The sequence below is a fragment of the Dyella sedimenti genome (assembly GCF_022760995.1).
In the GTDB taxonomy this organism is placed as follows: domain Bacteria; phylum Pseudomonadota; class Gammaproteobacteria; order Xanthomonadales; family Rhodanobacteraceae; genus Dyella; species Dyella sedimenti.
In genome coordinates this window covers 228,908-283,793 of sequence record NZ_JAKWJO010000003.1, presented here as the reverse complement: position 1 = coordinate 283,793, position 54,886 = coordinate 228,908, and the positions used below count along the sequence as shown (strand labels likewise).

54 protein-coding genes and 5 tRNA genes (2 of these 59 cut by a window edge) are annotated in these 54,886 nt (G+C 67.4%); 38 read left to right on the top strand and 21 right to left on the bottom strand.

Features of this window, described 5'->3' with window-relative positions; genetic code table 11:
* Window positions 1-209, bottom strand: the 5' portion of a protein-coding gene (locus MJ605_RS08960) for a DUF1249 domain-containing protein (RefSeq protein ID WP_243041076.1). Its footprint begins 289 nt before the window's first position; 209 of the gene's 498 nt are visible here — the first part of the coding sequence; its start codon is at window positions 207-209; its stop codon lies beyond the left edge, outside the window.
* Between the two features lie 24 nt (window positions 210-233).
* The gene (gene ppsR, locus MJ605_RS08955) at window positions 234-1,049 is read right to left on the bottom strand and encodes a posphoenolpyruvate synthetase regulatory kinase/phosphorylase PpsR (RefSeq protein ID WP_243041075.1); all 816 of its coding nucleotides are present in this window, start codon (window positions 1,047-1,049) and stop codon (window positions 234-236) included.
* 230 nt (window positions 1,050-1,279) lie between these two features.
* Here ppsR and ppsA point away from each other — a divergent pair, with 230 nt between their 5' ends.
* The 4 genes from ppsA to MJ605_RS08935 all read left to right on the top strand — a co-directional run bounded on the left by ppsA (window position 1,280) and on the right by MJ605_RS08935 (window position 5,760).
* Window positions 1,280-3,652 (top strand): phosphoenolpyruvate synthase, encoded by a 2,373-nt coding sequence (ppsA, locus tag MJ605_RS08950; protein ID WP_243041074.1) that lies wholly within the window; start codon window positions 1,280-1,282, stop codon window positions 3,650-3,652.
* A 203-nt stretch (window positions 3,653-3,855) separates the two neighbouring features.
* Entirely contained in the window at window positions 3,856-4,530 is a 675-nt protein-coding gene (lepB, locus tag MJ605_RS08945; RefSeq protein ID WP_243041073.1) for a signal peptidase I, read from the top strand.
* 74 nt (window positions 4,531-4,604) lie between these two features.
* A tRNA-Ser gene (locus MJ605_RS08940) sits at window positions 4,605-4,694 on the top strand.
* Between the two features lie 364 nt (window positions 4,695-5,058).
* Entirely contained in the window at window positions 5,059-5,760 is a 702-nt protein-coding gene (locus MJ605_RS08935; protein ID WP_243041072.1) for a PP2C family protein-serine/threonine phosphatase, read from the top strand.
* A 15-nt stretch (window positions 5,761-5,775) separates the two neighbouring features.
* Here MJ605_RS08935 and dnaQ read toward each other — a convergent pair whose 3' ends face one another.
* Genes dnaQ through MJ605_RS08920 form a run of 3 tightly spaced genes read right to left on the bottom strand, consistent with a single transcriptional unit; the run spans window position 5,776 to window position 7,654 of the window.
* Window positions 5,776-6,498: a DNA polymerase III subunit epsilon gene (gene dnaQ / locus MJ605_RS08930; protein ID WP_243041070.1), complete on the bottom strand. Its 723-nt coding sequence runs from the start codon at window positions 6,496-6,498 to the stop codon at window positions 5,776-5,778.
* On the bottom strand, window positions 6,495-6,938 hold the full coding sequence (rnhA, locus tag MJ605_RS08925; RefSeq protein WP_243041068.1) for a ribonuclease HI: 444 nt from the start codon (window positions 6,936-6,938) through the stop codon (window positions 6,495-6,497). The genes dnaQ and rnhA overlap by 4 nt, the downstream gene beginning before the upstream one ends.
* A gap of 26 nt (window positions 6,939-6,964) precedes the next feature.
* Window positions 6,965-7,654, bottom strand: coding sequence for a methyltransferase domain-containing protein (locus MJ605_RS08920; RefSeq protein ID WP_243041067.1), 690 nt, complete (start codon window positions 7,652-7,654; stop codon window positions 6,965-6,967).
* A 223-nt stretch (window positions 7,655-7,877) separates the two neighbouring features.
* Here MJ605_RS08920 and gloB point away from each other — a divergent pair, with 223 nt between their 5' ends.
* Window positions 7,878-8,642, top strand: coding sequence for a hydroxyacylglutathione hydrolase (gene gloB, locus MJ605_RS08915; RefSeq protein WP_243041065.1), 765 nt, complete (start codon window positions 7,878-7,880; stop codon window positions 8,640-8,642).
* Window positions 8,639-9,856, top strand: coding sequence for a LysM peptidoglycan-binding domain-containing protein (locus MJ605_RS08910; RefSeq protein ID WP_345779522.1), 1,218 nt, complete (start codon window positions 8,639-8,641; stop codon window positions 9,854-9,856). The genes gloB and MJ605_RS08910 overlap by 4 nt, the downstream gene beginning before the upstream one ends.
* Window positions 9,857-9,953: 97 nt before the next feature.
* Here MJ605_RS08910 and MJ605_RS08905 read toward each other — a convergent pair whose 3' ends face one another.
* From MJ605_RS08905 to MJ605_RS08860, 10 genes are all read right to left on the bottom strand, one after another.
* Complete coding sequence (locus tag MJ605_RS08905; RefSeq protein WP_243041064.1) at window positions 9,954-11,858, bottom strand: SurA N-terminal domain-containing protein; 1,905 nt, start codon at window positions 11,856-11,858, stop codon at window positions 9,954-9,956.
* A gap of 86 nt (window positions 11,859-11,944) precedes the next feature.
* Window positions 11,945-12,021, bottom strand: a tRNA-Asp gene (locus MJ605_RS08900).
* A 9-nt stretch (window positions 12,022-12,030) separates the two neighbouring features.
* Window positions 12,031-12,105: transfer RNA gene (locus tag MJ605_RS08895), tRNA-Val, on the bottom strand.
* Window positions 12,106-12,125: 20 nt separating this feature from the next.
* Window positions 12,126-12,398: an HU family DNA-binding protein gene (locus tag MJ605_RS08890; protein WP_019465590.1), complete on the bottom strand. Its 273-nt coding sequence runs from the start codon at window positions 12,396-12,398 to the stop codon at window positions 12,126-12,128.
* A 324-nt stretch (window positions 12,399-12,722) separates the two neighbouring features.
* Window positions 12,723-15,230, bottom strand: a complete 2,508-nt coding sequence (lon, locus tag MJ605_RS08885; protein ID WP_243041063.1) for an endopeptidase La — start codon at window positions 15,228-15,230, stop codon at window positions 12,723-12,725.
* Window positions 15,231-15,406: 176 nt separating this feature from the next.
* Window positions 15,407-16,702 (bottom strand): ATP-dependent Clp protease ATP-binding subunit ClpX, encoded by a 1,296-nt coding sequence (gene clpX, locus MJ605_RS08880; protein ID WP_074547536.1) that lies wholly within the window; start codon window positions 16,700-16,702, stop codon window positions 15,407-15,409.
* 106 nt (window positions 16,703-16,808) lie between these two features.
* Complete coding sequence (gene clpP / locus MJ605_RS08875) at window positions 16,809-17,438, bottom strand: ATP-dependent Clp endopeptidase proteolytic subunit ClpP (protein ID WP_243041062.1); 630 nt, start codon at window positions 17,436-17,438, stop codon at window positions 16,809-16,811.
* A gap of 37 nt (window positions 17,439-17,475) precedes the next feature.
* Window positions 17,476-18,768 (bottom strand): trigger factor, encoded by a 1,293-nt coding sequence (gene tig / locus MJ605_RS08870; protein ID WP_243041061.1) that lies wholly within the window; start codon window positions 18,766-18,768, stop codon window positions 17,476-17,478.
* Window positions 18,769-18,857: 89 nt separating this feature from the next.
* Window positions 18,858-18,942, bottom strand: a tRNA-Leu gene (locus MJ605_RS08865).
* A 231-nt stretch (window positions 18,943-19,173) separates the two neighbouring features.
* Window positions 19,174-21,051, bottom strand: a complete 1,878-nt coding sequence (locus MJ605_RS08860) for an SUMF1/EgtB/PvdO family nonheme iron enzyme (protein ID WP_486599039.1) — start codon at window positions 21,049-21,051, stop codon at window positions 19,174-19,176.
* 174 nt (window positions 21,052-21,225) lie between these two features.
* Between MJ605_RS08860 and rnd the strand changes: the two genes are divergently transcribed.
* The gene (rnd, locus tag MJ605_RS08855) at window positions 21,226-22,344 is read left to right on the top strand and encodes a ribonuclease D (RefSeq protein ID WP_243041059.1); all 1,119 of its coding nucleotides are present in this window, start codon (window positions 21,226-21,228) and stop codon (window positions 22,342-22,344) included.
* Window positions 22,345-22,402: 58 nt separating this feature from the next.
* Window positions 22,403-22,478, top strand: a tRNA-Ala gene (locus MJ605_RS08850).
* A 264-nt stretch (window positions 22,479-22,742) separates the two neighbouring features.
* Here MJ605_RS08850 and MJ605_RS08845 read toward each other — a convergent pair.
* Both MJ605_RS08845 and MJ605_RS08840 read right to left on the bottom strand, forming a co-directional pair.
* The gene (locus tag MJ605_RS08845; RefSeq protein ID WP_243041058.1) at window positions 22,743-23,705 is read right to left on the bottom strand and encodes a hypothetical protein; all 963 of its coding nucleotides are present in this window, start codon (window positions 23,703-23,705) and stop codon (window positions 22,743-22,745) included.
* A gap of 3 nt (window positions 23,706-23,708) precedes the next feature.
* Complete coding sequence (locus tag MJ605_RS08840) at window positions 23,709-24,950, bottom strand: hypothetical protein (protein ID WP_243041057.1); 1,242 nt, start codon at window positions 24,948-24,950, stop codon at window positions 23,709-23,711.
* Between the two features lie 242 nt (window positions 24,951-25,192).
* Here MJ605_RS08840 and MJ605_RS08835 point away from each other — a divergent pair, with 242 nt between their 5' ends.
* The 22 genes from MJ605_RS08835 to MJ605_RS08730 all read left to right on the top strand — a co-directional run bounded on the left by MJ605_RS08835 (window position 25,193) and on the right by MJ605_RS08730 (window position 45,964).
* Complete coding sequence (locus MJ605_RS08835) at window positions 25,193-25,534, top strand: helix-turn-helix domain-containing protein (protein WP_119352879.1); 342 nt, start codon at window positions 25,193-25,195, stop codon at window positions 25,532-25,534.
* Window positions 25,535-25,537: 3 nt separating this feature from the next.
* Complete coding sequence (locus MJ605_RS08830) at window positions 25,538-26,452, top strand: ImmA/IrrE family metallo-endopeptidase (RefSeq protein WP_243041056.1); 915 nt, start codon at window positions 25,538-25,540, stop codon at window positions 26,450-26,452.
* 298 nt (window positions 26,453-26,750) lie between these two features.
* Window positions 26,751-31,364: an AAA domain-containing protein gene (locus MJ605_RS08825; RefSeq protein ID WP_243041055.1), complete on the top strand. Its 4,614-nt coding sequence runs from the start codon at window positions 26,751-26,753 to the stop codon at window positions 31,362-31,364.
* 320 nt (window positions 31,365-31,684) lie between these two features.
* Window positions 31,685-32,158: a DUF2924 domain-containing protein gene (locus MJ605_RS08820; protein WP_243041054.1), complete on the top strand. Its 474-nt coding sequence runs from the start codon at window positions 31,685-31,687 to the stop codon at window positions 32,156-32,158.
* Window positions 32,155-33,585, top strand: a complete 1,431-nt coding sequence (locus tag MJ605_RS08815) for a recombinase family protein (RefSeq protein WP_243041053.1) — start codon at window positions 32,155-32,157, stop codon at window positions 33,583-33,585. Before MJ605_RS08820 ends, MJ605_RS08815 begins: the two co-directional genes overlap by 4 nt.
* Window positions 33,582-34,070, top strand: coding sequence for a hypothetical protein (locus MJ605_RS08810; RefSeq protein WP_243041052.1), 489 nt, complete (start codon window positions 33,582-33,584; stop codon window positions 34,068-34,070). Before MJ605_RS08815 ends, MJ605_RS08810 begins: the two co-directional genes overlap by 4 nt.
* Window positions 34,071-34,252: 182 nt before the next feature.
* Complete coding sequence (locus tag MJ605_RS08805) at window positions 34,253-34,516, top strand: helix-turn-helix transcriptional regulator (RefSeq protein ID WP_062191415.1); 264 nt, start codon at window positions 34,253-34,255, stop codon at window positions 34,514-34,516.
* 11 nt (window positions 34,517-34,527) lie between these two features.
* Window positions 34,528-35,007, top strand: coding sequence for a hypothetical protein (locus tag MJ605_RS08800; RefSeq protein WP_055424132.1), 480 nt, complete (start codon window positions 34,528-34,530; stop codon window positions 35,005-35,007).
* Window positions 35,008-35,010: 3 nt separating this feature from the next.
* The gene (locus tag MJ605_RS08795) at window positions 35,011-35,784 is read left to right on the top strand and encodes a BRO-N domain-containing protein (RefSeq protein ID WP_143969818.1); all 774 of its coding nucleotides are present in this window, start codon (window positions 35,011-35,013) and stop codon (window positions 35,782-35,784) included.
* Window positions 35,784-36,602: an ATP-binding protein gene (locus MJ605_RS08790; RefSeq protein ID WP_243041051.1), complete on the top strand. Its 819-nt coding sequence runs from the start codon at window positions 35,784-35,786 to the stop codon at window positions 36,600-36,602. The genes MJ605_RS08795 and MJ605_RS08790 overlap by 1 nt, the downstream gene beginning before the upstream one ends.
* A gap of 3 nt (window positions 36,603-36,605) precedes the next feature.
* Window positions 36,606-37,235, top strand: a complete 630-nt coding sequence (locus MJ605_RS08785; protein WP_243041050.1) for a hypothetical protein — start codon at window positions 36,606-36,608, stop codon at window positions 37,233-37,235.
* 11 nt (window positions 37,236-37,246) lie between these two features.
* Window positions 37,247-37,714: a DUF6511 domain-containing protein gene (locus MJ605_RS19360; protein ID WP_243041049.1), complete on the top strand. Its 468-nt coding sequence runs from the start codon at window positions 37,247-37,249 to the stop codon at window positions 37,712-37,714.
* A complete protein-coding gene (locus MJ605_RS08775) occupies window positions 37,711-38,457 on the top strand; it encodes a hypothetical protein (RefSeq protein WP_243041048.1) in 747 nt (248 codons plus the stop codon). Before MJ605_RS19360 ends, MJ605_RS08775 begins: the two co-directional genes overlap by 4 nt.
* Window positions 38,454-38,708: a MerR family transcriptional regulator gene (locus MJ605_RS08770; RefSeq protein ID WP_132766446.1), complete on the top strand. Its 255-nt coding sequence runs from the start codon at window positions 38,454-38,456 to the stop codon at window positions 38,706-38,708. The genes MJ605_RS08775 and MJ605_RS08770 overlap by 4 nt, the downstream gene beginning before the upstream one ends.
* Entirely contained in the window at window positions 38,692-40,974 is a 2,283-nt protein-coding gene (locus MJ605_RS08765) for a phage/plasmid primase, P4 family (protein ID WP_243041047.1), read from the top strand. The genes MJ605_RS08770 and MJ605_RS08765 overlap by 17 nt, the downstream gene beginning before the upstream one ends.
* Window positions 40,975-41,116: 142 nt before the next feature.
* A complete protein-coding gene (locus tag MJ605_RS08760; protein WP_243041046.1) occupies window positions 41,117-41,593 on the top strand; it encodes a crossover junction endodeoxyribonuclease RuvC in 477 nt (158 codons plus the stop codon).
* A 1-nt stretch (window position 41,594) separates the two neighbouring features.
* Complete coding sequence (locus MJ605_RS08755) at window positions 41,595-41,804, top strand: hypothetical protein (RefSeq protein WP_243041045.1); 210 nt, start codon at window positions 41,595-41,597, stop codon at window positions 41,802-41,804.
* The gene (locus MJ605_RS08750; RefSeq protein ID WP_243041044.1) at window positions 41,797-42,180 is read left to right on the top strand and encodes a DUF6362 family protein; all 384 of its coding nucleotides are present in this window, start codon (window positions 41,797-41,799) and stop codon (window positions 42,178-42,180) included. The genes MJ605_RS08755 and MJ605_RS08750 overlap by 8 nt, the downstream gene beginning before the upstream one ends.
* Window positions 42,181-42,216: 36 nt before the next feature.
* Entirely contained in the window at window positions 42,217-42,603 is a 387-nt protein-coding gene (locus tag MJ605_RS08745; RefSeq protein WP_243041043.1) for a type II toxin-antitoxin system RelE/ParE family toxin, read from the top strand.
* Window positions 42,584-42,904 carry a helix-turn-helix domain-containing protein gene (locus tag MJ605_RS08740; RefSeq protein ID WP_241925293.1) on the top strand — a complete coding sequence of 107 codons (321 nt, stop codon included), beginning with the start codon at window positions 42,584-42,586 and terminating at the stop codon, window positions 42,902-42,904. The genes MJ605_RS08745 and MJ605_RS08740 overlap by 20 nt, the downstream gene beginning before the upstream one ends.
* 283 nt (window positions 42,905-43,187) lie before the next feature.
* Window positions 43,188-44,702 carry a site-specific DNA-methyltransferase gene (locus MJ605_RS08735; protein WP_243041042.1) on the top strand — a complete coding sequence of 505 codons (1,515 nt, stop codon included), beginning with the start codon at window positions 43,188-43,190 and terminating at the stop codon, window positions 44,700-44,702.
* On the top strand, window positions 44,699-45,964 hold the full coding sequence (locus MJ605_RS08730; RefSeq protein ID WP_243041041.1) for a site-specific DNA-methyltransferase: 1,266 nt from the start codon (window positions 44,699-44,701) through the stop codon (window positions 45,962-45,964). The genes MJ605_RS08735 and MJ605_RS08730 overlap by 4 nt, the downstream gene beginning before the upstream one ends.
* A gap of 56 nt (window positions 45,965-46,020) precedes the next feature.
* On the opposite strand, the gene MJ605_RS08725 is transcribed toward MJ605_RS08730, so the two are convergent.
* From MJ605_RS08725 to MJ605_RS08715, 3 genes are all read right to left on the bottom strand, one after another.
* Complete coding sequence (locus MJ605_RS08725) at window positions 46,021-46,608, bottom strand: DUF3489 domain-containing protein (protein ID WP_243041040.1); 588 nt, start codon at window positions 46,606-46,608, stop codon at window positions 46,021-46,023.
* 34 nt (window positions 46,609-46,642) lie between these two features.
* A complete protein-coding gene (locus MJ605_RS08720) occupies window positions 46,643-46,888 on the bottom strand; it encodes a hypothetical protein (RefSeq protein WP_019562355.1) in 246 nt (81 codons plus the stop codon).
* Between the two features lie 93 nt (window positions 46,889-46,981).
* Complete coding sequence (locus MJ605_RS08715; RefSeq protein ID WP_243041039.1) at window positions 46,982-47,248, bottom strand: hypothetical protein; 267 nt, start codon at window positions 47,246-47,248, stop codon at window positions 46,982-46,984.
* 120 nt (window positions 47,249-47,368) lie between these two features.
* Here MJ605_RS08715 and MJ605_RS08710 point away from each other — a divergent pair, with 120 nt between their 5' ends.
* The 6 genes from MJ605_RS08710 to MJ605_RS08685 are packed head-to-tail and all read left to right on the top strand — an operon-like array spanning window position 47,369 to window position 52,536.
* Window positions 47,369-47,899: an elements of external origin gene (locus MJ605_RS08710; RefSeq protein WP_243041038.1), complete on the top strand. Its 531-nt coding sequence runs from the start codon at window positions 47,369-47,371 to the stop codon at window positions 47,897-47,899.
* The gene (locus MJ605_RS08705; protein ID WP_243041037.1) at window positions 47,899-49,872 is read left to right on the top strand and encodes a phage terminase large subunit family protein; all 1,974 of its coding nucleotides are present in this window, start codon (window positions 47,899-47,901) and stop codon (window positions 49,870-49,872) included. The genes MJ605_RS08710 and MJ605_RS08705 overlap by 1 nt, the downstream gene beginning before the upstream one ends.
* 12 nt (window positions 49,873-49,884) lie before the next feature.
* Window positions 49,885-50,376 (top strand): hypothetical protein, encoded by a 492-nt coding sequence (locus tag MJ605_RS08700; protein WP_243041036.1) that lies wholly within the window; start codon window positions 49,885-49,887, stop codon window positions 50,374-50,376.
* Complete coding sequence (locus MJ605_RS08695) at window positions 50,376-50,768, top strand: hypothetical protein (RefSeq protein ID WP_243041035.1); 393 nt, start codon at window positions 50,376-50,378, stop codon at window positions 50,766-50,768. The genes MJ605_RS08700 and MJ605_RS08695 overlap by 1 nt, the downstream gene beginning before the upstream one ends.
* Window positions 50,768-50,989 carry a phage head-tail joining protein gene (locus MJ605_RS08690; RefSeq protein ID WP_126624742.1) on the top strand — a complete coding sequence of 74 codons (222 nt, stop codon included), beginning with the start codon at window positions 50,768-50,770 and terminating at the stop codon, window positions 50,987-50,989. Before MJ605_RS08695 ends, MJ605_RS08690 begins: the two co-directional genes overlap by 1 nt.
* Window positions 50,989-52,536: a phage portal protein gene (locus MJ605_RS08685; protein ID WP_243041034.1), complete on the top strand. Its 1,548-nt coding sequence runs from the start codon at window positions 50,989-50,991 to the stop codon at window positions 52,534-52,536. Before MJ605_RS08690 ends, MJ605_RS08685 begins: the two co-directional genes overlap by 1 nt.
* A 95-nt stretch (window positions 52,537-52,631) precedes the next feature.
* Here MJ605_RS08685 and MJ605_RS08680 read toward each other — a convergent pair whose 3' ends face one another.
* Entirely contained in the window at window positions 52,632-53,132 is a 501-nt protein-coding gene (locus MJ605_RS08680; RefSeq protein WP_062196837.1) for a cupin domain-containing protein, read from the bottom strand.
* An 84-nt stretch (window positions 53,133-53,216) separates the two neighbouring features.
* Here MJ605_RS08680 and MJ605_RS08675 point away from each other — a divergent pair, with 84 nt between their 5' ends.
* The gene (locus MJ605_RS08675) at window positions 53,217-54,233 is read left to right on the top strand and encodes a helix-turn-helix transcriptional regulator (protein ID WP_243041033.1); all 1,017 of its coding nucleotides are present in this window, start codon (window positions 53,217-53,219) and stop codon (window positions 54,231-54,233) included.
* Between the two features lie 247 nt (window positions 54,234-54,480).
* Window positions 54,481-54,886, top strand: partial view of a S49 family peptidase gene (locus MJ605_RS08670; RefSeq protein WP_243041032.1) — the beginning only. It continues 818 nt past the right edge of the window; only the first 406 of its 1,224 coding nucleotides appear in the window; its start codon is at window positions 54,481-54,483; the stop codon falls past the right edge of the window.

The window sequence follows — 54,886 nt, the reverse complement described above, 5'->3', positions numbered from 1 at the left end:
AGTTCCAGCTCCAGGGTATAGGGATGGCGTTCCTGCACCTGCAGGCGCACATCCAATCCATCGTCCACGCTGGACACATAGAACCCAGGCGGCAGTTCCTGCGGCGCGAACAGCCGCACCAGCCGGTGGTAATTCTCCGCATACAGCCCCATCAGAAAGCCGAAGCGTCCCGGCAGTAGCGCGTTGCGGCTGTCCAATACGGCACTCATGGGCGATGGATACTCCTGAAAGTCCTAGAACATGGTCCGCTCGATACCGAAGCGGTCGAAGATCTTGCTCGCGATCTCCTCGATGGAGACGTGCGTGGTGTTGAGGCAGGGTATACCCTCGCGCCGCATCAGCTTCTCGGCCTGGGCCAGTTCCCAGCGGCACTGCTCGAGGGTCGCATAACGGCTGCCGGCGCGCCGCTGTTCGCGGATCTGCGCCAGCCGCTGGGGGTCGATGGTGAGGCCGAACAGGCGCTCCTTGTAGGGGCGCAGGCGCGCGGGCAGTTCCAGCTTGTCCAGGTCGTCGTCGGTCAACGGATAGTTGGCGGCGCTGACTCCGTAATGCAAGGCCATGTACAGGCAGGTCGGCGTCTTGCCCGAGCGCGACACCCCCACCAGGATCAGGTCGGCCTGGCCATAGTCCACGTCGATGCCGTCGTCGTGCGACAGCGCATAGTTGGTGGCGTTGATGCGCGCCTCGTACTTGTCGAAGTCGACCAGGCCATGCGAGCGGTTCACCATGCCGGAGCGCTTGGCCCCCAGTTCGTCCTCCAGCGGCCCGATGAAGGGCGCGAACACGTCCAGCATCAGCGCGCCGCTCTCTGCCACGATCTCGCACAGGTCGCGCGAGGCCATGGTGTTGACCACGATGGGACGCTGCCCGGTCTGGGCATAGCGGGTCTTGATGCGCAAGGCCGCCGCCTCCGCCTTGTGGGCGTCGTCGATGAAGGGCAGCCGATGCTTTTCGAACTGCACGCCCTCGAACTGGGCAAGAATGCTGTTGCCGATCGTCTCGGCGGTAATACCAGTGGAATCGGAGATGAAGAAAACGGTTCGCTGCATGGGTAATCCATAGTTCCTGGCTGTTCCAGGTGGACACCTTAGCGCAACGTGAAAAGCCTGTCCTTGTCTGGATATCGGCTGACTGGTATGCAGTTGGCGTGGGTTTTGGCGGGAATGGTCTTCTTGTGCTCCTCACCAACGGCAGCGGACAATACCAGTTCTTTGTAGCCGGGATTTCGATTGTCCCGGACACAGTCCCTTTCCGACTACGAGCTCTTGAGGAGACTCCCTTGAACGACCTGGTGCTTTGGCTCGACACGCTGCGCATGACCGACCTGGGCAAGGTCGGCGGCAAGAACGCGTCGCTGGGCGAGATGATCGGCAACCTCGCCAAGCTCGGCGTGTCCGTGCCAGGTGGCTTCGCCACCACCGCCGACGCGTTCCAGCAGTACCTCAACAAGAGCGGCGTGGCCCAGCGCATCCAGGCGCGCCTGGCCTCGCTGGACGTGGACGACGTGGAGGCGCTGACCGCCGCCGGCAAGGAAATCCGCGAATGGGTCACTGAGACCCCGCTGCCGTCCGAGCTGGACCAGGCCATCCGCGAGGCCTACGCCAAGCTGTGCAAGAGTGCGGGCGCACAGGACATTGCGGTGGCCGTGCGCTCCTCCGCCACCGCCGAGGACCTGCCCGATGCGTCCTTCGCGGGCCAGCAGGAAACCTTCCTCAACGTGGTCGGCATCGAGGACGTGTTGCACAAGGTCAAGGAGGTGTTCGCCTCCCTCTACAACGATCGCGCCATCGCCTACCGCGTGCACCAGGGCTTCAAGCACGAGGACGTGTTCCTCTCCGCCGGCGTGCAGCTGATGGTGCGCTCGGACGTGGGCGCCTCCGGCGTGCTGTTCACCCTGGACACCGAGTCCGGCTTCCGCGACGTGGTATTCGTCACCGGCTCCTACGGCCTGGGCGAGATGGTCGTGCAGGGCGCGGTGAACCCTGACGAGTTCTATGTGTTCAAGCCCACGCTGAAGGCTGGCAAGCCGGCGGTGCTGCGTCGCAGCCTCGGCGCCAAGCAGCAGCGCATGGTCTATTCAAGCCAGCCCGGCGAGCGCGTGCGCATCGAGGAGACCCCGGCCGAACTGCGCCACCGCTTCTGCATCACCGACGAGGACGTGCAGGAACTGGCCAAGCAGGCCCTGGTGATCGAGCAGCACTATGGCCGCCCGATGGACATCGAATGGGCCAAGGATGGCAACACCGGCAAGCTATACATCGTGCAGGCCCGCCCGGAGACGGTGAAGTCGCGCGCCCAGGCCACCCAGCTGGAGCGCTTCCACCTCAACGAAAAGGGCAAGGTGCTGGCCGAGGGCCGCGCCATCGGCCAGAAGATCGGCGCCGGCAAGGCGCGCGTGATCCGCTCGCTGGCGGACATGAACAAGGTGCAGCCGGGCGACGTGCTGATCGCCGACATGACCGATCCCGACTGGGAGCCGGTGATGAAGCGCGCCGCCGCCATCGTCACCAACCGCGGCGGCCGCACCTGCCACGCGGCGATCATCGCGCGCGAGCTGGGCGTGCCGGCGGTGGTCGGCACCGGCAATGCGCTGGATACCATTCCCGATGGCGCGGAAGTCACCGTGTCCTGCGCCGAGGGCGATACTGGCGTGATCTACCAGGGCGCGCTGAAGTTCGACCGCGTCACCGCCGACCTCGGCCACATGCCCGAGGCGCCGCTGAAGATCATGATGAACGTGGCCAACCCCGAACGCGCCTTCGACTTCGGCATGCTGCCGAACGCCGGCATCGGCCTGGCCCGCCTGGAGATGATCATCGCCAGCCATATCGGCGTGCATCCCAAGGCCCTGCTGGAATACGCCAGGCAGGACGCCGAGACGAAAAAGAAGATCGACGTGCGCATGGCCGGCTACGCCGACCCGGTGTCGTTCTACGTCGACCGCCTCGCCGAGGGCATCGCCACCATCGCCGCCTCGGTGTACCCGAAGCCGGTGATCGTGCGCCTGTCCGACTTCAAGTCGAACGAGTACGCCGGCCTGATCGGCGGCTCGCGCTACGAGCCGCACGAGGAGAACCCGATGATCGGCTACCGCGGCGCCAGCCGCTACGTCGATCCGGGCTTCGCCGAGTCCTTCGGCCTGGAGTGCAAGGCGGTCAAGCACGTGCGCGAGGTGATGGGGCTGGACAACGTCTGGGTGATGATCCCGTTCGTGCGCACCCTGGACGAAGGCCGCAAGGTCATTGAGGTGCTGGGCAGGAACGGCCTCAAGCAGGGCGAGCACGACCTGAAGATCATCATGATGTGCGAGGTGCCCTCCAACGCCCTGCTCGCCGACGAGTTCCTGGACATCTTCGACGGCTTCTCGATCGGCTCCAACGACCTCACCCAGCTCACCCTCGGCCTGGACCGCGATTCCAGCATCGTGGCCAACCTGTTCGACGAGCGAGACCCGGCGGTGAAGAAACTGCTGGCGATGGCCATTAAGACCGCCCGCGAGAAAGGCAAGTACGTGGGCATCTGCGGCCAGGGTCCCTCCGACCACCCAGACCTGGCCGAGTGGCTGATGGACCAGGGCATCGAGTCGGTGTCGCTCAACCCCGATACCGTGGTGGACACCTGGCTGCGCCTGGCCAAGCACAAGGCGGCCTGAGACGAAGGGGGCGGTGGCGACACCGCCCCCTTCATTTTTCCTCTCTGTGGGAGCGCACCCTGTGCGCGACTGCTGTTGCCTTGTTGACAGCCAGTCGCGCACAGGGTGCACTCCCACAGACGAGCCAGTCCGGGAAACTTTGCATCCACGGCCGAGTCTCTTTCCGGGAATGGCCGGGTTCGCCGGCCGACGAGGGGACTGCCATGCGCGCCATCCTGGGCCTGATTTCCCGCAACAAGGGTTTCATCACCTTCATGCTGTGCATGGTGATGTTCCGCAGCGCGATCGCCGACTGGAATGTGGTGCCGACCGGCTCGATGCAGCCGACCATCCAGATCGGCGACCGCATCGTGGTGGACAAGGCCGCCTACGACCTGCGCCTGCCGCTCACCCATCTCATCCTGCTGCACCGCGCCGATCCACAACGCGGCGACATCGTGGTGCTCGACTCGTCCGCCGCCGGCGAACGGCTGGTCAAGCGAGTGATCGGCCTGCCAGGCGACCAGGTGGCCCTGGTGGCGAACCGCCTCTATGTCAACGGCCAGTCCGCCGCCTACCGGCCCATCGCCGTGCATGGCATCCGCGACGACCGCGAGGACCCCGCCCGCTACGCCATCGAAACCCTGGGCCCGCTGCGCCATCCGGTGCGCTGGTCGATCGCCGCCCAGGGCCACGGCCACGACTTCGGCCCGGTCACCGTGCCCGCCGGCAAGTACCTGCTGCTGGGCGACGACCGCGACAACAGCGCCGACTCCCGCTACTTCGGCTTCTTCCCGCGCAGCGAGATCACTGGGCGCGCCACCCGCGTGGCGGTCTCGCTCGATCCCGGCGACCACTACCTGCCGCGCCGCGGGCGCTGGGGCACGCCCCTGCCATAGCTTCGCCCACCCATTGCCAGCGCCCCCGCCACCACGTAAAATCGCCGGCTCGCGTGGACCACACGCACCGTTTCGGAGAGGTGGCAGAGTGGTCGAATGTACCTGACTCGAAATCAGGCGTACGTGTAAGCGTACCGTGGGTTCGAATCCCACCCTCTCCGCCAGAAACGCAAAGCGCCCCTCACGGGGCGTTTTGCGTTTCTGGCGGAGAGGGTGATTCATACGAACCCACCCGGGTTCGACAAATTCGCCTGGAGCGAATTTGGACAGCCGCAGGCTGGCCCCGCAGCGCGCCAGCGCGGAGGGGTCGGGTCCATGGATGGACCCGACAATCCCACTTCGCATGGCTCGCCGCTCCCCAAGCTCTTCCGCTCTCTACCTTGCAGATAGAGCTCGGCAAGCCCCCGCTGGATCCCCGCCTTCGCCGGGATGACAAGCAAAAGAACAGCGCCACTTCCCTCACCGATTTCTTTGCGCATTCACCCCACTTCCGTCATGCTCGCACCGCGCCGCCACACCAGGCATCCCATGATCGAGTTCGGACACGGAACGCACGTCGGCCTTCGCCGCACGCGCAACGAAGACACCTATTACGCCGATGCCTCGCTCGGCCTGTTCTTGGTGGCGGACGGCATGGGCGGGCACCAGCATGGTGAAGTGGCGTCGGCCCTGGTGCGCGACGCGGTGGCCGATCTCGTGCGGCGCGGCCATAGCCTGGTGGAGGCGGTACGCGCCGCCGACGAGCGCCTGATCCAGCACAGCCGCGGGTTTCGCGACCCGCACCCGATGGGCACGACCATCGCCGCGCTGCGCCTGCATGCGGACAGCTATGAAGTGGTATGGGTCGGCGACAGCCGCGTCTATCTGTGGCAGAAGGCCTTGCGGCAGGTCAGCCACGACCATTCGCTGGTGCAGGAACTGGTGGCGGCCGGCACCCTCGATGCCGCCCAGGCGGCACGTCATCCGCAGCGCAACGTGATTACGCAGGCGCTGGGCATCACGGCGGCCGAACAACTCCATATCGGCATGGCGCGCGGCAAGCTGGAGCCGGGCATGTGCTTCCTGCTGTGCAGCGACGGCCTTACCGAAGAAGTGGACGATACCGGCATCGCCGGCATCGTGTCGCGCCGGGACCTGTCCGCGCAGGAATGCGTGGAGCATCTGCTGCTCGCCGCCCTCGACGGCGGCGGCACCGACAACGTCACGGCCATCCTCGCCCGCGTCAATTGAGCCGGCGAAAAGCGTTCAATGCACGGCTGGCGACTCCGCGAGGCGCCACACGCTGGTGCCGTCTGCGCTCTTGTCCAGCGCATCGAGACGACGTTCGTGGGCCGCCAATTCCTCTTCGCTGGCGCGCAGCACGCGCGGGCGACGATCCAGCACCAATGGCGCCAGCGTCACCGCCGCGCCTTGTTCCTGGGCGCCTTCGAAACCCAGGTCGAGCACGACCTGGCCGGAGGTCATGGCCAAATACACCTCGGCCAGCAATTGGGCGTCGATCAGGCCGCCGTGCAGGTCGCGCGCCGAGTTGTCCACGCCCAGGCGCTTGCATAGCGCGTCCAGGCTGTTGCGCTGGCCGGGATAGCGTTCGCGCGCCATGGCCAGCGTGTCGAGCACCGTGCAGCGGTCCCCGATGCGGCCATACGATTCGCCCAGGCGTTCCAGTTCCGCATTGAGGAAGCCGACGTCGAAGGCAGCGTTGTGGATGATCAGTTCGGCGCCGTCGATGAAGGCCAGGAACTCGTCCACGATGTCGGCGAAGCGCGGCTTGTCGAGCAGGAACTCGTCCTCGATGCCGGTCACCTGGCGTGCGCCTTCGTCGATCGCGCGGTCCGGGTTGAGGTAGGTCTGGTAGTGGCGCCCGGTGGGGCGGCGCTCGACCATCTCCACGCAGGCGATTTCGATCAAGCGATGGCCCTGGCGCACTTCGAGACCGGTGGTCTCGGTATCCAGCACGATCTGCCTCATGCCCTGCTCCTGAATTGCTCGGCCTGCTCGCGCGCCGCCACGTCGACGCGCTCGTTCTCCACGTGGCCATTGTGGCCACGCACCCAATGCCAGCGCACCTGGTGCGACTCGACGGCCGCGGACAGGCGTTGCCACAAATCCTGATTCTTCACCGGCTTCTTGTCGGCGGTACGCCAGCCATTGGCGCGCCACTTGGGCACCCATTCCTCGATGCCCTGCATGACGTAGCGCGAATCGGTGGTCAAGGCGACCTTGCAGGGACGCTTGAGCGCCTCCAGCGCGGCGATGGCGGCCATCAGTTCCATGCGGTTGTTGGTGGTGGCCGCCTCGCCCCCCGCCAGCATGCGTTCGGTGCCCTTGGCGCGCAGCAGCGCGGCCCATCCGCCCGGCCCGGGATTGCCCAGGCAGGCACCATCGGTAAAAGCTTCCACTTCAGTCATTGTCACCCATCAAGATTTACGTACGGTCACGAGGACGCCGCATTGCGCCGAGCCCCCGGCGCCAGACCGACATTGACGGTAGCCGCCACGGCCTTGGGCTTGAGGCGGATCGGCGTGGCGACACGGCGACGCTTGCGCGCGATCATCAGGTAGCCGCCGCCGAAGGCATGCGTCCCCCCATCCAGTTCCACGCTGCCGCTGGGCCATGGCCGGCCCACGCGCGCCACCTGCTCGATATCCAGTTCGATCCGGCGCACCCAGCGCTCGAGCAGGATCGGCGAACGCATCATGGGTGCATGCCCGTGCGTGCGCCAGATCATCCAGGGCACCCAGGCGCTGAAAGGATGCAGGCCCGTCAGCGCAAGCACGCCGCCCGGAGACAGCACGCGCGACGCCTCGCCCAGCAGTTCCTGCGGCGTGGCCGACAATTCCAGCGCGTGGCGCAGCAGGACCAGGTCGAAGGCATCGTCCGTGAACGGCAAGGGCTCGTCGCCCTTCGCCAGCAGGTCGCCGGCATAGCGGTCCTGGCGCATGTCCAGCCGCGTCCAATGGCCCAGCAGCGGCAGCACCGGCGGCGCATCTCCCTGGGTGGCGCTGATCAATAGCGCATGCGCGCCACTGCAACGCTGCAGCCCGGGCGTCAGCGCCGCCGTCTCCTCGGCCAGCAGGCCGCGCAAGGGTGCGCTGGAGTAGATGTCTTGGTCACGCTGAGACATGCCTGGGTGGCCGGTGGGAGCAATAGGGAGAGTGTAGCGGCAGCCCGGTCATAACGTGCCCTGGTTTGCGGCCGGAGCACGAACGCGCCCGCAAGCCTGAACAGCACATCCGGCGATTAACGTCTCACTAACGAGCGAGCTGGCAAGCCGCTTTATAGTCCGGCACTTCGCGCAAGCCAAGGATGCCTGCGCCAGTCGATACGAAACCACGGAGGTGCTCTCCTTGCACGTCGTACCGTTACCGGCGCTTGCCGACAACTACATCTGGCTGCTGCACGACGACGCGGGCCAAGCCGTCGTCGTCGATCCCGGCGAGGCGGCGCCGGTGGAGGCCGCACTGAAGGATCGCAGGCTGCAGCTTCGCGCCATCCTGCTCACGCACCATCACCATGACCATATCGGCGGCGTGGATGCCTTGCTCGCCCGCCATGCCGTACCGGTCTATGCGCCACGCGACGAACGCATCGCCACGGCCACGCACCGCGTCGGCGATGGCGACCGGGTGGCGCTGGAGCAGCCACGATGCCGCTTCGAGGTGATCGCCGTGCCCGGCCACACCACGACGCACATCGCCTATGCGGGCGAAGGCGTGCTGCTGTGCGGGGATACCTTGTTCAGCATGGGCTGCGGCCGCCTGTTCGAAGGCACTCCTGGGCAGATGCTGGCCTCGCTGGACCGGCTCTCGGCCCTGCCCGGCCATACCCTGGTGTGCTGCGCCCATGAATACACCGCCGCCAACGGTCGTTTTGCGCGGACCGTCGAACCGGACAACGCGGCGCTGGCCGCCCGCGAACGGGAAGTGATGTCGTTGCGTGCGCGCGACCAGCCCAGCCTGCCGGTCAGCCTGTCCACCGAACGGGCCACCAATCCCTTCCTTCGCACGGATAGCGAGGGCGTAATCGCATGGAGCCGCCGCCAGGGCATCGACGGCGACCGCATCGCGCGATTTGCCGCGCTGCGCGCCAACAAGGACGTCTTCAGCGGATGAATACGCCTCGTATTCGCCGCCTGCGTCCCCTGCCCCTGGCCATGTCGATGCTGTTGGCGGCCTGCGCCTCCGCGCCGTCGCCCAAGCCACAGGCGCCCCAGGTGCAGGCCCCGGTTCCCGAACCGGTGCGCGACATCGCCACCCCGGTTCCCGGTCCAGCCATGCCCGGCGAGAACACCGCCAATATGTGGGACCAGTTGCGCGACAGCTTCGCCATGGCGGACTGCGACGCCGATCCGGGCATCGCGCTGTGGGCGCGCCGCTACACCCAGAACCCGCAGCGCTTCGAAAGCCAGCTCGCCGCGGCGGCGCCGCGCCTGGCCTATGTGCAGCAGATCGCGGCCAGGCACCACGTGGCGGGCGAGTTCGCCCTGCTGCCCTGGGTGGAAAGCCAGTACCGCCCGATCTTCAGCGGCAAGGGCATGCCCGCCGGCATGTGGCAGATCATGCCCACCACCGCCAATGCCATGGGCATCCGGGTGGACAAGGATTTCGATGGACGTCTGGACGTCCCAGCGGCCACCGACGCCATCATGGCCCTGCTCGGACGCTACCACGACGATCTCGGCGACTGGCGGCTGGTGGACTACGCCTTCAACGCCGGCGAGTTCGGCGTGAAGCGGATGGTGGACCAGCACGGCACGCCCCCCGCCGAACCGGTGATCCCCAGGATGCCGGTCAAGCCCGTGACCCGCGAGCACCTAGTGAAACTACTGGCCATCGCCTGCGTGATCCGCGATCCGGGCCGCTTCAACGTCAGCCTGCCCGAGCTTCCCTCGGAGCAGCGGCTGGTGACCGTGAGCGTCGGCAACGCCATGCCCATCGCCCATGCCGCCGACCACGCCGGCATGTCGCCGGACGAGATGAAGAACCTCAATGCCGCCTTCCGCAACGGCATGGTCGATCCGCACGCCTCGCCCTACCTGCTGCTGCCCAGCAATCGCGTGCAGCAGTTCCGCAGCGCGCTGCTGGCCGAAAGCAGCGGTGGCACGCAGGACATGGCCGGCACGGCCACGCTGCCGCCCCTGGGCGCGGCCCTGGGGGCCGCCGATGGCGACACGCCCGGCAGGACGCATACCGTCAAGTCCGGCGAAAGCTTGTGGAGCATCGCTCGCCGCTACTCGATCGGCATCAAGCAGCTCCAGCAGTGGAACCACCTGCAGGGCGCCGGCGTCAAGCCGGGCCAGGTGCTGAAGGTGAGCGCGCCCGGCTGATCCACGTTACGCCGGGCGCCGCCGGCCCCGTCCCCAACCCTGGAACACAAAGGGGCGGCCTCGCGGCCGCCCCTCCGTGACAACATGCCATGACCGGTTACATGCGGTCCGCGGCGACCTTGATCTCGGTCTTGGCCTTGAGCGCGTCAAGCAGGGCCTGCGTGGCCAGGATGCCGTAGGTCTGGCCCATCTGGTCGCGCAGCGCGGTACGCTGTTCCGCCGGCACCTTGCTCAGGTCGCCGTCCTGCACCTTATCGACTGCCACCAGCGCGTCATTGCCGTCGTGCGTGACGACGCGTGCGAACTGCGGCTTGCCAGCCGCCGGATGCGGCAGCAGGAAGGCCTGTTCCAGCAGTTCCAGCGGCAGCGACGGCTGCATGCGCACTGCCTCGGGTACGGCCTGCACGTTGGCGCCGACGGAAGCTGCCACTGCCTGCATGTCCTCGCCCTTCTGCAGGCGGGCGAGCAGCGCGTCCGCGCGCTTCTGCGCCTCGGCGGCGATGCGCTCGTCCAGGATTTTCTGGCGTACCTGGTCGCGCACCTCGGCCAGCGGACGGGCAGCCGCCGGCACATGCTTGTCCACGCGCACCACCACGGCATGGTCCGGGCCGAGCTCGATCAGGCCGGAGTTGTTGCCCTGGACCAGCACGTCGTCGGAGAACGCCGCCTGCACCAGCTTCGGATTGGCCGCCAGGCCTTCGCCGCCCTTGCGCGAGAACGGCCCGGTGGCCTGGATCGACAGGTGCAGGGCCTGTGCGGCCGGCTCCAGCGACGAGGGATTCTGGTAGGTCTGGTCGGTGAGCTTGCCGGCCAGGTCGCTGTACTGGCGATCGCGCTCGGTGGCCAGGTAGTCCTTGGCGATCTGCTCGCGCACCTCGGCGAAAGGCTTGGCCTCGCCGCTGCGCGCGTCGCGCAGGTACAGGATGTGATAGCCCTCGTCGGACAGCACCGGCTTGGAGACCTGGCCCTTCTGCAAGGCGAACAGGGCCGAATCGAACGCCGGATTGGTCACGCCCTTTTCCAGCCAGCCCAGGTCGCCACCGGCACGCTTGGAACCCAGGTCGTCCGAATCCTGCTCGGCCAGCTTGGCGAAATTGTCCGGATTGGCCTCGCCGGCGATCTTCTCAGCCTTGGCCAGCGCCGCCTTCTGCTGGTCCGGCGTGGCGTTCTTCGGCACGTTGACCAGGATATGCGAGACCAGGCGCTGCTCCGGCTGCACGAAGCGCTGCTTCTCGTCCTCGTAGCGCTTCTTCAGCTCGTCCTCGCTGGGTTGCGCATCGATCTTCAGGTCGTTGCCGTTGACCTCGATGTACTTCAGCGAGACCTGCTCGGGATTCATGAAGTCAGCTTGGTGGTCCTTGTAGTAGGCCTCCAGCTGGGCATCGCTCACCTCGGTGTCGGTCAGCGCCGGACGCGGCACGGTGAACCAGCGCAGGTCACGGCGCTGGTAGAGCAGTGTGAGGTAGCGGTCCATGTCCGCGTCGGTGACGATCGCGCTGCCGATGATCGCGCGCGGCAGCAGCCCCACTTCCATCGAGGCGCGCTGGCTGGCCTCGAACGAGGCCGGCGTCATGTTCTGCGCGGCCAGCACGGCGCGGTAGGTGGCCGGATCGAACTGGCCATTGACCTGGAACTCCGGTGCGCTGGCGATGCTGTCGCGCAACGCCAGGTCGGACACCTTCATGCCCATCGATTCGTTCGCCTGGCGCAGCAGCTCCTGGTTGATCAGCTGGTCCAGCACCTGGCGCTTGGTTTCCGGCTGCTCGAAGGCGGCCGCGTCGAACTGGTCGCCCATGCGCGCCATGGCCTGGCGACGCGCCTCGTTCATGCCGTCCTGGAAGTCGCGCTGGGAGATCTCATGCTTGCCCACCATCGCAACGTAGGTATCGGTCCGCGACGCGAAATAGGACTCGATGCCGAAGAACGAGATCGCGAAAACGCAAATGCCCAGAATGACGATGGAAGGCCATCCGTGAAGCTTGTTACGCAGTGCCTGCAGCATGGATTGTTCCCGGCTCTCGTTGTTCGGCGCAGCATGTGCGCGATGCTCAAATGGCAAGGGCGCCACGCGGGCGCCCTTGCGAACTATGGCGGAGCGGACGGGACTCGAACCCGCGACCTCCGGCGTGACAGGCCAGCATTCTAACCGACTGAACTACCGCTCCGCATATTTCTGGTGGGTGCTGTAGGGTTCGAACCTACGACCCTCGCCTTGTAAGGGCGACGCTCTACCGCTGAGCTAAGCACCCGAAACTAAGCAAGTAGCCGCTTAGTTTAGGGCATCCTTGAGGGTCTTGCCAGCCTTGAAAGCCGGAACCTTCGAGGCCTTGATCTTGATCGTTTCGTTGGTGCGCGGGTTGCGGCCGGTGCGGGCGGCGCGCTTGCGCACGGTGAAGGTGCCAAAGCCGACCACCGAGACGTCGTCACCCTTCTTCAGCGCCTTCTGCACGGTCTCGAAGAAAGCCTCGAGAGCACGGCCGGCGTCAGCCTTGGTGAGTTCGGCCTTTTCGGCAATGGCATTGATCAGATCGGTTTTATTCATTGAGACACTCCCTTAAACGGTTATGCAGCCCGCGTGGTCATTCTGGGACCAGGCGACGTCCCTCGCGCAGGGCGCCGGGTCATCGCCAAGCAACCCCGCATCACTGCGCATCGTGCTCGGCGTCAGGCTGCGGTGCCGCCTTTATACCAGTGCCCCCCAGGGTCCGCAATGACAAGGTCTGCCAAGGCTTCGCGCGGTTCAGCCTGTTTCGACGACGCTTGCAAAGTGCGTGCTGAAACGCTATGCGAAGTGTGTCGCAATCCATGACGCAGCCATGAAAAACGGGCGGTTTCCCGCCCGTTTTTAGGTGATCCATATCACGGATCAATGAGGCCGCACATACGACTCCTGCGCTTCCTCCTGCCCATCGTCCAGCGGAGCCTTCTTCGGCTTGTCGTCGCCTTCGCCGGCCTGCAGCGGCTGCAGCGGGCGCTCCAGAGCGATGTCCAGCACCTCGTCGATCCAGCGCACCGGATGGATGTCCAACGAACCGGTGATGTTCTGCGGAATGTCGGCCAGGTCCTTCTTGTTCTCCTCCGGGATGATCACGGTGGTGATGCCACCGCGATGCGCCGCGAGCAGTTTCTCCTTGAGGCCGCCGATGGGCAGCACGCGGCCGCGCAGGGTGATCTCGCCGGTCATCGCCACCTCCGAGCGCACCGGCACCTTGGTCAGCGCCGACACCAGCGCCGTGCACATGGCGATGCCCGCGCTCGGGCCGTCCTTGGGCGTGGCGCCCTCCGGCACATGGATGTGGATGTCGAATTTCTCGTGGAAATCCGGCGAGATGCCGAGGCGATCGGCGCGTGCGCGCACTACCGAAAGCGCGGCCTGGATCGACTCCTTCATCACGTCGCCGAGCTGGCCGGTATGCACCAGTCGGCCCTTGCCCGGCACCACCGAGGCTTCGATGCTGAGCAGGTCGCCGCCGACCTGGGTCCACGCCAGGCCGGTCACCAGGCCGACTTCGTTCTGGAGTTCTTTACGGCCAAAATCGAAGCGGCGCACGCCCAGGTATTGCTCGAGGTTGGCCGAATCGACCACCACGCTGCCGGGAGCCTTGGCCTTCGCCCTGGACGACTTGGCAGCCGCGACCGGCTTCTTCGCGCCCTTCCCGGCCTGTCCCAGCGCCAGTTCCTTCACCACCTTGCGGCAGATCTTGGACACCTCGCGCTCGAGGTTGCGCACGCCCGACTCGCGCGTGTAGTAGCGCACGATGTCGCGGATGGCCTCCGCCTCCACGCGCAGCTCCTCGGATTTGAGGCCATTGGCCTTCAGCTGCTTGGGCAGCAGGTACTTCAGCGCGATGCCCAGCTTCTCGTCCTCGGTGTAGCCGGGGATACGGATCACTTCCATGCGGTCCAGCAGCGGGCCGGGGATGTTCAGCGAGTTGGCGGTGGCGATCCACATCACCTCGGACAGGTCGAGATCGACTTCCAGGTAGTGGTCGTTGAAGGTGTGGTTCTGCTCGGGATCGAGCACTTCCAGCAAGGCCGACGACGGATCGCCACGGAAGTCCATCGACATCTTGTCGATCTCGTCCAGCACGAACAGCGGATTCCTGGTGCCGACCTTGTTGAGGTTCTGCACGATGCGGCCCGGCATGGAGCCGATATAGGTGCGACGATGGCCGCGGATCTCGGCCTCGTCGCGCACGCCGCCCAGGCTCATGCGGACGAACTTGCGGTTGGTGGCCTTGGCGATCGACTGGCCAAGCGAGGTTTTGCCCACGCCCGGCGGGCCGACCAGGCACAGGATCGGGCCACGCATGGTGTTCACGCGCTGCTGCACGGCGAGGTATTCGAGGATGCGCTCCTTGACCTTCTCCAGGCCGAAGTGATCGGCGTCGAGCACTTCCTGGGCCAGTTGCAGGTCCTTGCGCACCTTGCTCTTCTTCTTCCACGGCACGCCGACCAGCCAGTCCAGGTAGTTGCGCACCACCGTGGCCTCGGCCGACATCGGCGACATCTGGCGCAGCTTGCCGAACTCCTGGCGCGCCTTGGCGAGCACGGCCTTGGGCATGCCGGCGTTGTCGATCTTCTTCTGCAGTTCCTCGACTTCGTTGGGGCCTTCCTCGCTCTCGCCGAGCTCTTTCTGGATGGCCTTCATCTGCTCGTTGAGGTAGTACTCGCGCTGGCTCTTCTCCATCTGCGACTTCACGCGGCCGCGGATGCGCTTCTCCACCTGCTGCAGGTCCATCTCGCCGTCGACCAGGCCGATCAGCAGCTCCAGGCGCTGGCCCACGTCGGCGGTCTCCAGCACCTTCTGCTTGTCGGCCATGCGCACGGACAGGTGCGCGGCGATGGAGTCGGCCACGCGCGAAGGGTCGTCGATGCCCGACAAGGTGGCCAGCACCTCGGGCGGCAGCTTGCGGCTCTGCTTGACCAGTTGCTCGAACAGCGAGACCAGCGTGCGCGACACCACGTCGAGCTCGCGCTCCTTGTTGCTGTAGACCGGCTCGATGATGCGCGAGGTGGCGGTCAGCATGCCGCCATCCTCGCTGTAATGCTCGACCGCCACGCGCGCCTGCCCTTCCACCAGCACCTTCACGGTGCCGTCGGGGAGCTTGAGCAGCTGCAGCACGCCGGCCAGCGTGCCGATCTCGTGCAGGTCGCCCATCTTGGGGTCGTCGATATCCGGGCTTTTCTGCGCCACCAGCAGGATCTGGCGCTCGCCCTCCATGGCGCGCTCAAGCGCGCGCATGGACTTGTCGCGTCCGACGAACAGCGGAATGACCATGTGGGGATAGACCACCACGTCGCGCAGCGGCAGCACCGGCAGGGCGTCCAGTGCGGCTCCAGTGGCCAGGGGATGAGGGGCGTTCTTTGCCATCGAAGAGAATCTCTCAGGGATGAATAGCGTCTTTTGCCCCGACACTGCGCCGGGGGCATCTGTACGTCAAGTGGTGGCAAACCCACACGCGTACAAGTGCATGACGGGACACGCAAACGACATGGCCCCGGCAATCTGCCGGGGCCATGTCGGGTTAAAACGGCCTGAAAACCAGGTTAGGCGGCGTCGCCGCCCTCGCCCGCCGCGCGCGGCTGCTTGAGGTTGCCGCGGTAGATCAGGTAGGGCTCGGCCTGGCCTTCGATGACGGCATCATCCACCACTACCTTGCTGACGTGCTCCAGCGACGGCAGCTCGTACATGGTGTCCAGCAACACCTGTTCGAGGATGGTGCGCAGGCCGCGGGCGCCCGTCTTGCGCTTGAGTGCCTTGCGGGCGATCGCCTGCAGCGCCTCCGGGCGGAACTCCAGTTCCACGCCTTCCATCTCGAACAACTTCTTGAACTGCTTAGTGACGGCGTTCTTCGGCTCGGTGAGGATCTTCACCAGCGCCGGCTCGTCCAACTCGTCCAGCGTGGCGACCACCGGCAGGCGGCCGACGAACTCGGGAATCAGGCCATAGCGCACCAGGTCGGACGGCTCCACGTCGGCCAGCAGCTTGCCCAGGTTTTCCTTGCGTTCCTTGCTGCGCACCTCGGCCGAGAAGCCGATGCCCACGGTCTCGGAACGCTGCTGGATCACCTTTTCCAGGCCGGCGAACGCGCCGCCGCAGATGAACAGGATGTTCTTGGTGTCCACCTGCAGGAATTCCTGCTGCGGATGCTTGCGACCGCCCTGCGGCGGCACCGAGGCCAGCGTGCCCTCGATCAGCTTGAGCAACGCCTGCTGCACGCCTTCGCCGGACACGTCGCGGGTGATCGACGGGTTCTCGCTCTTGCGCGAGATCTTGTCGATCTCATCGATGTAGACAATGCCCGACTGCGCCTTGTCGACGTCGTAGTCGCACTTCTGCAGCAGCTTCTGGATGATGTTTTCCACATCCTCGCCGACGTAGCCCGCCTCGGTGAGGGTGGTGGCGTCGGCGATGGTGAACGGCACGTTGAGCAGGCGCGCCAGCGTCTCGGCCAGCAGGGTCTTGCCCGAACCGGTGGGACCGATCAGGAGGATGTTGGACTTGCCCAGCTCGACATCGTCGCTCTTCTGGCGCGATTCCATGCGCTTGTAGTGGTTGTACACGGCCACCGCCAGCGCCTTCTTGGCGCGGGTCTGGCCGACCACGTACTGGTCGAGCGTCTCCATGATCTCGCGGGGCTTGGGCAGCTGGCTGCGGCCGGAAGCAGCCTTCTCCTCCAGCTCCTCGCGGATGATGTCGTTGCACAGCTCTACGCACTCGTCGCAGATGAACACGGAAGGACCCGCGATCAGCTTGCGCACTTCATGCTGGCTCTTGCCGCAGAAGGAGCAGTAGAGAATCTTGCCGCTGTCGTTGGAACGGCCCTGACGGTCGTCGCTCATGCCTGGATCCTGCTAGTAAATCGATTGCGGTTTGAGAATAGCACAGCGTTCCGCGTCTGCAGCGAGACGCGGAACGACTTGCAAACCTGGTACCAGGTGGCTGAAATCAGGCGGATTTCACCGTTTCCACGGCGCGGCGGTCCAGGACCTGGTCGATCAGACCGTATTCCTTGGCGGCCTCGGCGCTCATGAAGCGGTCGCGCTCCATGTCCCGCTCGATCTTTTCGAGCGGCTGGCCGGTGTGCTGGACGTAAATGTCGTTCAGCCGGCGGCGCAGGTAGAGGATTTCCTGGGCCTGGATCTCGATGTCCGTGGCCTGGCCCCGGGCGCCGCCCGACGGCTGGTGGATCATCACGCGGGAGTTGGGCAGCGAATAGCGCTTGCCCTTGGCGCCGGCCATCAGCAGCAGCGAGGCGGCGCTGCAGGCCTGGCCGATGCACATGGTGCTGACGTCCGGCTTGATGAACTGCATGGTGTCGTAGATCGCCAGCCCGGCGGTGACGGCGCCGCCCGGGCTGTTGATGTACAGATGGATGTCCTTGTCCGGGTTTTCCGATTCAAGGAACAGCATCTGCGCGACCAGCAGGTTGGCCACCTGATCGTTCACCTCGCCCACGAGGAAGATCACGCGCTCCTTCAGGAGTCGTGAATAAATGTCGTACGAACGTTCGCCTCGGGCGGTCTGCTCGACGACGATCGGTACCAGGTTGAGGTTCTGGATCGGGTCCATAGCCATGCGTGTCGCTCTCCGGTGAATGGGCCTGAAGGATGCCTCAGGCACTGACCGGGCGCATCACCTCGTCGAAGGCCAGGTTCTGCACGGTGGTCGAGGCGTGATCCGCCACCCACTCTGCGACCTGGTCTTCCATCACGCGGTTCTGCAGCCCGGACATCAATTGGGGGTCGCGGTTGTAGAGTTCAATGACCTTCTCCGGCTCCTCGTAGGTGGAGGCGATGGCGGCCAGCTGCTCGGCGACCCGGCTGCGGTCGATGACCAGGGACTGCCTGCGGGCGATCTCGCCCATCAGCAGGCCGGCGATCACGCGCTTGCGGGCGATCGGCGCGGCGGCCTCGACCAGTTGCGGCGGCACCTGCTGGCCGCGCGGCACACTGTTGGAGGCCAGGCCCTGGGCCTCGGACTGCACCATCACGTTCGGCACGTCCAGCTCCGGATAGGCATTGGCCAGCTTCTCGGCCACCTCGGACTTGAGGCGGGCCATCAGGGTGGCCTTCAACTCGCGCTCGAGGTTGGCGCGCACTTCCTTGCGGAACTGCTCCAGGTCGCCGTCGGCGATGCCGAACAGCTTGGCGAATTCGGCGTCCACCACGGGCAGCTTGGGCTCCTGCACCTTGATGATCTTGAAGTGGCACTGGGTGGTCTTGCCAGCCAGGTTCTCGTTGCGGAAGTCGGCCGGGAATTCGACGTCGGCATCGAACTCATCGTCGGCCTTGCGGCCGGTCAGCACCTCGTCCAGCGCCTTGAACAGGTTGCCCGAGCCCAGCACGCTGCCGGCGCGCTCCAGACCCTCGGCCGGGAAACGGTAGTCGCCGGCCTGCGCCGAGTATTCGAACATCACGAAGTCGCCGTCGGCCGAGGCGCGCTCGACCGGGTCGAAGCTGCGGCGCTGCTGGCGCAGAGTCTCGATCATCTTCTCGATGTCGGCATCGGTCACTTCCGAGACCGGGCGGGTGATCTCGAGCTTGGCGACGTCGATCTCCGGGAACTCCGGCATGATCTCGAAGGTGGCGGTGTAGGCGATCTCGCCGCCTTCCGGGCGACCCGTGGTGTTGATCGACGGGTTGGCCACCGGGCGCAGGTTCTCCTGGGCGACGGCCTCGCGCAGGGTGCTGCCGATCAGGTCGGAAAGCACCTCGCCACGCACCTGGTCGCCGAAGCGCTGCTGGATCACCGTGGTCGGCACCTTGCCGGGGCGGAAGCCCTTCAGGCGCACCGTGCGGCCCATCTCGGCGATGCGCGCGCTCACCTGCGATTCGAAGCGCTCGGCGGGAAACTTCACCGTGAGCTTGCGCTCGAGCTTGCCGACGTTTTCAACCGAAACCTGCATGACGTCTCCTGGAATACCGATTTGAAGCGCCCCGTCAAAGGCGCCCGGCGGCCCGGGGCCGCCTGCACAAGAACACACTAAAAAGGGAGTGGTGCGAAAGGAGGGACTCGAACCCTCACGGGGTTACCCGCTGGAACCTAAATCCAGTGCGTCTACCAATTCCGCCACTTTCGCATCAGAACAACCCCGGGGAAGTTCCCGTAAATGCTGGATTTCCAAGGCAATGATGGGCAAGCAAACCCATTCGCACCCCGCCCCGCCAGCCTTCGGGCACGTCACCCTAAGTCGATGATTCCCTTACACGAAAGCGGGTCATTCTACGGTTCGCGCCGGTACCAGCACAAGCGGGGCGCACGGCCCAGCGGGGAGTCTCGCAAGCATGGCGACGCCTGGTGCCGCCACGGCTCAAAGCTCCCGGAGCACGCGGAAGCCGACGCGGCCGCTGCGTACGCTGGCGTCGGCGCCCTGCCGGTAGGCCGAGCGCACCTGGTCCGGCGAACTGCCCCAGGAGCCGCCACGCACCACCCTGATCCCGCACCCCGGATTGACCCAGGCGCTGCCGTCGCGTGGAGCCCGCAGGTAGCTGTCGTGCCAGCAGTCCTGCACCCATTCGGAGACATTGCCGTCGATGTCGTACAGGCCGAACGGGTTGGGCGCGAAGTTCATGGCCGGCGCCGGTCCCCAGAAGCCGTCCCGGTAGCCGGGGAAGGCGTTGCTCCAACGGCGGCCGCTGGGCGAACGGTCGCCGCTGCCGGTGAGGTTCTCCACCTTGCTGCCTGGCGTGCCGTCGCCCCACCAGTAGCGCGAGGTAGTGCCGCCGCGCAGGGCGTACTCGAATTCCGCCTCGCTGGGCAGGCGGTAGGTCTTGCCGGTGCGCTGGCTGAGCCAGTCCGCATAGGCCTTGGCGTCGTTCCAGGAAATGTTGACCACCGGGAGGCGGCTGTCAGCCGGATGGCCGGCGTAGTCGTCCTGCCAGCTGGCGCTCGTGTCGTCGCGCATGGCGCCGGTGCCTTCGTCGTAGACGCTGGCGCCGCCGAGCTTCACCGAATCGGGCTGGTATCCGCTGGCCCGCACGAACTCGCGGAACTGGCCCACGGTGACCGAGGTGCGCGAGAGCGCGAACCCCTTGCCGATGGTCACCTCATGCTGCGGCGTCTCGGCGTCCTGGCGTCCTGCCTCGCCATCGGGCGCGCCCATCTGGAAGCTGCCGGTGGGCACGACCACCATCGAGGGCGTCTGGCCCGGCGTGTCGACGAAGCGGTCGGTGAATACCTGGCCCGGCTTGTAGCTGGCGTACAGCCGGGCATTGGTCAGCCGCTCGCCGAAATCCGCCAGCCCGGCAAGGTCCGGGCTGATGCCCTTGGCCTGCTCCGCCAGTTGCTGGGCCAGGGCCAGGTTGCCGGCGTCGAGCGCCGAGCGGGCCTGCGCCAGCAGGCCGGAGGCGCGGGCCTGCCGCATGCCGTCCACGCGCGCGTGCACGTCGCGCAGCGCCAGCGAATCGGGGGCGACCTGGGTGGCCTGGGCCAGCGCCTGGTCGGCGCCCTTGAAATCGTTCTGCGCCACCGCCGCCAGGGCGCGGTCGAGAATGGCGCGCTGCACCTGCAGGATGCCCTGCTGCGCCACCGCGTTATCCGCGTCCAGCTGCTGCACTTGCCGGTAAAGCTCCAGCGCGTTGTTGCCGGCCGGCTGGTCCGCATTGCCTTGCTGCAACAACGCGGCGGCCTTGGCCAGCAGGGGACGGACCTGCGCCAGGGTCTTCAGCTTGGCCTGCAACTGGGCGACGTCGTCATTGGACTCGGGCAGGGTCTTGAGCGCGTCCAGCAGTTCGCTCGCCGAGTCGGCATCGCCGACGGCGACATCCTGGTTGATCTCGGCCACTAGGCGTGCGCGCACCTCGTAAAGGCCTTGCGCCGCGCGCCGGCTGTCCGGCTTCAGCTTGAGCGCCTGCTCGTACAGCGCGGCCGCACTGTTGTCGTCGCCCGCCAGTTGGCCGGCGCGCAGCGCCTTGCCCGCCCGCGTGAGCAGCGTCTCGACCTCCGGCGTGTCGGCGCTCAGCTGCTCGGGCAGCTTGGCGTTCTTGTTGCCCAGCCGGGCCACGATGACGTCGCTGGGCGCCAAAGTCAGCGGCGGGCCGGCATCGACTTCCGGCGGTGCCTGCAGGTGTTCCGCCGTCGCACCGGACGTCGCCGGCTGGATCGTTCCCAGGTTCATGGCCCGCTGCGTGACCGTGACCGACGGCTCGACGTGGAATACGCGCGGAAAGAAGTGGTAGACCAGCGCCATGCCTAGCACGACGACGCCGACGGCTCCGCCAAGGGCGCGTTGTCGTCGTACGGTTTCCTTGCTCGGCATGTTGGGCGTCCCTGGGCGGCCTGTTATCGTGGACCGCCTAACCTTAGGCAGAAACCGATGTCAGGACAATGCGCGAGCACGCGTTCTGCGTCACCAGGAATACGCATGCACCAGGAACCCGCCCTCGCACCCGACGCCGAATGGATCGACCGCAGCGACGCGTTGCAGTCATGGCTGGCCATGCTGCCGGCCGACGCAACGCTCGGCTTCGACACCGAGTTCATGCGACGCAACACCTTCTATCCGCAGCTGGCGCTGCTCCAGCTCGGCTGGCAAGGCCGCTACGCCCTGGTGGATCCGCTGGCCTTCGGCATCGGCGACGCCTTGCATCCCCTGATCGGCGACGGCGACGCGACTACCGTGATGCATAGCGCCAGCGAGGACCTGGAAGCGCTGTCGCCGCTGCTGCCGCATGGCCCGCGCCGGCTGTTCGATACCCAGATCGCCGCCGCCTTCGTGGGCATGGGGCTGGGCATCAGCTATCGCGCCCTGGTGGCCGAATTGACGGGAGCCGAACTGGACAAGGGCGAAACCCGCTCGGACTGGCTGCAGCGGCCGCTCACCGGTTCGCAGCGCGCCTACGCCACGCTGGACGTGGTGTACCTCAAGCCGGTGCACGAGCAACTGGCCGAACGGCTGGACCAGCGCGGCCGCACCGCCTGGCACGCCGAGGACTGCGAGCGCCTGAAGCAACGCGCCTGCCACCGCGAAGGCGACCCGCAACCCCAGCGCACCTTCCGCAGCGCGGCCGACTGGCGGCCGGAGCAGCGCGCCCTGCTGCGCCGCATCCTGCTGTGGCGCGACCAGACCGCTCGCACGGAAGACCGCCCCCGCCCCTGGCTGCTCGAAGACGCGACAGCCCTGGGCCTTGCGCAGCAACCGCCTGGCTCGGCGAACGATCTCGAACAGCGGACCCGCGGCCAGCGAGCCTTGCGCGCGCCGCAACGCCAGGCGCTGCTGGATCTGCTGCGCCGTCCCGTGGATGCCGATGAAGTCGCCGCGACCGCCGCCATCCCCGAATCGCCCCAGGGCGAAGCCAAGCGCGCACTCGCCGCGATGAAGGACCTGGTCGACAAGCGCGCCACCGAACTGGACCTGCCCGCCGGCCTGCTGTGCCCGCGCAAGGCACTGGAGGAATACGTGGTGACCGCGCAGTGGCCGGAGTTTCTGGAAGGCTGGCGCCGCGAGGTGCTGCACGAAGGCCTCAGTGGCCTGCTGCCCTGAAGCCGCTGCCTGGGGCTTGGCGAACCGCGGGACTGCCGTTATCATTACCGGCTCGTGTGGGGCGGTAGCTCAGCTGGGAGAGCGTCGCGTTCGCAATGCGAAGGTCGGGAGTTCGATCCTCCTCCGCTCCACCACCATTCAGCGCCCAACCTTCTCCGGTTGGGCGTTTTCGTTTCCGGGTTCCGCGACACCGTGCGGGGTTCCGGGCCGTTCTGCCTGCGCTGCGCCCCACTGCCGGGGGCGCCTGAACGGGGCAGGTTCGACTCCGCTCCGCCCTCTCTTCTCTCGAAACCTGCGCCAACTTCTTTGCGGAAGCGCACGCAAGCGGCCTTGCGCCACCGTGACTTACACCTGCGTCACGCAGAGCAGTTGCCCATGGCGCTTGCTCGGGCGATCCATCAGGCCAACGCACTCACCTCGGCGGCCGCGCAGGGCATCCAGTACAAGCCTTCGCGCCGTCGCGTCTCCACAAGTTCGCGGTAGGCAACCAGCGGCCCTTCTGCTTCCGGCTTGCTCCTGTCACGCGCCTTCACCTTGAAGACATCGATAGGCTTGCCACTCTCCAGCCCGGCGCGCCGCATGATCGTTTCACCATCGCGCGGTTCGCCTTTGAACGACCACAGTGCCTGGAACACTGCCGCCTGAGCCTTGGTCAGCCGGATCGGGCCGTGCGGCCAGTCGGGCAAGGTCACCCAGCGGAAATCGGCCGAGAACGGGCCGTGTACCGGCGTCGTTGGATCGTGGGCCTGCGGTGCCGGTGGCTCTCCCGTCGCGCCGATGAACGAGATGCCGCCACCGTAGAGCGCAAACCGCTCCTCCAGCGCCAGCCATTCCAGGCCCGCCCCGAAGGGCGCGCCCCGCGTCTCGCGGGGTCTCGGCGTGATCACTCGCACGGGGCTGCCCGACACGCGCACGCGGTCCAGCAGCGCAGGCTCCCGCCATAGCCGGATCAGATCGCGCGCCAGCAGGACCGGCGAACGCCGGGAATCGCCAAGGCGCCACACGCCATCGCCGAGGGCGTCGATGCCGTCGCGGCTCTCGATCGAAAGCGCCAGCCGCAGCTTTCGGCGCAGCCAGTCCTCGTCCAACCTCAACGCGACCGCGTCGTCGGCCGCGACGGCCACCGGCCCGCACTCGGGGCAATGGCAGGTACGCCCCCGTTGCCCGTCGCCCCAGACCTGCGCCCGCTGCTGGTGACAGTAGGGGCACAGCACGAATCGCTGGTCCAGGGCCGTGGGCTTCACCGCCTGCCCGAGGGTCGGCAAGGCGGCGATCTCGCGGGGAGAGAGCGCGGCTCGAAGGATGGGCGTGCCGCCCGCGAACAAGCGGCACACCAGGGCCCAGGCGTCGTGCGTGGCCACCGATCAATCCTCGTAGACTGGCTGAGGATTGGCCGTGTCCGCTTCTGGCGGCGCTTCCTGGGTGTTCAGCGTCTGGCCGGGCTGCAAGATGCCCAGCGAGACCAGGTAGCCCTCCAACTGCGCCTGCAACGCGGCATCGAACTTGTGCAGATTCAGCCGGCCGCGACGCGTCACCTCGACCGTGATGAGCTTGGAACGAGCCTTTCCGGGTTCGGGCGGGTAGTACAGGTTGATGCGTGCCGCCGTGATCAACCAGCCGCGGGCCAGCGGGTCCTCACCGGGGAACTCCTCGCGCAGAAGTTCGGTGACGCAGCGCTGCTCGCTCGACGCCATCGCCGCGCAATCGAGCTTCAGTGCCGTGCTCGGGCTCAGCACCGAGAGGGACTTGACCTGCAGCGCCACGAAACCGTCCGCCACGGCCTGCGGCACATCGAAGCCGAGGCGCAAGACCGACAGGTCCAGCGTCGGCGGCTTGATGCGGTGCGCGTCCACTTTGACGCCCAGCAGGTGCTCGGCGAAGGCGTCCACGAGCATCTGGTGGTACTTCGCACCACCGCGCACGAGGGTGCGAACGACCCCGGTGGCCGCGGCGTACTCCAGCACCATGTGGATGTTCGGGTTGCCGACACGGCGGGTGAGATGGGCGCCCTCGAACTCCAGGCGCAGCATCGCCAGGTCCTTGACGTGGACCGTCAGCAGGAACACGCCGGGGCTGCGTTCCACCAGGTAAGCCACGCTGCCGTCGCCGCATTGCAGCTCGCGCTGATAGAAGGCCGAGATGGCCTGGCGCAGCGCGGCCAGTGCGGCATCCGAGGTGTTAGGCCGGCGCTTCACGCCGAGGTCGTGCTGCTGGGCTTGCGATCCGTGGCGCTCCAGGTAGTCGAACTCACAGGCCCGCTCGAACAGCGCCGGATGGTTGGCATACAGCCAGAAGGAGCGGTGGGTGTCGCTCCGGCATGCCACGAGACCCAGCAGCGCGGCGCCGTCTCCGGCGGCGGCCTGGAACATCGCCTGCTTGCCGGCCGGGTCGGCCAGCTGGATGCTGGCCATGAGGTTGCCGATCAGACGGTCACGGGCGGCGACGTCGGGCCAGGTCCGAACGGCCTCCACCAGTGCCTGCGAGGTGCGAGGCGTGTCCTCCCAGTCGAAATCGTCGGCCACGGGCAGGCCGTGCGAGGTCAGGAAAGCGCTGAGGGTCGCGTCCACCGGCAGTTCGAGCAGCACGTCGACGAAGGTCTTCTTCATCTTCTCGGTCCTTTCCGAAGGGGTGTCGAGGGCTGCGGACCGAGGGGGCTGGTTCGCGGGCCGGCGACTGGGTTACCGAACGGCGATCTCGGCAGAGTAAAGCAGCGAGATACGGCGCGATTGTGTCCCGCCCATTCCCGCTTGTCAATCATCGTGGCACTTATGGCGCGTTTTGGTATCTCATGGCTATACTTACGGTCTGGTTTTCTACACTGACAGTGGATTCGAGACGGGACATCGCCATGGCTTCCGCGTTTGGATCTCGCCTGCGGCGATTCCGCGAGGCGAAGAAATTGACCTTGCAGCAAGTCGCCGACGCGGTCGGCTGCACCAAGGCTTACATCTGGGAACTGGAGATGAAGGAGGGCCAACGCCCCTCCGCCGAGCGCGTGCAGGCGCTGGCCAGGGTGCTGGGTGTGACGATGGAAGACATCATGGGTGAGCCCATCCCCCAGGTTCCCGAGGCCAGTCCCGAGGACGTGGCTTTCTTCCGCGAGTACGCCGGGATGACGGAGGAGGAGAAGAGACGCTACCGGCAGGCGCTCGAGATCATGTTCCCCGACAAGGGCCAGGGCGGGGACTGACGATTGAGCGCCACGCACAACCTCACCGGTTCGATTGCTGCCAGCCATGTCCACAAGTGGCTGCGGGCGTGGTACGGCGCGGACGTGCCCGAGGCCGTCGATCTCGATGTCGTGCGGCAGATGCTGCCGACCACGCCCTACGGCAAAGGGGTTCGGGAAATTCGTCCCCCGGTGCAGTTCAACGACGATGCCTTCGAGGGCATGCTGGCGCGGGATCCCGGCGACCCTGAGGTCTGGGGTATCGCCTACAACGGCACGGTCAGCCCGCAGCGCCAGCGATTCACCATCGCTCACGAGCTCGGGCACTTCGTCCTGCACCGCGACCGGCAGCAGCGCTTCAACTGTGACAAGGAGAGCGTCTACTCGGGCCACGAGACGATGCGCCTGATCGAGCGCGAAGCCGACGACTTCGCCAGCAACTTGCTGATGCCCGGCGATCGGCTGCGCGAGTGGATCTCGAACGGACGCATCGATCTGCACGTCCTCAGCGCCATTGCCAAGCGCTTCGAGGTCTCGTTCGAGGCGCTGTGCATCCGCTTCATCAAGTTCACCTCGCAGCGCGCCATCCTGGTCTACTGGGACAACGGCTACGCGAAGTACGAATGGCGCAGCAGCAGCGCCGTCAGGACGCGGGCGCGCATCCGACGCACCGGCGATCCGCAAGAGCCGTTACCCGGCACGCTCGCCGCCGACGCGAGCGTCGTGCAGGCGTGGGACGGCATCGAGATGTCTGCTGCGATCTGGTGTCCGGAGGAGGCACCCTACATGAAGCTGCGTGAGTTCAAGCACAGCTACACCTCGAGAGATCGCGTCCTGACCCTGCTGCTGTTGGAAAGTGCCGAGCCGCGCGCTTGGGATCGGTCGTGGCAGGACAAAGAGATCTCTGCCAGCCATGCTGAGTTTTATGCTTCGAGATAGCGGGGGGCGTGCAACATGATCGTCTTCAGGGAACACCCCGTCGTCCAATTACGCTTCCTGCCGTGGAGATACTTCTTGAGGCACCGACCGAGTCCAACATGATGCCGCGAGTCAGACGCACGACCGAAGCTGCGAGCAGCAAACGCACGCCTGAAGTCAGGCGTGCGTGGGTTGGTGCGGCTGAGGCTGAACGTCGATCGTTGGCCAGGGTATTCGAGGTCGCCCTCTTCGAGTACGTCAAGCGCCACCATATGGCCGTGCCCGCTGCCGCCAAAGAAGAACAGCCCAGGGAAGACTGATGCCGACGACCCCGCAACACGGTTTGCTTACACGCCTGCTCGATTACATCGTCGAGCAGGGCAAGGAGATCGACCCCAGGGCCTACGTTCTCACGGGCGCCTCCGACTTCAGGCGTTTCCCAGAGGACCTGTCTGGGCTGCCCGGCGTTGACCTCGATCACAAGGTCGAAGGCGACCACATCTGGCTGCAGGTGGCGCGCCTCGCGTCTACCTCGCCACCTACTCCTGACGAGGAGGCGCGGCCCTATATCACCTATTCCGACGATCCGAGCGGGCCCGTGCCGACCCTCAACGAGCAGGCGCTGCAACATCGATTCGCAGCTGACAGACGTACGATGAGTGAGGAGGTCGCGGCCACTCGCGACAAACATCGCCGCGAGCGCATCGCGAGAGCCTTGACGGACTACACACCGCTTTGGCAGGCCTGGGCCGAAGGGGAGAAACCCCGGCGCCGCACCATCGCACTCTATGGCGATCTCTTCATGCTCAAGGGCCGGCTCGAAGCCGAGGAGACCTCCAACCCATCGGAACTGGTTTGGGGCATGGGCGTGTCGGCCTGGAAGTTCACTGGCACGCGCACGGAGGACGGAAACGGCAAGGGCGTCAGCGTCGACTACCAGTACCCGCTGCTGACACAAGTCGTCGAGATCGACCTCGACCCCCAGACGCATACGATTTCGGTGCGCCCCAGGGCTGTTGCCCCGCGCCTGGAGTTTGACGCCTTTGGCGCCTGTCAAGTCATGGGAGCGGCCGAAGTCGAGAAGCAGGCCAAGGTGCTCCTGGAAACCGACTCGGAGTACACGCTCACACCATTCGACATCGGAAGCTTCGAGCCCATCTTGAAGCTCGCCGCCGGAAGCCTCGACAAGGCGGGGCGCTACGACCCAGCCTATCAAGGCTTACCCACTCCGTCCGACCAACTGCTCGTCACGGCCGGCTGGGTGTTGTTCGTTCGTCCGCGCTCGGCCAACTTCCTGGTCGAGGATATCCGTCGTCTAAAAGCACGCCTGCAAGCAGGCGATGCGATACCTGCCGGCCCTGCTTGCCTCGTGACCCCACCTTCTGATGAGGTTGTCAAGTACGAGGCCATCTCGTTTCGAGGCCTGTGCAGTGGCAGCAGGGCCAAGGGTGAGCCGCGCGAACTCTACTTCCCGCTGCCCTATAACCAAGAGCAGGAGACCATCGTCGAAATGCTCGAGCGCGCCCCTGGCGTCTGCGTCCAAGGACCGCCAGGCACCGGCAAAACGCACACGATCGCCAACATCATCTGTCACTACCTCGCCACTGGGCGCAAGGTGCTGGTGACCTCCAAGGGCGAGCATGCGTTGTCCGTGCTGCAGGAGAAGATCCCGGAGGACGTGCGGCCGCTGACAGTGGCGCTGCTGTCAGGCGACAAGGAAGGGATGCGGCAGTTCCAGGCCTCCATCGAGGCCATCATCCACAACCTGTCGCAGCTCAACACACGCGCCATACAAGACGAGATTGAGCGCTGCAAGCAGCTGATCGACGCCGCACACGCCGAGATCGCCCGTATCGACAAGCGCGTTGACCAGATTGCCGTTCAGCAGTTGGCGGGCATCGAGGTCGATGGCGTGCAGATGCGCGCGCAGAAGATGGCCGAGCTGGTCGTCTGCGGCCAACAACAGCACGACTGGTTCGACGACGATCTGACGCTATTGCCGGAGCACGCCCCGCCCCTGAGCGACGCCGAGGCACAGACGCTCAGAGATGCCCGCCGCCGACTGGGAACCGACCTCATCTACGTCTCTTCACGGCTGCCCTCGAGCTTCGGGCTCTTGCCTACCGAAGAGGTGGCCAAGCTGCACGACGCTCTCGTGGGTATTCGCGAAATCGATGGTGCTGAGGCCGACGGCGAATTGCTGGCGCTGCGTGCCTTGACGCCCGAGGTGCTCGATGAAGCCCGCCGCATGCTCGCGGCAGTCGACCAGGTGCTCAAGATCGTGCACCACCTGGAAGAATTGGAGAGCCCCTGGGTCTTCGATCTGCGAACCAAGTGCCGACGCCCGGACTTCGCCAGCGAACAGGAGGCGCTGAAGGCACTGCTGGCCGAGGTCGACGAACTGGTGCAGGCTCGCGCGGCATTCCTGCAGCGGCCTGTGGCGTTGCCCGCTGAAGCATTGGGCAACCCGAAGGTCGTCCAAGCCATCGAGCGGGCGCGCGAGACGGGCAAGCCCTTCGGGTTGATGAGCTTTGGCAACGGTGATGCGAAGGAACAGGTGGGTGCCATCCGCGTGTCCGGACTACCGCCCCAAGCAGTCGAGGACTGGGTACATGTGCATCGCTATGTGCGATTGCACGAGAGGGTACTGTCGTTCTCCGTGCGATGGAATCAGTTCGCGCAGGAACTCTCGGTGCCTGAGGTCAAGGCTGACGTAGAGGCGCTGCGCTCGACCGAGCGGATTGCGCTCGCGGCGAAACTGGCGCACGAACTGGCGATCGCCCACGACGCCAATCTGCCTCGCATGGCCGAGAAGGTGTTTCGCGAGCCGCCGAAGAACGAACTCCTTGGCGGCTCGTCTCAACTGCAGACGGTGCGCGAACAGCTACGCCGCCACCTCACGCGCGCCGAGCTCGCGACTGCCGCCGCGCAGCTCGCCATTCTCCAGGAGAAGCTCGCCGGCACTTCGGGGCCGGTGGTCGAGCGGCTGCGCGCGTTCATCGACTCGCAGCTCGGCAATCCCGAAGTCGCTACCGAGCGCATCGTGGCGCAGTATGCGGAGATCATCGGTGAGATCAAGCGCGTCGAGTCGCTGTCGTCGAGCCTGGCAACCGTCAACGACCTGTGCGCGCGCATCGAGCGCGCCGGGGCGATGAAGTGGGCAGCCCGCCTGCGTTCTCAAGTACTCCCGCCCACCGGCGACGACGAGGTGTTGCCTGTCTCATGGCGCGATGCCTGGAACTGGGCGCGCATCAAGAACCACCTCGCAACCATCGAAGCACGCGATGAACTCCTGACGCTCGCGCAACGCCGCCGCGACCTCGAGAGAGTGCTCGCGCAGCAGTACGAGCAGTTGGTGGCCAAGTCGGCGTGGCTCGAGACGAAGGCCCAGGCGTCGGCCAGGGTGCTATCGGCCCTGGAGAGCTACCGTGTGGCCATCCGGAGGATCGGCCAAGGCACCGGGCCCAACGCCACTCGCTACCGACGCGACGCGCAAAAGGCGATGCTCGACGCTCAAGGCGCCATTCCCTGCTGGATCATGAGTCACGCCAAGGTCTCCGAGAGCCTGCCGGCCCAGCTCGGCATCTTTGACCTGGTCATCGTGGACGAAGCCAGCCAGTCCGACCTCTGGGCATTGCCGGCGGTGCTACGTGGCAAGAAGATCCTGGTGGTGGGCGACGATAAGCAAGTATCACCGAGCGGTGGCTTCATCTCGGCAGCCAAGATCGCAGCGCTCCGAGAGCGCTTCCTCTCTGACCAACCTTACGGGCGGGACCTGACTCCCGAGAAGTCGCTGTACGACATCGCGTCCACCGTCTTTGCGGCCGAGCGCGTGATGCTCGCGGAGCACTTCCGTTGCGTGCAGCCCATCATCGCCTACAGCAACAAGACCTTCTACAAGAACCAGATTCGACCCCTTCGCGTGCCCAAGGCCTCTGAGCGCATCGACCCACCGCTCGTGGACGTATTCATTGAGCATGGGGTGCGGGACAACCGGGACGTCAACCGGATGGAGGCCGAGTTCATCGCAGCTGAGATCGAGGCCATCCTGCGTAACCCCAAGCTGCGCAATCGCACGATCGGGGTCGTGTCGCTCTTGGGGCCTGAGCAGGCCAAGTTCATCCACAACTTGGTGGTCAGCCGGGTGGACCTGGCCGAACTCGAGCGCCGAAAGTTCGCCTGCGGCGACGCCTACGTGTTCCAGGGCAGCGAGCGCGACATCATGTTCCTGAGCATGGTGGCCGACGCCACCCGCCATCACGCGCTCTCCGGACAAATCTTCGAGCAGCGATTCAACGTCGCCGCCAGCCGTGCCCGCGACCGTATGTACCTCGTACGCTCAGTCAAGCTCGGTGAGCTGTCGATGACGGACGTCCGGCGCACGCTCGTCGAACACTTCACCATGCCGCTGGAGGGCGGCGAGGAGGAAAGGAGCCTCGTCGACCTGTGTGAGTCTGGCTTCGAGCGCGACGTGTATTCGTCGCTCGTCGATCTCGGCTATCGCGTCACGCCTCAGGTCAAGGTTGGTGCCTACCGCATCGACATGGTGGTGGAGGGAGCGAACGACACGCGCCTTGCTATCGAATGTGACGGCGACGAGTTCCACGGGCCGGACCGCTGGCCGGCAGACATGCATCGTCAGCGCATACTCGAGCGCGCCGGCTGGGTGTTTTGGCGGTGCTTTGCGTCGACGTGGTCGCTGCGTAAGGACGAGGTGCTAGCCGAACTCAAGGCACGGCTCCATGCAATGGGCATCGAGCCGCTTGGGGCGCTGGAGCGCATACCGTCGGTTGTCGAGAGCCGTGTTTGGCCGATTCAAAACGCTGTTGCAGGTGACTCTGGCGAAAGAGAATCGATTGCCGATGCTGTCGACGTTTCGATCGTCGGCGCGATGACCGCAGGTGGAGGAAATTCCGGCGCTGCGGGACCGTGACTCCCAACCCCGCTGTTGCGAGCGCATCCCCGACAATACCCGTTACGCGAAGCCCCTCGATTCCTAGCATGAACGGCGTTTTCCATCCAAACGCCGACCATGCACGAACCCGAACCCTTCGCCCTGGCTCCCGAGGCTGATCGGCCTCGGCACGCGCACCAAGAGATCGTCGATCTGCTGGCCTGCGCCCTGCTGCGGCTGCGCGCACGCCCCTTTCCGCCACCTGGCCGTCCCGCCACCGACAGCGACTCGGTTGGCCTTGGCTTCTGCGGGCCACAGCGCGTGAATGCGAACCCCGATCACGCACGAGGAGTTCGCCGATGACGACACACGCAGGCCCCGCGGACCCGGCCACCGTCGCCGCCCGCGTCGCCCAGTTGCCCCACCTGCCGATGGACAGCCTCTGGGCGCTGTGGGACGAGTACTTCGAGGAGCGGCCCAAGCATCACCACCGCACCTGGCTGGAGAGCCGGCTCGCCTACAGGATCCAGGAGCGCGCCTTCGGCGGATTGAAGCCCGCGACCCGCCGCAAGCTCGAGGAGATCGGTGAGACGGGCATCTTGCCGCGCCAGCTTCGCCACGACGCGAATCGGCTGCTGCCGGGCACCCTGCTCACGCGGTTCTTCGACGACGTCGAGCACCGGGTGCTGGTGCGCGGGCCCAATGACTTCGAGTATCAGGGGCAGCGGTTCAAGAGCCTGACGGCCATCGCCCGCCACATCACCGGCACGCATTGGTCGGGCCCCGCGTTCTTCGGCCTCAAGACCAAGCACGGCCAGAAGGAGCCGGCATGAGATCACAACGGCCCGTGTCCTCGTCGACCATGCCGACGCCTGGTCCCGTCACGCCATCGAGGCGCTGCGCGGTCTACACCCGCAAGTCCACCGACGAGGGACTGGACCAGGAGTACAACAGCCTGGAGGCCCAACGCGACGCGGGGCTGGCCTTCATCGCCAGCCAACGCCACGAGGGCTGGATCGCCGTCGAGGAGGGTTATGACGACGGCGGCTACTCCGGCGGCAATCTGGACCGCCCCGCACTGCGCCGACTGCTGACCGACATCGAGGCCGGCAGGATCGACATCGTGGTCGTCTACAAGATCGACCGATTGACGCGAAGCCTCGCCGACTTCGCCAAGCTGGTGGAGGTGTTCGACCGCAATGGCGTCTCCTTCGTCTCGGTCACGCAGCAGTTCAACACCACCACCTCAATGGGGCGGCTGACGCTCAACATCCTGCTGTCCTTCGCGCAGTTCGAGCGCGAGGTCACCGGCGAGCGCATCCGCGACAAGATCGCCGCCTCCAAGGCCAAGGGCATGTGGATGGGCGGCATGCCGCCGCTGGGCTACGACGTCGTCGATCGCAAGCTCGTCGTCAACGAACGCGAGGCCGCACTCGTGCGTGACATCTTCCGGCGCTACGCCGAGCATGGCTCGGCGGCGCGGCTGGTGCGGGAGATGGCAGTCGAGGGGCACACCACCAAGGCCTGGGTGACCCAAGGCGGGCGCCGGCGCACGGGCCGACCGATCGATCAGCAATACATCTTCGCGCTGCTGCGCAACCGCATCTACCTCGGTGAGATCCGCAACCGCGGCACCTGGTATCCCGGCCAACACGAAGCGATCGTGCCGCAAGACCTGTGGGACGCCGCGCACGCGTTCATCGTGCGCCGCAAGCAGGCGCCGCGCGAGCACCGCGCCAAGCATCCGGCCCTGCTCGCGGGGCTGCTGTTCGCGCCCGACGGCCAGCGCATGCTGCACACCTTCGTCAAGAAAAAGAGCGGGCGCACCTACCGCTACTACGTCCCCTACCTGCACAAGCGTCGTAACGCGGGCGCGAGCCTGGCGCCGGACGCCCCGGACGTCGGCCATCTGCCCGCGGCCGAGATCGAGAACGCGGTGCTGACGCAGATCCACGCGGCGCTCTCGGCGCCGGAGGTGCTGATCGGCACCTGGCGGGCGTGCCAGCGCCACCCGGCGGGTGCCGCCCTCGACGAAGCGCAGGTGGTGGTGGCGATGCGACGCATCGGCGACGTGTGGGCGCAGTTGTTCCCGGCCGAGCAGCAACGCATCGCGCGTCTGCTGATCGAGCGGGTCCAACTGCATGAGTACGGACTCGACATCCTCTGGCGTGAAGACGGCTGGCTGGGATTGGGGCCCGAGATCGGCGCGCATCCCTTGGTCGACGAGTGCCGCGCGCCTGCCGAGGAGGCCTTGGCATGACCCGGTCGCCTCCCGATCCGACTCCGAACTCCCGCCGTCGCGCGATCCGGGTCGAGGTCGGCAACGATGCACGCAGCTACGTCAGCGCCGGGCAGCGGGTGACCCTGGTGCCCCTGACGATCAAGCGCCGGCAGAACCGCAAGCTCCTGATCCCGCCGACGCACGAGTCTGCAGCCGCAGCCATGGGCGGCCTGGATGCGCCGATGATCAAGACGCTCGGCAAGGCCTTCTACTGGAAGCGGCTGCTCGAGGAGGGGCGCTATCCCACGACGACCGACCTGGCGCGCTCCCTGAAGTTGGAGCCCGGCTGGGTGGCCGAGGTGCTGCGCCTGACCCTGCTGGCCCCCGACATCGTCGAGGCCATCCTGGACGGACGCCAGCCCCGCCATCTGAACCTGCAGACCCTGCGTGGCCGGCACGATCTGCTGCCGCGCGACTGGGCCGAACAGCGCCGGCTGCTGGGTTTTCCGCCACCGGCCCAGTGACCGGCCGCTGACCATCCCCCTGTCCCCAAGAACGGCGAGCCGCGTGCTCGCCGTTTTGGCATGGACGCGTGCGGATTGGCGAACCCGAAGTTCCCGCGTGGTTCGCCATTGCGTCCCTTAAAGGTTCGCCACCCGAAGCCTGCAATGACACCTGTTCCTCAACAGCGTCATAGGAGGCTTCCATGCCGACAACGGCAAGCACCATCACCCGGTCGCCGGTCGATGCGATCAACAGCCTGTCTCCCGGCGACCGTCGGGTCCTCAACGAGAACGAGCTCGCGCAGCGCTGGGGCCTGAGCCCCAAGACCCTGCAGCGCTGGCGCAGCGAAGGGCGCGGCCCGCGCTACCTGAAGCTGTCCAAGCGCGTCAGCTACCCCCTGGAGTCGGTCATCGAGTTCGAGCGTGGCGCCCTGCACGACTCGACCTCCGAGCGCGCGGCGCGCTGAAGGGGGATGCGATGAGCGATTTGACCCTCTACCCCGCCGACATCGCCGCGATGTCCGTCGGCCAGCTGGCTCAACTCCCGCCCGCCCAGAAGGCGCAGATCAGCCGCAACCTCGACGAAGCGCTCGCCTGGCTCAAGCAAGCCCGCGCCAAGTTCGACGCTGCGCTGGAGGCCGCCTACGGCGAGCAGGCCCGTGCTGCCCGCCTCGAGGCGGGCAAGGACTTCGGCGTCGTGCACCTGCAGGACGGTGCGCTGCGCGTGACGGTCGATGTCCCGAAGCGCGTGTCCTGGGACCAGGCGCAACTGGCGGCGATTGCCCGGCGCATCGCCGCCGCCGGCGAGAAGGTCGAGGACTACCTCGACGTCGAGTACTCCGTCTCGGAATCGCGCTTCTCCAACTGGCCGCCGGCACTGCGCGCCGGGTTCGAGGCCGCCCGCACCGTCAAGCCCGGCAAGCCCACGTTCCGGCTGGCCCTCGTCTCGGAGGAGTGATCCATGAGCACCGAACTGATCCCGTTTGATTTCGAAGGCCGTCCGGTCCGGGTCGTCACGGATGCCCAAGGCGAACCGTGGTTCGTCGCGGCGGATGTGTGCGCGGTTCTTGAACTGCCGAACACCACCCGCGCCCTGGCGCGACTGGACCCTGACGAGCAAGCCCTGATCTCGATTCAGGGCATCTCGCGCGGCAATGACCAGGTCAACGTCGTCAACGAGCCCGGCCTCTACAGCCTGGTGCTGGGTAGCCGCAAGCGCGAGGCCAAGCACTTCAAGCGCTGGGTGACACACGAGGTGCTGCCGGCGATCCGCAAGACGGGCAGCTACACGGCGCCAAGTGCACGCCCGACCCTGCCGGCACCCACCCAGGACCGCGTCGCCGCTCTGCTGCTGATCGGCGAGGCCGTGGCCAAGGTGCCGGGGGTCAAACCCGGCATCGCGATGGCGGCCACGCTCACCTGCATCCAGGAGAACACGGGCTTGGCGGTCGAGACGCTGCGCCGCGCCCTTCCTGCACGGGACACTGCGGCGAACGAGGCGATCTGCTCGCTCAACGCCACCCAGCTCGGCAGGCTGCTCGGCCTGTCGGCCAAGGCCACCAACCAGCGTCTGGCCGCGCACGGCCTGCAGTTGCGCAACGAACGCGACGAGTGGGAACTGACCGAGGCCGGCGAGGCCTGGGCCGAGGCGATGCCGTACTCCCGCAACGGGCACAGCGGCTACCAGATCCTCTGGAACCCTCTGGTGGCCGAGCGGCTGAAGGAGGTGGCGTGATGGCCCTTCCCATCATCACCGCCGATGAGCGCCTCGCCGAGAAGCAGGGCGTCAAGCTCGTGCTGCTGGGCAAGAGCGGCATCGGCAAGACCAGCCAGTTGAAGACCCTGCCCGAAGCCTCGACCCTGTTCGTCGACCTCGAGGCTGGCGACTTGGCCGTCAAGGACTGGCGCGGCGACTGCGTGCGCCCGAGCACCTGGCCGGAGTTCCGCGATCTCGTGGTGTTCCTCGCCGGCCCGAACCCGGCGCTGCCTGCGGACGCACCGTACTCCGAGGCGCATTACCGGCATGTGTGTGAGCGCTACGGCGATCCCGCGCAACTGGCCAAGTACGACACCTACTTCGTCGACAGCATCACCGTGCTCGCGCGCCTGGCGCTCGTCTGGGCCAAGACCCAGCCGCAGGCCTACAGCGAGCGCACCGGCAAGCCCGACACCCGGGGCGCCTACGGCCTGCTCGGCGCCGAGCTCATCGGGGCGCTGACCCACCTGCAGCACGCGCGCGGCAAGCACGTCGTGTTCGTGGCCATCCTCGACGAGCGCTTGGACGACTTCAACCGCAAGGTCTTCGTGCCGCAGATCGAGGGCGCCAAGACCGCGGCGGAACTGCCCGGCATCGTCGACGAGGTGGTCACGCTCGCCGAGATCAAGGCCGAGGACGGCTCGTCCTACCGCGCCTTCGTCTGCCACACGCTGAACCCCTACGGCGTCCCGGCCAAGGACCGCTCCGGCCAGCTCGAGTTGCTGGAGCCGCCGAACCTGCGCGCGCTGATCGACAAGTGCGCCGCCGCCACTCGAATCCCGACATCCAAGGAGTAAGCCATGACCGCCTGGAACGATTTCAACGACGCCGAACAGCAGCCCAGCTTCGACCTCATCCCCAAGGGCACGCTCGCCCGCGTGCGCATGACGATCAAGCCCGGGGGCTACGACGATCCGGCCCAGGGTTGGACCGGCGGCTACGCCACGCAGAGCAACGAGTCCGGCTCGGTGTACCTGGCGGCCGAGTTCGTGGTGCTGGAGGGCGAGTACGCCCGGCGCAAGCTCTGGAGCAACATCGGCCTGCATTCCCCGAAGGGCCCGGCCTGGGGCCAGATGGGCCGCAGCTTCGTGCGCGCGATCCTCAACAGCGCCCGCAACGTCCATCCCCAGGACAACGGGCCGCAGGCCGCCACCGCGCGGCGCATCCAGGGCTTCCACGAGCTCGACGGCATCGAGTTCCTCGCCCGCATCGACATCGAGAAGGACGGCCGCGGCGACTTGAAGAACGTCATCAAGAGCGCCGTCGAGCCCGACCACCCGGACTACGCCCGCCTGATGGGGCTGCCGCCCAAGGCGTCGGGCACCGGTAACGAAGGCGCGCCGGCGGCGGTCACCCCGCCCCGTGCGATGCCTGCGCCTGCCGTTCCCCAACGCCCCGCCGTGCCGGGCAAGCCGGCCTGGGCGCAGTGAGAGGAGGGCCGGTGAAGTGCTGGGTCTGCAAACGACAGGCGCGCGGCTACGGCCACTCGGACCTCCGGCATCCGGCGGGCGACGCCCGGCGCTATCCGATCGACTGGGTGTTCTGCTCGCGGCGCTGCCAGGAGGCGTTTCACACGCTCTACGGCAACTGGCTGCGGGTGCGGGACGGACGTTCACCCCTCGGGGAGGTCGCGATGATCGATCCGTCTGACGTCGAACTCGCTGCGATGCGGAAGTGCCTCAAGGCCTTCGGCGCGGCGGCAGAACGCATCGGCTTCGACAAGCCCCTCGGCGCGTACTCCGAGGCCGAGGCCCTGCGGGTGATCGACGCCATCGTCACCTGCTACACGGAGGCGATGGTCGAGCACCACGAGGCGACCAAGTACCCGCCGGTGCGCGGGCTGAAGCACCCGGTGTCCGATCCCTTCGCCGATCTGGAAGACGACCTGCCCTGGGAGGTGACGTCATGATGGACTTCAACGCCTCCAAGAGCCTGTCGGGTCAGCTCACGGCGCTGATCGACGCCGGGATGCAGCAGTCTCGCGCGGCGCAGCCTCGCCGCACCTACCTAGGCGCCTCGCGCCTCGGGGTCGCCTGCGAGCGCGCGCTGCAGTACGAGTTTGCCGACGCCCCGGTCGATCCGGGTCGCGAGACCGACGGCCGCCTGCTGCGCGTCTTCGAGCGCGGCCACGTGATCGAGGCCTGCATGGTGACCTGGCTGCGTGCCGCGGGCTTCGATCTGCGCACGCGCGACGACGCGGGCGAGCAATTCGGCTTCTCGGCGCTGGACGGGCGCCTGCAGGGCCACGTCGATGGCGTGCTCGTCGCCGGGCCCGACCTCGGCTTTGGGGCCGGCTATCCCGCGCTGTGGGAGAACAAGTGCCTGGGCGCCAAATCGTGGCGCGAGTTGGAGAGACATCGCCTCGCGGTCGCCAAGCCCGTCTACGCCGCCCAGGTCGCGCTCTACCAGGCCTATCTCGAACTGCACGCGCACCCGGCCCTGTTCACGGCGGTAAACGCCGACACCATGGAGATCCACGCCGAGCTGGTGCCGTTCGATGCGGCGTTGGCGCAGCGCATGTCCGACCGGGCCGTGAAGGTCATCACGGCCACCAAGGCGGGCGAACTGCTGCCGCGCTCGTTCTCCGATCCCACCCATGTCGAGTGCCGGATGTGTCCGTGGCAGGACCGGTGCTGGAGGGCTGCGGCATGACCGACAGACCACTGCACCCGGTGCTCGGGGAGCGCCTGATCGACGCACGCGAGGCGGCACTGGCGCTCAATCTGCCGCACTACTGGCTCACGCACGCGAAGGAGCGCCGACGTCTGCGCCTGCCGCACTACCGGGTGGGCAAGCTGCTGCGTTTCAAGCTCTCCGAACTGATGGCGTGGATGGAGGAACGTCAAGCCCTGCTCACGGCCGACGCAGGGCACGAGGAGGAGTCGGATGCTGGACTTCAATGACACCGCACCCGCGCCCGAGATCCCGGCGTCCGACCGCCGCGAGGCCGTGCGCGCCGCGCTGCTCGCGAGGCTGGAGTCGGTGCTGTTCACCCTGTTTCCCGCTGGAAAGAAGCGACGCGGCAAGTTCGTCATCGGCGACGTGCTCGGCAGCCCGGGGGACAGCCTGGAAGTCGTGCTCGACGGCGACAAGGCGGGACTGTGGACCGACCGCGCCGAAGGCTCCGGCGGCGATGTGTTCCACCTGATCGGCGCCCACTTCGGCGTGGACGTGCACGGCGACTTCGCCCGCGTCCTCGACCTGGCCGAGGACCTCGTCGGCCGAGCGCTCACGGCGCCGCCGCGCAAGGCGGCCAAGAAGGCCCCGATCGACGACCTCGGCCCGGCCACCGCCAAGTGGGACTACCTCGACGCACAAGGGCAGCTCATCGCCGTCGTCTACCGCTACGACCCGCCCGGGCGCAAGAAGGAATTCCGGCCCTGGGACGCGCGCCGCCGCAGAAAAGCCCCGCCCGAGCCGCGGCCGCTGTACAACCAGCCGGGGATCCAGGACGCCGCCCAGGTCGTGCTGGTCGAGGGCGAGAAATGCGCCCAGGCCTTGATCGAGATCGGGATCGTGGCCACCACCGCGATGCACGGGGCCAACGCCCCGGTGGACAAGACCGACTGGTCGCCGCTGGCGGGCAAGGCGGTGCTGATCTGGCCCGACCGCGACAAGCCGGGCTGGGAGTACGCCGTGCAGGCGGCCCAGGCGATTCTGTCGGCGGGCGCGAAGACCTGCCACATCCTGTACCCGCCCGAGGAAGCGGCGGACGGCTGGGACGCGGCGGACGCCGTGATGGAGGGCTTCGACGTCGCGGCCTTCCTCGCCCACGGTCCGCGTGTGCAGGTGCATGACATTGCGGACCCCGGCGAGCCGGTGATCGGCGCGGATGAATCGGTGTGGGGCACCGAAGATGCCCTGGCGCTGGCCTTCACCCGGCGCTACCACCGCGACTGGCGCTACGTGGCGGCCTGGGGCCGCTGGTTGGTGTGGGACGGTCGGCGCTGGCGCAACGAGGAGACGCTGGCGGCCACCGACTTGATCCGCGGTGTCTGCCGACACGCGGCCCTCCAGGCCGACAACCCCAAGCTGGCGGCCAAGCTGGCCACCTCCGGCACCGTCGGCGGCGTCGAACGCCTGGCTCGCGCAGACCGACGTCATGCCGCGACCACCGCCGAGTGGGACGCCGATCCCTGGCTGCTCAACACCCCAGGCGGCGTGGTCGACCTCAGGACGGGCCGCCTGCGCGCACACGACCGCGCCGACCGCATGACCAAGATCACCACCGCCACGCCCGGCGGCGACTGCCCGACCTGGCGGCAGTTCATCGCCGAAGTGACCGGCGGCGATGCGGCACTGCAAGCCTATCTGCAGCGCATGGCGGGCTATGCGCTCACCGGCTCCACCCAGGAGCACGCGCTGTTCTTCCTCTACGGCACCGGCGCCAACGGCAAATCGGTGTTCGTCAACACCCTGGCCACGATCCTGGGCGACTACGCCGCCAACGCGCCAATGGACACCTTCATGGAGACGCGTACCGACCGCCATCCGACCGACATGGCGGGGTTGCGCGGCGCGCGCTTCGTAGCGGCGATCGAAACCGAGCAAGGGCGGCGCTGGGCCGAGTCCAAGGTCAAGAGCCTCACGGGCGGCGACAAGATCTCGGCGCGGTTCATGCGGCAAGACTTCTTCGAGTTCTGGCCGCAGTTCAAGCTCTTCGTCGCCGGCAACCACAAGCCCGCCATCCGCAACATCGACGAGGCGATGAAGCGGAGGCTGCACCTGATCCCCTTCACGATCACCGTGCCGCCCGAGCGGCGCGACAAACACCTGCAGCAGAAGTTGCTGGCCGAGCGGGACGGCATCCTGGCCTGGGCGCTGGAAGGGTGCCTGGCCTGGCAGCGCCTGGGCCGGCTCGATCCGCCGCCGCAGGTCGTGGCCGCCACCGAGGAGTACTTCGAAGCCGAGGACGCGCTGGGCCGCTGGCTGGAGGAGCGCTGCGTGCGCGAGGCCAATGCCAAGTCACTGACCGCCGAACTGTTCACCGACTGGAAGCAGTGGGCGGAGGCCGCCGGCGAGTTCGTCGGCTCACAGCGCCGCTTCTCCGACCTCTTGATCACCCGCGGCGTCGAGAAATGGCGCAACGCCGCCGGCATCCGGGGCTTCCGTGGCGTGGGTCTCAAGCACCCGATGCAGCCCGCCTACACCCCCTATGCCGACGACTGAACACCCGTGACCACCGACAGGACTGACGCATCTGACGCTGTCCATCGTAAGTCTCTACGCGCGTGCGCGTGCGCGCGCCTCACGGGAACTATCGATATCGTGCGTCGGATGCGTCAGTCCCCACCGAACGAGGACTGACACCATGCACACCACCCTGCTTGCCCTCGACCTGGGCACCACCACCGGCTGGGCGCTGCGCGACCGCACGGGCCGAATCACCAGCGGCACCGAAGCCTTCAAGCCCCGACGCTTCGAAGGCGGCGGCATGCGTTTCCTGCGCTTCAAGCACTGGCTCACCGAACTGAAGGCCCACGCCGACGGGATCGATACGCTGGTCTTCGAGGAAGTGCGCCGCCACGCCTCGACCGACGCGGCGCACGTCTACGGCGGCTTCCTCGCCACGCTCACGGCCTGGTGCGAGCACCACGGCATTCCCTACCAGGGCGTGCCGGTGGGCACGATCAAGAAGCACGCCACCGGCCGCGGCAACGCCGGCAAGGACGCGGTGATGGCGGCCGTGCGTGCGCGGGGCCACGCCCCGGCGGACGACGACGAGGCGGACGCCTTGGCGCTGTTGCTCTGGGCCCTCGAGCTTCACGACGCGGCGCAGGAGGACTGAGATGATTGTTCCGACCTCTCGCTACCGTTGCCCGCTCGGTCGACTGCAGCCCGAGCCGATGGACGTGGAGGCCGTCAAGCGCCGCGGCTGGCGCGAGCAGCGGCTGCTCGTCGTCTCCCTCGACGACGCCCGACTCGACTGGATGGAGCGCGAGCTGATCCGGCAAATCGGCGAGCGGCTCTACGGTGCACGGGAGGCGCGCCATGGCTGAGTGGACCGTCGAGCGTGTGGCCGAGCGCTTCCGGGAGGCGGCCATCACCGCCCACCGCTTGCCGTCCGTGCGCGTGCAGGGCTACTTCAATACTTGGCCCGCGATCCGGCGCATGCCCTGGGAGACGCTGGGGGCCGAACCCACGATCCGGCGCTTCCCGCCCGCGCCCGAGACGGTCGAGCGGATGCTCGAGACGATGCGCTGGGTGTTGTGGCTGGAGGAAGAAGAACGGCATCTCGTGTGGATGCGTGCCGAGCGCCACCGCTGGCGCGACATCTGCGCCCGCTTCGGCTGCGACCGGACCACGGCTTGGCGGCGGTGGCAGCGGGCGCTGGGGGTGGTGGTCGATCGGCTGAATACCAGACCGTCCATTTGACTTGAAATGTATTGCACTAGGTGATACACTTTCGCCATGAATCGCGTGTTTCGGACCCGCAGCTTTACCCGCTGGATGCGCAAAGCGGGTCTGACCGATGAAGTTCTGTGCGTCGCCGTTTCGGAGATGGCGCAAGGATTGATCGATGCCGATCTCGGTGGCCATCTGGTCAAGAAGCGTCTCGCACTGCCCGGTCAAGGCAAACGTGGTGGCGCACGAACCATCGTGGCCACCAAGATGGCGGACCGCTGGTTTTTCGTGCTTGGCTTTGCCAAGAACGAACGGGCCAACATCGAAGCGGCAGAGCTCAAGGCGTTGCAAGAGCTGGCCAAGCACTACTTGGGATTCGATGATCTGCAGATCGAACAAGCGATCGACAGTGGAGTATTGACGGAGGTGCGTCATGACGACGAAAAAGCGTAAGAGCCGGATCCTGCAAGAGGTTCATGAGATGGCCTCTGATCTGCATCGGATCGGTCTGATCGACAAGCGCCGTATGCGCGAGTTCGATGCGTTGTGTCACCTCGACGTTCATGAAATGCCGCCGCAAAAGATCAAATCGCTGCGCGAGCAAGCTCACGTCAGCCAAGCGGTGTTTGCGGCGGTGCTCAATACCAGCATCTCGACCGTTCAGAAGTGGGAAATCGGTGACAAGAAGCCGAGCGGTCCCTCGTTGAAGTTGCTCAACCTCATCGAACGCAAGGGGCTGGAGGCCGTGCTCTGAAGTCGCTGGCACGAGCGCATGCCACCGCGCCTGCGTGTTTTGGCGTGATTTGGCGGGTGGGGTCGTGCATCCGCGTGCGTCTGTGGCGAAATGCGGGTTTGGCCGCTGCAACAGATCCGCCGGTCCGGGGGTAGTATTTCCGCTAACTTCTGGACAGCGGTGACGGTCGAGGAAGCCGCCCGGCAATCCACGGGTCCTTCCTGGCCAATAGCCCATGCGGGGGGCGCGAGCGCGGCAATGCCCTAGCGTCTGACCGCAAACCGAGGTTTGCAGGGTTTGCGGTTTGCAGCCCTCCAGCCCGAGACCTTCTCCCCGACACTCCCAGCCCGCCCACGGTCCGCCGTCGGCGGGCTTCTTCGTTTCCGAGGCACCGATTCTGGACACGCTCGCCGTCACGTACCGCAAGGTCGAGACGCTGATCCCCTACGCCCGCAATCCGCGCACGCACAGCGACGAGCAGATCGCGCGCATCGCCGCCAGCATCGCCGAGTTCGGCTGGACCAACCCGATCCTGGTCGATGGCGAGCACGGTGTGATCGCCGGTCACGGCCGGCTGCTGGCCGCACGCAAGCTGGGGCTCGCCGAGGTGCCGGTGATCGAGCTTGCGCACCTGACGCCTGCGAAGAAGCGCGCCTACGTGATCGCCGACAACCGGCTCGCGCTCGATGCCGGCTGGGACGAGGCGATGTTGGCGCTGGAGTTCGCCAAACTGGCCGACGCCGGCTTCGATCTGGACCTGACCGGCTTCTCGGCCTCCGAGATCGAAGGCCTGCTCGACGCCATCGAGGAGACCGAACCGTCCGACGAAGAGGACACGAGCGCTTTGGCCCGTGACCCGGACGAGGACGACCTCACACCGCCCACGGTGGCGGTCACGCGCCCCGGCGATCTGTGGCTGCTCGGTGAACATCGGCTGCTGTGCGCCGACAGCCGCGACGCGGCCGCCGTCGCGCGCCTCCTCGAGGGCGAGCGGGCGCACCTGCTCTTCACCAGCCCGCCGTATGCCAACCAGCGCGACTACACCACCGGCGGCATCGCGAACTGGGACGCGCTGATGCAGGGCGTGTTCGGCGCTGCTCGCGCGGCACTGCGGGAGGACGCGCAAATCCTGGTCAACCTCGGGCTCGTGCATCGCGACAACGAGTGGCAGCCGTACTGGGACGGCTGGATCGAGTGGATGCGCAGCCAAGGCTGGCGGCGCTTCGGCTGGTACGTCTGGGACCAGTCGGTGACCGTGCCCGGCGACTGGGCCGGGCGGCTGGCGCCCCGGCACGAGTTCGTCTTCCACTTCAACCGACGCTCGCGCAAGCCGAACAAGACCGTGCCCTGCAAGTGGGCCGGGCACGAGACGCACCTGCGCGCCGACGGATCGTCCACCGCGATGCGCGGCAAGGACGGCAAGGTCGGCGCCTGGAACCATGCCGGACAGCCCACGCAGGAGTTCCGCATCCCAGACTCGGTCGTCGAGGTGACGCGCCAGCGCGGCCGCATCGGTGAAGGCATCGATCATCCGGCGGTGTTCCCGCTGGGCCTGCCGAAGTTCTTCATCGAGGCCTACACCGACGCGGGCGAGATCGTCTTCGAGCCGTTCGCGGGCTCCGGCACCACACTGCTGGCCGGGCAACACACCGACCGCCCGGTACGCGCCATCGAACTCGCTCCAGAGTACGTGGACGTCGCGCTGCGCCGCTGGCTGCAGCACCACCCGGGCACGGCGCCGGTGCTGGAGGGCAGCGGCCGGACCTTCGCCGAAGTCGCCGCCGAGCGGCTGGGCGAGACGGCGGAGGCCACTGCATGAGCTGGCTGGCCGATCGCATCGAGCACTGGCCGATCGACAAGCTGCTGCCCTACGTGCGCAACGCCCGCCAGCACTCGGACGAGCAGATCGCCCAGATCGCGGCCTCCATCGCGGAGTTCGGCTTCGTCAATCCCATTCTCACCGGCGCCGACGGTGTGCTGGTCGCGGGCCATGGGCGGCTTGCCGCCGCGCGCAAGCTGGGCCTGCCCACCGTGCCGGTGGTCGTGCTCGACCACCTCACGCCGACCCAGCGCCGCGCCCTGGTGCTCGCCGACAATCGGCTCGCGGAACTCGCGACCTGGGACGATGCCCTGCTGCGCATCGAACTGGAGGCGCTGCAGGACGATGGCTTCGATCTCGATCTCACCGGGTTCGACGCCGATGCACTGGCCGAGTTGCTGGCCGATGAGGAACCACAGATCGAGGGCCGGACGGAGGACGATGCCATCCCGGAGATGCCGGAAGAGTCGGTGTCCAAGCCGGGCGACGTCTGGCGACTCGGGCCGCACCGCCTGGTCTGCGGGGACGCGACCACCACCGAGGCCTACGCGCGCCTGTTTCCGGACGGCGAGCGGGCGGACATGGTCTTCACCGATCCGCCCTACAACGTGAACTACGCCAACAGCGCGAAGGACAAGCTGCGCGGCAAACACCGCCCCATCCTCAACGATGCACTGGGCGAAGGCTTCTACGATTTCCTCTTTGATGCGCTGGCGCTGATCATGGCGCACACCCGAGGCGCGATCTACGTCGCCATGTCCTCCAGCGAACTGGACACGCTGCAAGCGGCCTTCCGCGCCGCCGGCGGGCACTGGTCGACCTTCATCATCTGGGCCAAGAACACCTTCACGCTGGGGCGCGCCGACTACCAGCGCCAGTACGAGCCGATCCTCTACGGCTGGCCGCAGGGCGCGCAGCGCCACTGGTGCGGCGGCCGCGACCAGGGCGACGTGTGGAGCATCAAGAGGCCGCAGAGGAACGACCTGCACCCGACCATGAAGCCGGTGGAACTGGTCGAGCGCGCGATCCGAAATTCGAGCCGCCCCGGCGACGTGGTGCTCGACCCCTTCGGCGGCTCGGGCACGACCTTGATCGCCGCCGAGAAGGCCGGGCGCGTGGCGCGGCTGATCGAGCTCGACCCGAAGTATGCGGACGTGATCGTGCGGCGCTGGCAGGACTGGACGGGCCAGCAAGCCACCCGCGAGGCGGATGGCCTGGCCTTCGATCAGGCGGCGAGCGACTCGTCGGCGATCGCGCAGTGAATCACGAACCCGGTCAGATAGGGCAGCCCGCGCGGGATGTGCTGCCCCATCGCGACTCAGGCAAGCCGGTAGACGCGCTCGCCGCCCGGGGATTTCTCGGAGACGATCGTCAGGCCCAGTTTCTTCTTCAGCGCCCCGGCCAAGGTGCCGCGCACCGTGTGCGCTTGCCAGCCGGTGCTGTCCATGATCTGGCGGAGGGTGGCGCCTTCGGGACGCTGCAGCATCGCGATCACCTGCGCCTGCTTGCTGTCGGCGCGGGGGCGGCGGGGCTCGGCGCTGCGATGCGCATCCTGCGCCCAGGTGGCTTCGGCGGCGCACACCGCCGCCTCCAGGTCGGCCTCGTCGGGTGCCGTCTGCGCCTGCTCAGCCTGGGCGATCACCGCATCGAGCTTGGTGACGAAGGACTGGCGCTGGGCGGTGCGGGCACCCGGGCGCGGCACGCCCAGGGCCTCGTAGCCTGCGTCGGCGACGACCCAGACCTCGCCCTGGCGGGCGATCAGGGCGCGGTTGGCCAGGCCATCGAGCACCTTGCGGCGGGCACCGCCGTGGATGTGCTCGGGGAACCAGTCGATTCGGCCGTCGCTGTGCTCGAGCGCATGGGCCAGGATCGCGTGCTGGGCGGGGGTCAGGGTGATGGTGCTCATGGTCTGCTCCTGGATAGGGATGGATCGGCGCGAGTCAGTCTTCCCACAGGTGCTCGCCATCGAGGCTGATCCACAGGCGCGCATCGCGCGCGGTGGCCATCTCGCGCACCGCCAAGCCGGTTTTGAGGTGGGTGCCGGTCTTGCCGGTGAAGTCGTAGCGCTGGCCGTCGTGCATCACGGTCGCTGGGCCTTGCTCGTCGAACTCGATTCGGATCAGGCGGGTGCCGAGGGCGTTTCCGTTGGTGTCGGTGACCTGGGGTTGGCGGATGCGCAGGGTCATGGTCTGCTCCTTGGTGCGTGGTGATTGGGTGAGGTGATGAACGCGCTGTTCGCGTGAGAAGCCAAGCGTTCTTGCTTGGCTTCGCATTGCTCGTCAGACCTTGCGCAACACCGAGATGCCGGCCTGCGCCAGTTCGAGCGCGGCGGCGTGGAAGGCCATCTCGCCGACCCAGGGCGCAGCCCTTGCGTCGTCGAGCAAGCGGTCGATGACCGGGCGTGCCTGGGCGCGCATCGCGGCGCAGGCGGCTTCGAGCTCGTCGCGGCTGGCGGCGGCCACCTCCTTGCGGCAAGTGCGCACCAGCACGGTCAGGGCGGCCTCGGCGAGCTTGGTGGCGAGAAGGTCGGGGATGTGGGGGTTCATCGGGCGTCCTTTCGATCGGGTGGTTCGGGGTGACGTGATGAACGCGCTGTTCGCCCGTGAAGCCAAGCGTTTTCTGCGGGTGTTGGCCAAGAACTGACGATGAATGGATCGAAGAGGGCCATGGGCATCTCGATTCGCGCCTACGCCCGCCACCGTGGGGTATCGGACACCGCCGTACACAAAGCCATCCGCGCCGGGCGCATCACGCCCGAGGCGGACGGCACGATCGACCCAAGCCAGGCCGACCGCGACTGGGCCAGGAACTCCGAGCCGCCCAAGTCAGGAACGGGCGCCCGGGCCGTGAAGGTGCGGGTGGCGGAGGATCCGGCCCCCAACCTCGCCACCGGCCTGCCCGCAGGCGGCACCACGCTCGTGCAGGCGCGCACGGTCAACGAGGTGGTCAAGGCGCAGACCAACAAGGTGCGGCTGGCCCGCCTCAAGGGCGAACTGGTCGATCGCCACCAGGCCATCGCGCATGTGTTCAAGCTCGCCCGTACCGAGCGCGACGCCTGGCTCAACTGGCCGGCGCGGATCTCGGCGCAGATGGCGGCCCGGCTCGGCGTGGAGGCTCACACCCTGCACGTGGCCCTGGATGCCGCCGTGCGCGAGCACCTCGCCGAGCTCGGGGAACTCAAGGTTCGGGTCGATTGATGGACGAGTTCGCCTATGAGGGCTGGGACGTCATCGAGCGTGCCTGGCGCGAGGGGCTGACGCCCGACCCGCTGCTCACCGTCTCCGAATGGGCCGACCGTCACCGGGTGCTGTCGAGCAAGGCCTCGAGCGAGCCGGGGCGCTGGCGCACCAGCCGCACGCCGTATCTGAAGGCGATCATGGACTGCCTGTCGCCGACCTCGCCCATCGAGCGCGTGGTGTTCATGAAGGGCGCCCAGGTGGGCGCGACCGAGACCGGCTCGAACTGGATCGGCTACGTGATCCACCACGCCCCCGGGCCGATGATGGCGGTGTGGCCCACCGTGGAGATGGCCAAGCGCAACTCCAAGCAGCGCATCGACCCGCTGATCGAGGAGTCGCCGGTGCTCTGCGAACTCATCGCTCCGGCGCGTTCGCGCGACTCGGGCAACACCATCCTCGCCAAGGAGTTTCGTGGCGGCGTGCTGGTGATAACCGGCGCGAACAGCGCGGTGGGCCTGCGCTCGATGCCGGTGCGCTATCTCTTTCTCGACGAGGTGGACGCCTACCCGCTCGATGTCGAGGGGGAGGGCGATGCGATCTCGCTCGCTGAGGCGCGCACGCGCACCTTTGCGCGGCGCAAGATCTTCATCGTCTCGACGCCGACGATCGCGGGCGCCTCGGCCATCGAGCGTGAGTACGAGGCCAGCGACCAGCGCCGCTACTTCGTGCCCTGCCCGCATTGCTCGCACCGGCAGTGGCTGCGCTTCGAGCAACTGCGTTGGGAGAAGGGACGGCCCGAGACGGCGGCCTACGTCTGCGAATCGTGCGAGACGGCGATCGCCGAGCACCACAAGACCTGGATGCTGGAGCACGGCGAGTGGCGCGCGACGGCGGAAGGCTCGGGCAAGACGGCGGGGTTTCATCTGTCGTCGCTGTACAGCCCGCTGGGCTGGCGCGCCTGGCGCGAGATCGCCGCCGCGTGGGAAGCCGCCGTGAGCAAGGAAACCGGATCGAGCGCCGCGATCAAGACCTTCAAGAACACCGAGCTCGGCGAGACCTGGGTCGAGGAGGGCGAAGCGCCCGACTGGCAACGCCTGCTGGAGCGCCGCGAGGACTATGCCATCGGCACCATTCCCGCCGGCGGCCTGCTGCTCACCGCCGGCGCCGACGTGCAGAAGGACCGCATCGAGGTCTCGGTCTGGGCCTTCGGGCGTGGCAAGGAGGCCTGGCTCATCGAGCACCGGGTGCTGATGGGCGACACCGCACGGGATGCGGTGTGGAAGGCGCTGGGCGGGATGCTCGCCGAGACCTGGACCCATGCCTCGGGCGCGGCCATGCCGCTGGCCCGCTTGGCGCTGGACACCGGCTTTGCGACACAGGAGGCCTACGCCTTCGTGCGCGCCTGCCGCGACGCGCGGGTGATGGCGGTCAAGGGCGTGCGGACGGGTTCGATGGGGGGCGCAGCCCTGATCGGCACACCGACGGCGGTCGATGTCTCGCAGGCGGGCAAGAAGCTGCGCCGGGGCATCAAGGTGTATGCGGTCGCGGTGGGGCTCGCCAAGCTGGAGTTCTACAACCACCTGCGCCAGAGCGCGGAGGTGGCCGACGACGGCGTGACGGTGACCTACCCGGCCGGTTTCGTCCACCTGCCCAAGATCGACGCCGAGTTCCTCCAGCAGCTCTGCGCCGAGCAACTGATCACCCGCCGCGACAGGAATGGCTTTCCGGTGCGGGAGTGGCAGAAGGTGCGCGAGCGCAACGAAGCGCTGGACTGCTACGTCTATGCCCGCGCCGCCGCTGCGGCCTCGGGGCTCGACCGCTTCGAGGAACGCCACTGGCGCGAACTGGAGCGGCAACTGGGGCTGGCCAGTCCGCCAGCCCTTCAAACACCTACTGAATCGATCACCGAGGCCACCCATCGAGGTGGCCTGGGTGTTTCTGGCAACCGCAACACCGGCCGGCGCGTGATCAAGAGCCGCTGGCTGTCCTGACGAGGAGACGCTATGTCACTGACCACCCGCATCGAGAGCCTGGTCATCCGCGTCGCGCAGGAGTTCAACGACGTCCGCGCGAAGGCCGGGAACCTCGCCCACCTCACCACCACCGACAAGTCCAGTCTGGTGGCGGCCATCAACGAGCTGAAGGCCGCGGTGGTGGCCTCGGGAGCGATCGACGACGCCCAGGTCGCCACGAGCAGCACCTACTCCTCGCACAAGATCGTCACGCTGCTCGACACCCTCAAGGCCGAGATCCTGGGCGGGGCCGATGCCGCCTACGACACGCTGCTGGAGATCCAGCAGCTGCTGCAGGACGGCACCAGCGGCCTGGACGCGCTGCTTGCCGCGGTCAACCACCGCGTGCGCTTCGACGCGGCGCAGACCCTCACCGCCGCTGAAGCCGCCCAGGCGCGCAGCAACATCGGCGCCGTGGCCGCGGCCGAGGTGGGCGACACCGACACCGACTTCGTCGCGATCTTCGAAGGGGCCCTGGTCTGATGAGCCTGGTCTCGCGCATCGGCGTCTTGGCCGGCCGCATCGGGCGGGAGGTCAAGGTCAAGGTCGGCGCCGACCACCCGGGTCTGGCGCGCGCCTGGGTGTGTTTCGGCTATGTCGGCAACCAGGTCGTCGTGCGCGCTGCGCACAACGTCGCCTCGGTCACGCGGCTGGCCGCAGGGCGCTACCGCGTGCACTTCGCCAGCCCGCTGCCGGACGCGAACTATGCCTGGGTGGGCGTCGCCCGCAGCAACACCAACACGGGCACGCAGCGGCTGCTGATCGTGCGCTCGACCGCCGACGAGAAAACGCCGATGCACGTCGATGTGGGCTGCGCGACCACCGCGGCGTCCTTCGCCGACTCCCCCGAGATCGACCTCGTGGTCTACCGCTGATGGCCTACACCCAAGCCGACCTCGAGGCCCTGCAAGCCGCGCTCGCCAAGGGTGAGAAGCGCGTGAGCTTCGGCGACAAGACGGTCGAGTACCGCAGCGTGGAGGAACTGCAAGCTGCTATTCGCCAGGTGAAACGCGACCTCTTCGAGCAGGCCGTGGCCACGGGGCTGTGGCCCGGCGCACCGCGGCAGATCCGCCTTCACACGACCAAGGGGACGTGATGGGTTGGCGCACCTCACAAACGCCAGCAAGCTGGCTCAGCACCCTCAAGCGCCGGCTGCTCGGCACCAGCCCCACCTACGACGGCGTGGGCGGCGGCCGCAGGGCCGTGGCCTGGCAGGTCGGCAACCCCGGGGCGGTCGCGGCGCTCGCCTCCACCCAGGGCGAGCTGCGCGCCAAGAGCCGCGATCTCGCCCGGCGCAACGCCTGGGCGGCCGCGGGCATCGAGGCGTTCGTCGCCAACGCCATCGGCACCGGCATCAAGCCGCAGAGCATGGTGACTGATGCGGCCGTGCGCGAAGCCATCCACGCGCTGTGGTGGGACTGGGTGGAGGAGGCCGACGCGGCGGGCTTGACCGACTTCTACGGCCTGCAGGCGCTCGCCTGCCGCGCGATGCTCGAAGGCGGCGAGGCGCTGGTGCGCCTGCGCTGGCGCCGCCCCGAGGACGGTCTGCCGGTGGGTCTGCAGCTGCAGGTGCTGGAGCCCGAGCACCTGCCGACCACCCTGCACCGGGACCTGCCCTCGGGCCACGTGATCCGCGCGGGCATCGAGTTCGACCGGCTGGGCCGGCGCGTGGCTTACCACCTGACCCGCTCGCACCCGGGCGACGGCAGCCTCGCTCCGATGTCGGGCACGGGGGCTGCCGCAGGAGGGCTGGACACCGTGCGCGTGCCCGCAGACGAGGTGATCCACCTGTTCCGCCCGCTGCGCCCGGGGCAGATCCGCGGCGAGCCGTGGCTGGCCCGCGCCCTCATCAAGCTGCACGAACTGGACCAGTACGACGACGCCGAGCTCGTGCGCAAGAAAACCGCCGCGATGTTCGCCGGCTTCATCACGCGGCTCGCCCCCGAGGACACCCTGATGGGCGAAGGGCTGCCGGACGCCCAGGGCGCGGCGCTCGCCGGGCTGGAACCCGGCACCTTGCAGATCCTGGAGCCGGGCGAGGACATCAAGTTCTCGGCGCCGGCCGACGTGGGCTCGAGCTACGACGCCTTCATGCGCCAACAGTTCCGGGCGGTGGCCGCCGCCATGGGCATCACCTACGAGATGCTCACCGGCGATCTCACCCAGGTGAACTACTCCAGCATCCGCGCGGGGCTGCTGGAGTTTCGCCGCCGCTGCGAGGCGATCCAGCACGGGGTGATCGTGCACCAGCTGTGTCGCCCGGTGTGGCGGGCCTGGATGGAGCAGGCCGTGCTCGAAGGGGCGCTGAGCCTCCCCGGCTACGCCCGCCGCCGGCGCGCGTACCAGGCCGCCAAGTGGATCCCGCAGGGCTGGCAGTGGGTCGATCCGCTCAAGGAGTTCAACGCGCTCAAGCTCGCGATCCGCGCAGGGCTCATGAGCCGCTCGGAGGCGATCTCGGCCTACGGCTACGACGCCGAGGACATCGACCGCGAGATCGCGGCGGACAACGCGCGAGCGGACGACCTCGGGCTGGTCTTCGACTCGGATCCGCGGCACGACAGGCGGAGCGACACCGTCACTCCGCTTGCGGCGGAGGCTCACGTGAGCGAAAGCGAACGTGAAGCGATGCGTGAAGCGATGTGATCCTCTCCGGGCAGACGAGTCGGCGCGGCAACGCCGTGCCCGACGTCGGACCTCGCCGCTGCGGCCCCGGCTGCCTGGCGCGGACGACCCCGGGACTACTCGCCGTCCCAGTAGTCCAGACCGTCCTTCACCCGCCCCATGTAGGCGAAGCGGTGCTCCGGGTCCAGCACGCCGAACTTGCCGGAATCGGGGTAATGGCAGACCTCGGGCGTGCGCGCAGTGCTCACCGCCAGTACCTTCAGCTCGGCGGTGCCGGTGTTGACGATCTGGTGCGCGGTCTCCGAGCCGCCGGCCGGGCAAGCAATCACGTCGCCCGCGCGGATCGGATGCGTCTGCCCACCGACGCGCAGCACGCCCTGGCCTTCGATCACGAAGAACATCTCCTCGTTGACGGTGTGGCAGTGGTAGGGATATGCCCGCTTGCCAGGCGCGATGACGGTGACGTTGTAGCCGAGCTGGCGAGCGCCGAGCGCGCGGCCGATCAGCGCGGTTCGGCCGCCGTAGCGCTCGGCCGGCATCTCGGAGCCCCAGAGACGGGAGAGGTCAGCGAGGTCGGTGTAACTCGCGTCGTTGATGTTGAGGATGGGTCGGTCCATGCGTGGCCTCCTGGCGTTGGGTGGAGCAAGGCCTGCAGCCTACTTTAGGATTGCGGACAGTTTCGGTCCTCATTCGAAATCTGCATGCTGCCCGCCTCGTCCCGCCTCCTGAGGCTGCTCGGCCTGCTGCAACAGCGCCGCTCTTGGAGCGGGCCGCAGTTGGCCGAGCGGTTGGGTGTCACGACGCGCACCGTCCGACGGGATGTAGAGCGACTGCGCGGACTCGGCTACCGGGTGCGGGCGCTGCCAGGTGCCGAGGGCGGCTACCACCTCGAGGCAGGCACCCAGCTCCCGCCCCTGGCCTTCGAGGAGGACGAGGCTCTCGCGCTCGCGCTCGCATTGCGAAGCGCTGCCTTGGGCGGCGTGCGCGGCTTGGAGGAGTCCGCTTTGGTGGCTTCGATGAAGCTCGAGACGCTCTTGCCGGCGCGGCTGGCGCGCCGGCTCAAGAGCCTTTTCGATGCGGTGCAGCCACTGACGAACGCAGCACCGGCCGCCGACCTGGGCCATCTCGCTGCGCTGGCCGACGCCAGCGAGCTGCAGCAGGTGGTCGAGCTGCGCTACCGCGACGTACAGGGCCGCTCCAGCGTTCGTCGGATGGAGCCAGCTGGCCTCGTGTGTGCAGAGTCGCGCTGGTATCTCGTCGCCTGGGACCGCGGACGCGCGGACTGGCGCACTCTGCGCGTCGACCGCATCGAGGACGTACGCACAATGGGGGACGCCTTTTCCCCGCGCCCCCTTCCCGCCGAGGACGGCGTAACGGGCGGCAGCCGAGGCAAGGCCTCTGCCCGGCCACCGACGCGGGCCGATCTGGCCGCTTTCGTCGCACGCCGCATCTCCACCGACGTCTACCGCGTGCAGGCGCGGGTAGTGTTGCATTCGCCCGTCGACGCCGCGCAAGAGCAGATCTCCCCGTTGGCCGGCCGCCTTGAGGCGCTCGGGCCGGCTCGCTGCCGGCTCGTCACGGGCGCCCACCGGGTGGCGGCGCTGGCCGCTTGGCTGCTCAGCCTGGACGTGGACTTCGAGGTGGAGTCGCCGCCCGAACTGCAGGACTGCCTGCGCCGCATGCAGGCCCGGCTCGAACGCACGCTGGCACCTTCCTGAACGAGCGACCGACGGGCAGCTCGGAGAGGGCATTCCAGCGTCCTCCACGCGCTGGCCGAACCGACGCGTCGCGCAAGGCTTGTGGGCGCGGCAGCCGGCCCGCACAACGTCGGCGAATCGGCCACATCGTTCGAGATTTCGCAACTGGTTTTGGACTCCCCGCGGCACGACAACCAGAGAGACACCGCCGATCCGGTTGCGGCCGCCGGTGCCACAAGCCAAACACCGAACTTCAGGACTGACACCGATGCTCCCCCACCTCGCCGCCCGCCTGTTCGGGACGCCCCTGCTCGTCCAGCGCGCCAAGCTCGACCTGATCCTCGCGGTGCTCTCCGACCGCCTGAATCTCGCCGCGCCGGACGTCGCACTCGCGCCGCCGCTGCCTCGGGCCCCGAACCCTGCGGCGTTTCCGTCAAGCTCGATCGCCGTCCTGCCGATCCACGGCACCCTGGTCAAGCGCACGCTGGGGCTGGAGGCGGCCTCGGGGTTGACCAGCTACGCCGAGATCGGCGCGCGGCTGGAGGCGACACTTGGCGACCCGACGGTCGCCGGCATCGTGCTCGACATCGACTCGCCCGGCGGTGAGACCGGCGGCTGCTTCGAGCTCGCCCGCCGCGTGCGCGAGGCGGCCGGCCTCAAGCCGGTCTGGGCCG

What these genes read in the sequence shown, in the direction of transcription:
- MJ605_RS08730 (WP_243041041.1), top strand. Translation starts at nt 44,699, where the DNA reads ATGAGCTGGCTGGCCGATCGCATCGAGCACTGGCCGATCGACAAGCTG.
- MJ605_RS08920 (WP_243041067.1), bottom strand. Translation starts at nt 7,654, where the DNA reads ATGTCTCAGCGTGACCAAGACATCTACTCCAGCGCACCCTTGCGCGGC.
- MJ605_RS08770 (WP_132766446.1), top strand. Translation starts at nt 38,454, where the DNA reads ATGACCGACAGACCACTGCACCCGGTGCTCGGGGAGCGCCTGATCGAC.
- MJ605_RS08890 (WP_019465590.1), bottom strand. Translation starts at nt 12,398, where the DNA reads ATGAATAAAACCGATCTGATCAATGCCATTGCCGAAAAGGCCGAACTC.
- MJ605_RS08805 (WP_062191415.1), top strand. Translation starts at nt 34,253, where the DNA reads ATGCCGACAACGGCAAGCACCATCACCCGGTCGCCGGTCGATGCGATC.
- MJ605_RS08905 (WP_243041064.1), bottom strand. Translation starts at nt 11,858, where the DNA reads ATGCTGCAGGCACTGCGTAACAAGCTTCACGGATGGCCTTCCATCGTC.
- MJ605_RS08680 (WP_062196837.1), bottom strand. Translation starts at nt 53,132, where the DNA reads ATGGACCGACCCATCCTCAACATCAACGACGCGAGTTACACCGACCTC.
- MJ605_RS08745 (WP_243041043.1), top strand. Translation starts at nt 42,217, where the DNA reads ATGAATCGCGTGTTTCGGACCCGCAGCTTTACCCGCTGGATGCGCAAA.
- tig (WP_243041061.1), bottom strand. Translation starts at nt 18,768, where the DNA reads ATGCAGGTTTCGGTTGAAAACGTCGGCAAGCTCGAGCGCAAGCTCACG.
- MJ605_RS08785 (WP_243041050.1), top strand. Translation starts at nt 36,606, where the DNA reads ATGACCGCCTGGAACGATTTCAACGACGCCGAACAGCAGCCCAGCTTC.
- MJ605_RS08710 (WP_243041038.1), top strand. Translation starts at nt 47,369, where the DNA reads ATGGGCATCTCGATTCGCGCCTACGCCCGCCACCGTGGGGTATCGGAC.
- MJ605_RS08720 (WP_019562355.1), bottom strand. Translation starts at nt 46,888, where the DNA reads ATGACCCTGCGCATCCGCCAACCCCAGGTCACCGACACCAACGGAAAC.
- MJ605_RS08860 (WP_486599039.1), bottom strand. Translation starts at nt 21,051, where the DNA reads ATGGCGCTGGTCTACCACTTCTTTCCGCGCGTATTCCACGTCGAGCCG.
- rnhA (WP_243041068.1), bottom strand. Translation starts at nt 6,938, where the DNA reads ATGACTGAAGTGGAAGCTTTTACCGATGGTGCCTGCCTGGGCAATCCC.
- MJ605_RS08910 (WP_345779522.1), top strand. Translation starts at nt 8,639, where the DNA reads ATGAATACGCCTCGTATTCGCCGCCTGCGTCCCCTGCCCCTGGCCATG.
- MJ605_RS08935 (WP_243041072.1), top strand. Translation starts at nt 5,059, where the DNA reads ATGATCGAGTTCGGACACGGAACGCACGTCGGCCTTCGCCGCACGCGC.
- dnaQ (WP_243041070.1), bottom strand. Translation starts at nt 6,498, where the DNA reads ATGAGGCAGATCGTGCTGGATACCGAGACCACCGGTCTCGAAGTGCGC.
- rnd (WP_243041059.1), top strand. Translation starts at nt 21,226, where the DNA reads ATGCACCAGGAACCCGCCCTCGCACCCGACGCCGAATGGATCGACCGC.
- MJ605_RS08705 (WP_243041037.1), top strand. Translation starts at nt 47,899, where the DNA reads ATGGACGAGTTCGCCTATGAGGGCTGGGACGTCATCGAGCGTGCCTGG.
- MJ605_RS08740 (WP_241925293.1), top strand. Translation starts at nt 42,584, where the DNA reads ATGACGACGAAAAAGCGTAAGAGCCGGATCCTGCAAGAGGTTCATGAG.
- MJ605_RS08675 (WP_243041033.1), top strand. Translation starts at nt 53,217, where the DNA reads ATGCTGCCCGCCTCGTCCCGCCTCCTGAGGCTGCTCGGCCTGCTGCAA.
- MJ605_RS08825 (WP_243041055.1), top strand. Translation starts at nt 26,751, where the DNA reads ATGCCGACGACCCCGCAACACGGTTTGCTTACACGCCTGCTCGATTAC.
- MJ605_RS08695 (WP_243041035.1), top strand. Translation starts at nt 50,376, where the DNA reads ATGAGCCTGGTCTCGCGCATCGGCGTCTTGGCCGGCCGCATCGGGCGG.
- MJ605_RS08690 (WP_126624742.1), top strand. Translation starts at nt 50,768, where the DNA reads ATGGCCTACACCCAAGCCGACCTCGAGGCCCTGCAAGCCGCGCTCGCC.
- MJ605_RS08840 (WP_243041057.1), bottom strand. Translation starts at nt 24,950, where the DNA reads ATGAAGAAGACCTTCGTCGACGTGCTGCTCGAACTGCCGGTGGACGCG.
- MJ605_RS08810 (WP_243041052.1), top strand. Translation starts at nt 33,582, where the DNA reads ATGACCCGGTCGCCTCCCGATCCGACTCCGAACTCCCGCCGTCGCGCG.
- MJ605_RS08795 (WP_143969818.1), top strand. Translation starts at nt 35,011, where the DNA reads ATGAGCACCGAACTGATCCCGTTTGATTTCGAAGGCCGTCCGGTCCGG.
- MJ605_RS08835 (WP_119352879.1), top strand. Translation starts at nt 25,193, where the DNA reads ATGGCTTCCGCGTTTGGATCTCGCCTGCGGCGATTCCGCGAGGCGAAG.
- ppsR (WP_243041075.1), bottom strand. Translation starts at nt 1,049, where the DNA reads ATGCAGCGAACCGTTTTCTTCATCTCCGATTCCACTGGTATTACCGCC.
- MJ605_RS08750 (WP_243041044.1), top strand. Translation starts at nt 41,797, where the DNA reads ATGGCTGAGTGGACCGTCGAGCGTGTGGCCGAGCGCTTCCGGGAGGCG.
- MJ605_RS08815 (WP_243041053.1), top strand. Translation starts at nt 32,155, where the DNA reads ATGAGATCACAACGGCCCGTGTCCTCGTCGACCATGCCGACGCCTGGT.
- lon (WP_243041063.1), bottom strand. Translation starts at nt 15,230, where the DNA reads ATGGCAAAGAACGCCCCTCATCCCCTGGCCACTGGAGCCGCACTGGAC.
- MJ605_RS08820 (WP_243041054.1), top strand. Translation starts at nt 31,685, where the DNA reads ATGACGACACACGCAGGCCCCGCGGACCCGGCCACCGTCGCCGCCCGC.
- lepB (WP_243041073.1), top strand. Translation starts at nt 3,856, where the DNA reads ATGCGCGCCATCCTGGGCCTGATTTCCCGCAACAAGGGTTTCATCACC.
- MJ605_RS08775 (WP_243041048.1), top strand. Translation starts at nt 37,711, where the DNA reads ATGATGGACTTCAACGCCTCCAAGAGCCTGTCGGGTCAGCTCACGGCG.
- MJ605_RS08790 (WP_243041051.1), top strand. Translation starts at nt 35,784, where the DNA reads ATGGCCCTTCCCATCATCACCGCCGATGAGCGCCTCGCCGAGAAGCAG.
- MJ605_RS08725 (WP_243041040.1), bottom strand. Translation starts at nt 46,608, where the DNA reads ATGAGCACCATCACCCTGACCCCCGCCCAGCACGCGATCCTGGCCCAT.
- clpX (WP_074547536.1), bottom strand. Translation starts at nt 16,702, where the DNA reads ATGAGCGACGACCGTCAGGGCCGTTCCAACGACAGCGGCAAGATTCTC.
- MJ605_RS08760 (WP_243041046.1), top strand. Translation starts at nt 41,117, where the DNA reads ATGCACACCACCCTGCTTGCCCTCGACCTGGGCACCACCACCGGCTGG.
- clpP (WP_243041062.1), bottom strand. Translation starts at nt 17,438, where the DNA reads ATGGCTATGGACCCGATCCAGAACCTCAACCTGGTACCGATCGTCGTC.
- MJ605_RS08715 (WP_243041039.1), bottom strand. Translation starts at nt 47,248, where the DNA reads ATGAACCCCCACATCCCCGACCTTCTCGCCACCAAGCTCGCCGAGGCC.
- MJ605_RS08755 (WP_243041045.1), top strand. Translation starts at nt 41,595, where the DNA reads ATGATTGTTCCGACCTCTCGCTACCGTTGCCCGCTCGGTCGACTGCAG.
- MJ605_RS08685 (WP_243041034.1), top strand. Translation starts at nt 50,989, where the DNA reads ATGGGTTGGCGCACCTCACAAACGCCAGCAAGCTGGCTCAGCACCCTC.
- MJ605_RS08700 (WP_243041036.1), top strand. Translation starts at nt 49,885, where the DNA reads ATGTCACTGACCACCCGCATCGAGAGCCTGGTCATCCGCGTCGCGCAG.
- MJ605_RS08765 (WP_243041047.1), top strand. Translation starts at nt 38,692, where the DNA reads ATGCTGGACTTCAATGACACCGCACCCGCGCCCGAGATCCCGGCGTCC.
- MJ605_RS08800 (WP_055424132.1), top strand. Translation starts at nt 34,528, where the DNA reads ATGAGCGATTTGACCCTCTACCCCGCCGACATCGCCGCGATGTCCGTC.